The sequence below is a fragment of the Pedobacter frigoris genome, assembly GCF_005116445.1.
Taxonomy (GTDB): Bacteria; Bacteroidota; Bacteroidia; order Sphingobacteriales; family Sphingobacteriaceae; genus Pedobacter; species Pedobacter frigoris.
This window is the reverse complement of sequence record NZ_SWBQ01000006.1, coordinates 115344-173014: the sequence shown is the minus strand read 5'-3', so window position 1 is coordinate 173014 and position 57671 is coordinate 115344. Positions and strand designations below refer to the sequence as shown.

Annotated in this window: 45 protein-coding genes and 1 tRNA gene (2 of these 46 cut by a window edge); 7 read left to right on the top strand and 39 right to left on the bottom strand. The window is 41.3% G+C overall.

What is annotated here, in order from left to right:
• The 10 genes from FA047_RS18605 to FA047_RS18565 form a co-directional block, all read right to left on the bottom strand.
• Positions 1–1405, bottom strand: partial view of a sodium:solute symporter gene (locus FA047_RS18605; protein ID WP_136837596.1) — the 5' portion only. It extends 290 nt beyond the left edge of the window; the window shows 1405 of its 1695 coding nt (coding positions 1–1405); its start codon is at positions 1403–1405; its stop codon lies beyond the left edge, outside the window.
• Positions 1402–1548 carry a hypothetical protein gene (locus tag FA047_RS20580; protein ID WP_169304457.1) on the bottom strand — a complete coding sequence of 49 codons (147 nt, stop codon included), beginning with the start codon at positions 1546–1548 and terminating at the stop codon, positions 1402–1404. The genes FA047_RS18605 and FA047_RS20580 overlap by 4 nt, the downstream gene beginning before the upstream one ends.
• 14 nt (positions 1549–1562) lie before the next feature.
• Positions 1563–3998 (bottom strand): PIG-L family deacetylase, encoded by a 2436-nt coding sequence (locus FA047_RS18600; RefSeq protein WP_136837595.1) that lies wholly within the window; start codon positions 3996–3998, stop codon positions 1563–1565.
• 97 nt (positions 3999–4095) lie between these two features.
• Positions 4096–4695 carry an LEA type 2 family protein gene (locus tag FA047_RS18595; protein ID WP_136837594.1) on the bottom strand — a complete coding sequence of 200 codons (600 nt, stop codon included), beginning with the start codon at positions 4693–4695 and terminating at the stop codon, positions 4096–4098.
• Positions 4696–4742: 47 nt separating this feature from the next.
• On the bottom strand, positions 4743–5171 hold the full coding sequence (locus FA047_RS18590) for a DoxX family protein (RefSeq protein WP_136837593.1): 429 nt from the start codon (positions 5169–5171) through the stop codon (positions 4743–4745).
• A gap of 518 nt (positions 5172–5689) precedes the next feature.
• On the bottom strand, positions 5690–8203 hold the full coding sequence (gene ligD / locus FA047_RS18585; RefSeq protein WP_136837592.1) for a DNA ligase D: 2514 nt from the start codon (positions 8201–8203) through the stop codon (positions 5690–5692).
• A gap of 54 nt (positions 8204–8257) precedes the next feature.
• Positions 8258–10330 (bottom strand): CehA/McbA family metallohydrolase domain-containing protein, encoded by a 2073-nt coding sequence (locus FA047_RS18580; protein ID WP_136837591.1) that lies wholly within the window; start codon positions 10328–10330, stop codon positions 8258–8260.
• Positions 10331–10371: 41 nt separating this feature from the next.
• Positions 10372–11256, bottom strand: a complete 885-nt coding sequence (locus FA047_RS18575) for an SMP-30/gluconolactonase/LRE family protein (protein WP_136837590.1) — start codon at positions 11254–11256, stop codon at positions 10372–10374.
• 135 nt (positions 11257–11391) lie between these two features.
• Entirely contained in the window at positions 11392–11838 is a 447-nt protein-coding gene (locus FA047_RS18570; RefSeq protein WP_136837589.1) for a KTSC domain-containing protein, read from the bottom strand.
• Between the two features lie 111 nt (positions 11839–11949).
• Positions 11950–12546 (bottom strand): GIN domain-containing protein, encoded by a 597-nt coding sequence (locus FA047_RS18565; protein WP_136837588.1) that lies wholly within the window; start codon positions 12544–12546, stop codon positions 11950–11952.
• A 236-nt stretch (positions 12547–12782) separates the two neighbouring features.
• Between FA047_RS18565 and FA047_RS18560 the strand changes: the two genes are divergently transcribed.
• Entirely contained in the window at positions 12783–13301 is a 519-nt protein-coding gene (locus FA047_RS18560) for a DinB family protein (RefSeq protein ID WP_136837587.1), read from the top strand.
• A gap of 218 nt (positions 13302–13519) precedes the next feature.
• Here FA047_RS18560 and FA047_RS18555 read toward each other — a convergent pair whose 3' ends face one another.
• Positions 13520–14950: an alpha-L-fucosidase gene (locus FA047_RS18555; protein ID WP_205943351.1), complete on the bottom strand. Its 1431-nt coding sequence runs from the start codon at positions 14948–14950 to the stop codon at positions 13520–13522.
• A 158-nt stretch (positions 14951–15108) separates the two neighbouring features.
• Between FA047_RS18555 and FA047_RS18550 the strand changes: the two genes are divergently transcribed.
• Positions 15109–15831 carry an SRPBCC family protein gene (locus tag FA047_RS18550; protein ID WP_225872787.1) on the top strand — a complete coding sequence of 241 codons (723 nt, stop codon included), beginning with the start codon at positions 15109–15111 and terminating at the stop codon, positions 15829–15831.
• Here the strand turns inward: FA047_RS18550 and FA047_RS18545 are convergent.
• Positions 15828–16301 carry a DUF5362 family protein gene (locus FA047_RS18545; RefSeq protein WP_136837586.1) on the bottom strand — a complete coding sequence of 158 codons (474 nt, stop codon included), beginning with the start codon at positions 16299–16301 and terminating at the stop codon, positions 15828–15830. The two genes, FA047_RS18550 and FA047_RS18545, sit on opposite strands and share 4 nt — an antisense overlap.
• Positions 16302–16402: 101 nt before the next feature.
• Between FA047_RS18545 and ychF the strand changes: the two genes are divergently transcribed.
• Positions 16403–17497, top strand: a complete 1095-nt coding sequence (gene ychF, locus FA047_RS18540; RefSeq protein ID WP_136837585.1) for a redox-regulated ATPase YchF — start codon at positions 16403–16405, stop codon at positions 17495–17497.
• Between the two features lie 59 nt (positions 17498–17556).
• Here ychF and FA047_RS18535 read toward each other — a convergent pair whose 3' ends face one another.
• From FA047_RS18535 to FA047_RS18525, 3 genes are read right to left on the bottom strand one after another with little or no spacing between them, the layout of a single operon-like run.
• The gene (locus FA047_RS18535; RefSeq protein WP_205943350.1) at positions 17557–18486 is read right to left on the bottom strand and encodes a metallophosphoesterase family protein; all 930 of its coding nucleotides are present in this window, start codon (positions 18484–18486) and stop codon (positions 17557–17559) included.
• A gap of 18 nt (positions 18487–18504) precedes the next feature.
• Complete coding sequence (locus FA047_RS18530; protein ID WP_136837584.1) at positions 18505–20295, bottom strand: RagB/SusD family nutrient uptake outer membrane protein; 1791 nt, start codon at positions 20293–20295, stop codon at positions 18505–18507.
• Between the two features lie 31 nt (positions 20296–20326).
• The gene (locus FA047_RS18525; protein ID WP_136837583.1) at positions 20327–23530 is read right to left on the bottom strand and encodes a SusC/RagA family TonB-linked outer membrane protein; all 3204 of its coding nucleotides are present in this window, start codon (positions 23528–23530) and stop codon (positions 20327–20329) included.
• Between the two features lie 191 nt (positions 23531–23721).
• Here FA047_RS18525 and FA047_RS18520 point away from each other — a divergent pair, with 191 nt between their 5' ends.
• On the top strand, positions 23722–24363 hold the full coding sequence (locus FA047_RS18520; protein WP_136837582.1) for a TetR family transcriptional regulator: 642 nt from the start codon (positions 23722–23724) through the stop codon (positions 24361–24363).
• On the opposite strand, the gene FA047_RS18515 is transcribed toward FA047_RS18520, so the two are convergent.
• Both FA047_RS18515 and mgtE read right to left on the bottom strand, forming a co-directional pair.
• A complete protein-coding gene (locus FA047_RS18515) occupies positions 24316–24579 on the bottom strand; it encodes a CBU_0592 family membrane protein (RefSeq protein WP_136837581.1) in 264 nt (87 codons plus the stop codon). The genes FA047_RS18520 and FA047_RS18515 overlap by 48 nt on opposite strands.
• A 53-nt stretch (positions 24580–24632) precedes the next feature.
• Entirely contained in the window at positions 24633–26003 is a 1371-nt protein-coding gene (gene mgtE / locus FA047_RS18510) for a magnesium transporter (RefSeq protein ID WP_136837580.1), read from the bottom strand.
• A 184-nt stretch (positions 26004–26187) separates the two neighbouring features.
• On the opposite strand from mgtE, the gene FA047_RS18505 reads away from it, so the two are divergent.
• Positions 26188–26259: transfer RNA gene (locus FA047_RS18505), tRNA-Arg, on the top strand.
• A 145-nt stretch (positions 26260–26404) separates the two neighbouring features.
• Here FA047_RS18505 and FA047_RS18500 read toward each other — a convergent pair.
• The 19 genes from FA047_RS18500 to FA047_RS18410 all read right to left on the bottom strand — a co-directional run bounded on the left by FA047_RS18500 (position 26405) and on the right by FA047_RS18410 (position 53112).
• Positions 26405–26854: a hypothetical protein gene (locus FA047_RS18500; RefSeq protein ID WP_136837579.1), complete on the bottom strand. Its 450-nt coding sequence runs from the start codon at positions 26852–26854 to the stop codon at positions 26405–26407.
• Positions 26855–26874: 20 nt separating this feature from the next.
• On the bottom strand, positions 26875–27315 hold the full coding sequence (locus FA047_RS18495; protein ID WP_136837578.1) for a hypothetical protein: 441 nt from the start codon (positions 27313–27315) through the stop codon (positions 26875–26877).
• A gap of 240 nt (positions 27316–27555) precedes the next feature.
• The gene (locus tag FA047_RS18490) at positions 27556–28902 is read right to left on the bottom strand and encodes an FGGY-family carbohydrate kinase (protein ID WP_394347601.1); all 1347 of its coding nucleotides are present in this window, start codon (positions 28900–28902) and stop codon (positions 27556–27558) included.
• A 2-nt stretch (positions 28903–28904) separates the two neighbouring features.
• The gene (locus FA047_RS18485; RefSeq protein ID WP_136837577.1) at positions 28905–30179 is read right to left on the bottom strand and encodes a TIM barrel protein; all 1275 of its coding nucleotides are present in this window, start codon (positions 30177–30179) and stop codon (positions 28905–28907) included.
• A 13-nt stretch (positions 30180–30192) separates the two neighbouring features.
• Positions 30193–32313 (bottom strand): bifunctional aldolase/short-chain dehydrogenase, encoded by a 2121-nt coding sequence (locus tag FA047_RS18480; RefSeq protein WP_136837576.1) that lies wholly within the window; start codon positions 32311–32313, stop codon positions 30193–30195.
• 23 nt (positions 32314–32336) lie between these two features.
• A complete protein-coding gene (rhaT, locus tag FA047_RS18475; RefSeq protein WP_136837575.1) occupies positions 32337–33416 on the bottom strand; it encodes an L-rhamnose/proton symporter RhaT in 1080 nt (359 codons plus the stop codon).
• A gap of 115 nt (positions 33417–33531) precedes the next feature.
• Complete coding sequence (locus tag FA047_RS18470; protein WP_136837574.1) at positions 33532–34563, bottom strand: GntR family transcriptional regulator; 1032 nt, start codon at positions 34561–34563, stop codon at positions 33532–33534.
• Positions 34564–34578: 15 nt separating this feature from the next.
• The gene (locus tag FA047_RS18465; RefSeq protein WP_205943349.1) at positions 34579–37263 is read right to left on the bottom strand and encodes an alpha-L-rhamnosidase; all 2685 of its coding nucleotides are present in this window, start codon (positions 37261–37263) and stop codon (positions 34579–34581) included.
• Between the two features lie 24 nt (positions 37264–37287).
• On the bottom strand, positions 37288–39903 hold the full coding sequence (locus FA047_RS18460; protein WP_136837573.1) for a glycoside hydrolase family 78 protein: 2616 nt from the start codon (positions 39901–39903) through the stop codon (positions 37288–37290).
• Positions 39904–40087: 184 nt separating this feature from the next.
• On the bottom strand, positions 40088–40504 hold the full coding sequence (locus tag FA047_RS18455; RefSeq protein ID WP_136837572.1) for a hypothetical protein: 417 nt from the start codon (positions 40502–40504) through the stop codon (positions 40088–40090).
• A gap of 87 nt (positions 40505–40591) precedes the next feature.
• The gene (locus FA047_RS18450) at positions 40592–41266 is read right to left on the bottom strand and encodes a competence protein CoiA family protein (RefSeq protein ID WP_136837571.1); all 675 of its coding nucleotides are present in this window, start codon (positions 41264–41266) and stop codon (positions 40592–40594) included.
• Between the two features lie 153 nt (positions 41267–41419).
• Complete coding sequence (locus FA047_RS18445; protein ID WP_136837570.1) at positions 41420–42382, bottom strand: DUF4302 domain-containing protein; 963 nt, start codon at positions 42380–42382, stop codon at positions 41420–41422.
• Positions 42383–42408: 26 nt separating this feature from the next.
• The gene (locus FA047_RS18440) at positions 42409–43281 is read right to left on the bottom strand and encodes a substrate import-associated zinc metallohydrolase lipoprotein (RefSeq protein ID WP_136837569.1); all 873 of its coding nucleotides are present in this window, start codon (positions 43279–43281) and stop codon (positions 42409–42411) included.
• 36 nt (positions 43282–43317) lie between these two features.
• The gene (locus FA047_RS18435; RefSeq protein ID WP_136837568.1) at positions 43318–44772 is read right to left on the bottom strand and encodes a RagB/SusD family nutrient uptake outer membrane protein; all 1455 of its coding nucleotides are present in this window, start codon (positions 44770–44772) and stop codon (positions 43318–43320) included.
• Positions 44773–44784: 12 nt separating this feature from the next.
• Positions 44785–48429 (bottom strand): SusC/RagA family TonB-linked outer membrane protein, encoded by a 3645-nt coding sequence (locus FA047_RS18430; RefSeq protein WP_136837567.1) that lies wholly within the window; start codon positions 48427–48429, stop codon positions 44785–44787.
• Between the two features lie 174 nt (positions 48430–48603).
• Entirely contained in the window at positions 48604–49794 is a 1191-nt protein-coding gene (locus FA047_RS18425) for a FecR family protein (protein WP_136837566.1), read from the bottom strand.
• 66 nt (positions 49795–49860) lie between these two features.
• Positions 49861–50454 (bottom strand): RNA polymerase sigma factor, encoded by a 594-nt coding sequence (locus FA047_RS18420; protein ID WP_136837565.1) that lies wholly within the window; start codon positions 50452–50454, stop codon positions 49861–49863.
• Between the two features lie 245 nt (positions 50455–50699).
• Positions 50700–51395, bottom strand: a complete 696-nt coding sequence (locus FA047_RS18415; RefSeq protein ID WP_136837564.1) for a FadR/GntR family transcriptional regulator — start codon at positions 51393–51395, stop codon at positions 50700–50702.
• Between the two features lie 103 nt (positions 51396–51498).
• The gene (locus tag FA047_RS18410) at positions 51499–53112 is read right to left on the bottom strand and encodes a Na+/H+ antiporter (protein WP_136837563.1); all 1614 of its coding nucleotides are present in this window, start codon (positions 53110–53112) and stop codon (positions 51499–51501) included.
• A gap of 148 nt (positions 53113–53260) precedes the next feature.
• Here FA047_RS18410 and FA047_RS18405 point away from each other — a divergent pair, with 148 nt between their 5' ends.
• Positions 53261–56242: a glycoside hydrolase domain-containing protein gene (locus FA047_RS18405; RefSeq protein ID WP_225872786.1), complete on the top strand. Its 2982-nt coding sequence runs from the start codon at positions 53261–53263 to the stop codon at positions 56240–56242.
• 1 nt (position 56243) lies between these two features.
• Positions 56244–56720 (top strand): TspO/MBR family protein, encoded by a 477-nt coding sequence (locus tag FA047_RS18400; RefSeq protein WP_225872785.1) that lies wholly within the window; start codon positions 56244–56246, stop codon positions 56718–56720.
• 8 nt (positions 56721–56728) lie between these two features.
• Here FA047_RS18400 and FA047_RS18395 read toward each other — a convergent pair whose 3' ends face one another.
• The 3 genes in view from FA047_RS18395 to FA047_RS18385 are tightly spaced (at most 23 nt apart) and all read right to left on the bottom strand, a layout consistent with a single transcriptional unit that may run on beyond the window.
• Positions 56729–57199 (bottom strand): SRPBCC family protein, encoded by a 471-nt coding sequence (locus FA047_RS18395; protein ID WP_136837562.1) that lies wholly within the window; start codon positions 57197–57199, stop codon positions 56729–56731.
• A gap of 23 nt (positions 57200–57222) precedes the next feature.
• The gene (locus FA047_RS18390; RefSeq protein WP_136837561.1) at positions 57223–57558 is read right to left on the bottom strand and encodes an ArsR/SmtB family transcription factor; all 336 of its coding nucleotides are present in this window, start codon (positions 57556–57558) and stop codon (positions 57223–57225) included.
• On the bottom strand, positions 57539–57671 hold the end of the coding sequence (locus FA047_RS18385) for an SRPBCC family protein (protein WP_136837560.1). The gene runs 320 nt beyond the window's last position; the window shows 133 of its 453 coding nt (coding positions 321–453); its start codon lies off the right edge, out of view; it ends in the stop codon at positions 57539–57541. The genes FA047_RS18390 and FA047_RS18385 overlap by 20 nt, the downstream gene beginning before the upstream one ends.

Here is a 57671-nt window from a genome sequence, read left to right as displayed (position 1 = left end):
TACAAATAACGCCCCAAAACACCGTTGCCAGCCTTGATGCCTGCAGGTATTCATGATCGGATCCATCTTTTCTTATCAGTCGCTTATAAATGTCAATAACTGTTGTAGAGGCTAAAGAATTCAATGCACTCGCGGTAGATCCCATAGAGGCCAGAAAAATAATAGCGATCAGCAAACCAATCAGCCCCTTCGGCAAATACTGCGTAACAAAACTCAGAAAAATGTAATTGTTATCTTTAGTATTGGCATGTTCATCATTCTTAACCATCAGGTCTGTAACCTTTGTTCTAATGGCCTTTTCATTTGCATCTGCTGCCTGTAGCGCCACACGTTGAGCATCAATTGCCTCCTTATCATCCTGATCAATGGCAATGTTCATTTTATTTACTTCGACCTGCTTCAATTCAAATGCCTGCTCATAATCAGCTTTGATCTGATTGAGTTCCGGCGCGTATTTACTGTTTTCCAGTTTATTCAACTCAAAACTATTGAAGAAAATTGGCGGACGGTTATACTGATAGAATGTGAATACCAAAACCCCTATCAGCAAAATCAAAAACTGCATAGGTATTTTAACGAGCCCATTCATTAGCAAGCCCAGGCGACTTTGACTCACGGAGGAACCCGACAGGTAGCGGCCAACCTGGCTCTGGTCAGTTCCGAAATAAGACAACTGCAAGAAAAAGCCTCCAATCAACCCCGTCCAGACGGTATACTGATTGTTAAGATCAAACTTAAAATCGATCGCATTTGTCCTGCCCATTTTACCAGCTATACTAATTGCCTTGCTAAAACCTATATCACCTGGAAGAAGGTGCACCACCATGATACCAGCTGCAAATAACCCGCAAAAAATAATACTCATCTGGAGCATCTGCGTGTAAGAAACTGCCTTTGTACCCCCGTAAACTGTATAGAATATCACCAAGCTACCAATAAATAGTGTCGTGTATGTGGTGTTGATGTCTAATATAGTCGATAGAATAATAGAGGGTGCATAAATCGTGATCCCCGTAGAAAGCCCCCTTTGTATCAAAAATAAAAATGCGGTTAGCGCCCTGGTTTTCAAATCAAAACGCTGCTCAAGGTATTCGTACGCGGTATAGACTTTCAATCTGTGAAATATGGGCACAAACGTAATACACAGCACGATCATAGCCAGGGGCAATCCGAGATAAAACTGCACAAAACTCATCCCCGATGAATATGCCAGACCTGGGGCAGACAAGAAAGTAATGGCACTGGCCTGGGTCGCCATTACAGAGAGGCAAACATGGTACCATGGCAATGACTGATTACCCAATAAATACCCCTGAATATTCTGGGCTCCCCTGCTCTTGTAGATGCCGTAAACTACGATCACCACAAGCGTAACGACCAATACTGACCAATCTATGATACTCATTCGAAATACCTGGTAAAAGCGTAAAAAACTAAGATCAGGAACACAAGCCAGCCAATGAGTAGCCGGTAAAATTGTTTCCAGGTCTTCACAAAAGGAGGAAGGTCCTGCTCTTCTGTATCCTGTAATGGCTTGCCTTGTTCCATATTTCGAATATTAACTATTTCTTACCTGAAATCAGATTCACAAACAACCTGTATGCTCCAGGTACACCGGCAGGCAATTGTCTGAAAAATGAAATCCCCGTATATACAAATCTACCCTTTCCATAATCAGCAACGATCAAGGATCCGTCCTTAGCAGATTCTCCCTGGTCGTTCATGCTCAACAAAGAAGTATACTTTTGGTCTGCGCCTGTTACAAAATACAATCCTCTTTCCTGTATCCAGCCATCAAAATCTTTCTCTGTAATCTTATTTGGGTAATTTAATGCCTTGTCCGCAGGTGCTATTATCTTAACTTTCGCATCTTCTTCCGTTACCCTGTCCCTAGATAACCTAAATGGATATGGGCCGATGTTATCCAACCTAAGCGGACTGCTTACATTGTACTGCACCATTAACACACCGCCATTTTCCACATATTTCATCAACCTGGGCTGCATGCTTTTGATACGCTCATTCACATTGTAAAGCCTGACACCTGTAACAATTGCATCAAATCCAGAAAGATCACCATTAATCACCTGACCTTCTGTTAAATCCACTACATCATATCCAATTTGCTTTAAAGATTCGGAAACTAAATCCCCTGCCCCTGCCAGATATCCTATTCTTTTACCTGCAAACTTCAAATCAATTTTTTCCACCTTGGCCTCTGCAAGAGGAAACAGTGTCTGAACCGGAATATGCTCGTAATCTATGACCCGCAATGATTTGTTATAAGTTAGTCCATCTACCGAAACGTTCAAGGAAAGATCTCCCCCCGTGACGGCACCTGCAGGGGTGACAGTAAATGAAACAATTTGTTCATCACCCTTTTTATTCAAGTTAAATTCCAGCTTTTCAGGCGAAGCTTTCCATCCCGATGGAAGGACAGCCGTAATTGTACCTGCAGCATTATCCTTAAAACTCTTCAATCGCACAGCAATCTGCTTCGACTCATTTCCATTAAATACAAATGCTTTTTCGCTCATTGTCGCCGTAACGGGCGGAGCAATCACAACAGGCTGATACAACTCACCCCTTACCTGATCAGTATATTTATAAATCAACGGAAGTTTTTTCACAATGACATCATCGCCAATCTTCACCCGAAAAACGCCGCTTAAATCGATCGGATTTTCAGCAAGGCCGATTTTTGAAAGAGAATCCACTACAAAAGTCCCCAGAGCATGTGATTTCTCCAGCCAATAAGGCTGTGTCAATTGCTTCCCCCCCCGAATTGAGCCTTCTTTTGAAACAAACTGATTTGGAGCCAGGCTAAAAGATGCGCCGGTATTTGTCTCTTCAACTGCAACGGTATAAGGAAATCCTGGCTTTATCCTTGCTATCCCCTGCACCTTTACTTTGATTGGTGTATTTAACGCATATGTCGAACTTGTAGCCTGCATTTCCAGCCAGATACCAGCACTAGCCAGAATTAAATCGTCTAGTAAGCCGTGCTTAAACGCCTTGTCTTTCACCAAACTTCGCAATTTTAAAAGTTTAGCTACAGATTTTGATGGTTCAGCAGCATCGTACTCAGTATTAATTTCAGCTATCAGTTGCTGAATAACAGTACTTCCAGGGATCCTGTTTAACGTAAAATCAATTCCGTCAAATATATCCTTAACAGCCTTTTCACCCGCAACAGGAATAAAGTACTCAATATTTCCTCCTCTTTGCCTGGCCGAACCAAAGCCCTGACTGCGGTGATTGGATCTGCTTTCAGCCGCTATTTCACCATAACTTTTCCCCAATAATGGGTTATATGTTCCTACGTCTATTTTTAGCTGATCTTCCGAAGTGGTATTGTTTCCTCCGAAGTTAGAAGTATTCCATAAAATACGTTTAGCTTTCCAGGGCTTCACAAATGCAAGTTGCTCCGGAAATTGCTTAGGGTCTGCAGCAGCGACAAAAGCTTCTTTTGCAAGTATTGCAGAACCTGAATGATGACCATGTCCGGCTCTCGAATCTTCAGGGAAACGGGTAATAATTACATCTGGTTGAAATTTACGGATTACCCAGACTACATCCGCAAGTATTTTAGCCTTATCCCATATTTTAAAACTCTCTTCAGGATTTTTGGAAAAACCAAAATCATTTGCCCTCGTAAAAAACTGTTCGGCACCATCCGTACGTCTTGCAGCCAATAATTCCTGTGTACGTATCAGTCCGAGAAGCTCTGCCTGCTCATTACCGATCAGGTTTTGACCTCCGTCTCCCCTTGTTAGGGAAAGATAACCGGTTCTTACCTTCTTCTCTTTGGCCAGATAAGCCAGCAGACGTGTATTTTCATCGTCCGGATGAGCAGCAACGTACAATACACTGCCTGTAACATTTAAAGCCTGTAGTCCCTGTTTGATTTCAGCAGCATTTAATTGCTGCATCATCTGGGCCTGAGAAAAAAATGGGAGAACTGCTGATATCACCAGCAGATATAAACGAGATTTCATATACGGATCTTATTTTTCGAAAATAACCAAAAATCATCAATCTGTACTTTTTATACAAATTAAACTCCGTAACAATCCTGCAAAAGTACTACATGTTTTATAGGAGAATCTTACTGGAAACTTCTTTGTCTATCGTGATAAAACCCGGATACTTAACCAAGGTATTGCCTACTTTAATACTAGGTCTGATCTTTAAAGTTAGCATTCCTTTTTTCTCTGCTCCGCTTTTACCGCTTTTGATAAAATCGCTGATTTCACCCATTACCTTACTATTAGAAACGAAGGGATAAATGTTTACTTCCATATCCACAGGCACAACGGTAGATTGTCCGGCAGCGACATTCACTTCCTGATTTACAAAGCCATTAGCCAATTCCTGCCTGTTGATTAAAATTTTATATTCAAACTGATTGATCGCAGCATCATCTCCTGTAGGATTTTTAACTTCAAGGTTTAGCCTGGCCTTAAGGGGAACATCTCTTCTCAATAAACCTAGCGCCAGTCCTGGAAGACTGGCAATATTGATGTCCTGATCATTGATCATTTTCTTTACATCAGCTCCTGCAATGGTAATCTGATCCGCCGAAGTAATCCTGTACTTACATTTTTCAAGCGCTTTAATTTGCTGGGCCTGTCTGTTTATTCCGCAACCTGATATCGCGATAGCCGTCAGGCAAATCAATAAAATCTTTTTCATAATACTTATAACGGGATTAACGCATTAAATGATATAAACGGCAACAATTAGCGCCTGCGGCTCAAATTGCTGCTGATGATATGATCTATACTGTATTTTCCAGCTCCTGCAACAAATATAAACAGATAAACAACCAGATAATGTAAACCCATTTCTTTCTTATCAAAACCATCAGGGGCATGTACGATAAATACTGCCACAAGCATTGTGATAATCAAAGGAATAACCGCTATTCTAGTAGCAAGTCCCAATAACAATAAGATGGAACAGAAAAATTCCGCAAATACAGTTAGATAAAGTGAAGCCACGGGACCAACTCCAATTGGGTCGCCAAATTGCACCTCTCCACCTGCAGTGATCCCGCCTAATTTCTGATAGCCATGAACCATCATAAATGCTGCAAATGCCACCCGTAAAACAAGTAACATAAAGTGTACGCCCTCATTGCTAAAATTGGTATTAAATAGCTTTTTCATTTTCGAATTCTGTTTTTGATTTATGATTAAATAGTGAATATTTTACGGTAAATATAGGCAACTTACCACTAGGATAAAAATTGATTTTACTCATGCTGAGGTAAAGATGAGGCTATGGTGTACAGATATTTTACTTTGCTATTTTTTTGGCTTTTTATTACTATAATTTTGCCTTTATTTTGCTAAAAGCAAAAGGATAGCAAAACAATAGCAAAAGGAAAGCAAAAGAATAGCAAAACAAAATATAAGCACAAGGCAAGCACATCTCTGGCAAATACAGGTAGAAACGACACTACAATAGCGTTTTTATTTAAGCTGTCAGGGCTGTAATAAATCCCGAATCGCATCCTGAAGAATCATCTTTTTATTATCATCAGGCCTTCCTTCTTTTTGTATGATCTGGATGGATACCAAGTCATGAAGAATAGAAATTAGCTAACAGTGTTAACAAAGTAATGGTATGAAAATAAATCGAAACAATATTTTGCTTCCTGACTTAATGCCAACAAATCGACTGCTCAGCCTTTAAGTCTTCTCAATCCGGTTAACAGGTCATTTCTAACGCTTAACACTCCCTTCCATAGGTCACCCTTTTCTTTCACTCTTTCTTCCATGTTAAAAATCGTATAGTCTTTCAGGTTTAGTTTCTCGTTTACCTCAGTCCATTCCAGAGGTGCAGAAACAGTAGCTCCAGGCTTTGGCCTCGCAGAATAGGGCGCAGCAATGGTTTGCCCGCGTCTGTTCTGAAGAAAATCAAGATAGATCTTGTTTTTGCGCTTCGATGGGCTTCGCTCAAGGCTTGTGGTATCCGGATGCAGATCAAACAGCATTTGTCCAAGGTATTTAATGAAGTCCTTGGAAACATCGTAGTCATATTTTTCGCCTATAGGAATAAAAATATGTAGTCCCTTAGATCCGGATGTTTTTATAAAAGACTTCAGTTTCATCTTATCCAGCAATTCTTTAGCAGACAGTGCAACCTTTACTGCTTCTTTAAAATCTATGTCATGCGGATCTAAATCAAGTACCGCAAACAAAGGGTGGTCCGGTGTTTTGTATTTACTTAACCATGGATTGATTTCTATGCAACCCAGATTTACCATCCACAATAACGTAGCTTCATCATTGCAAATCAGATAATCGATATGCTTATCGTTGCTTTCTGAATATAAAGGAGCTGATTTGATCCATTTAGGAATCTTGTCGGTGTCCAGGTCCTTCTGGAAGAAACCAGGTTCATCTATTCCATTGGGATGTCTGTTTAACGACAAGGCTTTATCTTTTAAATGAGGCAGGATATACGCTGACATTTTCTCATAATAAGCCAATAATTGACCTTTTGTAATCCCCTCCTTTGGCCAATACAGCTTACCCAAATTGGTCAATTTCACTTTTTTACGGCCAAACAGTAGTTCCTTATCGCCTGTCTCTTCTCTTGTTGATTCTTTGACAACTTTATCCTTTTCCTTATCCATACGAAGTCCTTTAAAAACCGGGTGTCTCAAATGCTGATCTTCGGTCCACTCACTATAAGTAACTTCTGCTACCAGCTCTGTCTTCACCCAGGTGAAACTATATTCTTTATGTACTTTTTCTTTTAACGGCTTCTTTTTAATGACCAATGCCTTCATCTTATTATAAAGATCCTTCAAGGTTTCTTCATTAAACCCGGTCCCGCAGTTACCTATATATGTGAGTTCCGTACCTTCATACATACCCAACGCAATTGAGCCAAAATATTTCCGGCTTCCTTCCGGCTTGGAAAACCCTATGATGATTACTTCCTGACTATTCTGGAGTTTAAATTTGAGCCACTGATCTGAACGCTTATCGCTCGAATAGGTGCTATGTGCGTGCTTGCCGATGATGCCTTCCCATGCATGTTTTTCTGCTGCTTTAAATAATTCGCTTCCTCTTTCAGAAACATGATCATTGTAAATGATGGAGGATTCATTTAAACCATCAATCAGCTTATTCAACAGCTCTTTACGTTTTAAAAGCTCCATACCCCTCATGTCGTGTCCGTTCAAAGAAAGCAGATCAAATACGTAAAACTTAAGTTCCATGTCTTCTGTTGCAGCATCATAATTCTGGAGCTTTTGAAAATAGCCTTTGCCTTTTTTATCTTCGACCACCAGCTCACCATCTATTACAGCATCTAAGCCCAAATCTTTGAGCGCATCAGAAACAGCTTTATACTTTTCTTTGAAGTCAATCCCATTTCGTGACATGATCTTTACCCCTCCTTTTGCTTCTGTGAAAGCAAGGGCTCTGTAACCATCCAGTTTCTTTTCATATATCCAATCCGGATCATCAAAAATATGATCTGCAAGTTTTGCAAGCATTGGTTTATAGGAACTATCCCCGGTACTCCTTAAAGGTTCTTCTGTGACCTCTGTTTCAAGCTCAACAAGATCCTTCTGTTTGCCTGCATTTTTTTTAAAAGCAATGCCTTTCTTCTTTATAGTCGATGGTACCAGGTCTTCACTATCAAATTCACCCTTCACCGCATATTCATCATTATGCTTGATCAGTAACCAGGCATTATCTTCAGCACTCTTTATTTTCACCAAAGCGAATTCGCCTTTCAGGATCTTACCATTAAGTTTAAATTTTAGATTACCGGCATACAGGCCTTTTAACAAGTCTTTCTCACTGCCCTTTTCCAGAGCCTGATAGGTACCCTTATCAAATATATGTACAGTTCCGCCGCCATAATTTCCGGCAGGAATTTCCCCTTCAAAAGTGCGGTACTCGTAAGGATGATCTTCTACCATCATTGCCAAACGCTTGTCCTTAGGATTTAATGACGGCCCCTTAGGGACAGCCCAGCTTTTTAATACGCCCTGCATTTCCAAACGAAAGTCATAGTGAAGGTGTGAAGCATGGTGACGTTGTACTACAAAAGTTAGCTTTTTACCTGCAGTGGCTTTAGCTTTTTTCCCAGCTTTTGCTTCAAGCTTGGCTTTCTTTAAACCAGGTTCTTTAGTCTTGCTGAAATCTCGCTTTTTGACATATTTCTCCAAACTCATAACCTTCTTTTAAAGTCATAACAGTTATCGGGGAATATGGTTTCGCAGTGTTTTTTACTTGCCTATATAGAAAGTCTGACTAAAAGCTCCATTTACTGCAGTATCCCAGGCTTCTACGCGCAGCCACTTACAGCCTTTTAGTTTCTTTTTAAATTCAAAAACCTGATCTCCAAAAGCCCTGGTATTTGTCAGGTCTACTCTGTCCCTATACACTTTATTGCCATCTCCGGAGATCACTTCAATAAAGTTCATTGGAAATGTCCACTTCAAATGCATTTTTATATTTACATTGCCTGCAGCATCCAGCTTTATGGTTTCACCAGACGTTTTTCCGTTGACAGTCAGCATCGGTATCAAAACTTCACCAGTCGAGGTAAAAAATTTGCCCTTCTGCATAGCTTCTACTATCGGATTCCAGCCTTCCTCATATTTCGGCAGCTTGTCCAGCATCATGTAATTCACATTCAGGTGGGCATACATTTCGTTTTCAGGAGTAATGGTAAATAAATCTGCTTCTGCAATGATTGTTTTCTTCTCACCCCAGTTGTTCATATCGTCCAGCAGATCAAGCACCCTTTTTCCCAACCTAGGCTCTGAAAGATCGGCCGGCATGGCCTTCCATGCAGCACCCATAAACCGGTCTGATTTAAAAAAAGCCTCATCCTTATATACATCAGGCGCATTTACCGAACCTTTGGTACGGGCATGAGCAGTCCAGGCCAAACCACCTTCCATTTCCAGCAGTTTTAGCATATCGTCTTTATCCCCGATGTGGTATATCCTTCCATACACCGGGTGTTCCTCATACAGTGGCTGTCCCTGCTTACGTTGCATAATCCAGTAAACTTGCTTAGGGAAAAACTGCAGCCAATGCCCGCCAAAAAATTCATTTGGTTCTTCGCCAGGCAGTAATAAAAACTCATCATCGGAGTATTGCTTACACATGTCAAAAAGTGTCTTTAGCTCCAGCAATCTTAGTTCATCTGGTCCTTTGGGGTGAGCGGTGTAGTGAAATTCAGCCAAATGCACGATGTCAATCCCCGTACTCTTAAATACCTTCATGAAATCCGGAACCTCAGGCAATTCCCTGTTGGCCATTAAAACCTTCATTACTATTTCATTGTGGAAGTGGCTCGACATGGTTTTGAATCCCGGCAACTTTGCATAAGCGTCATTGTTTGTAAATTTCTTTACCTCGGTAAAAGCAGCTTCACCCAGCTGATCACTCAGCAGGCAAAAGAAATTCATCCTTTGCTTCGTTTGTGGCGGAGCATTGAACCAGGGCACAAACCTGTTATCCCCCTTCAAGTCCTGTCTGATACCAATTCCATACCCATCAAGCATTTTTCTATATTTAGTACCATGCCATGTGAATTTCAGATTAAAGGCCTCATCCAGCGGGTAGAAATATTGGTGCGGAGCAGGGAAAATGGCCAGTGTACCAGACCCATTGCTGGCTGCAATTGTACGGTACTTCACCGCTAGGTTCACCGCAGTGTCTGTCTTATTTACCGGAGCATCAATTATTTTCCCTTCTGTCGTTATAGACGAGATCGTTTTCCAGGCATTCTTAGTATCCATCAAACCGGCATCGTAAACAATTGCCGTAGCATCTTCCTTCGTGCTCATCACCGCAGCCACATTGAACAGCGGACTACCGTTATAGAAAGTAACTTCCAGATTACCGGCAAAACGATCTGCGCTCAGGGATGAAACCGTTACTACGGTTCTGCTCCCGATACTGCTTACCGAGAAACTATTCTTTTTCAGTTCAATGGGGTAATTCTTGTAAGGCTTCAAAGGAACCTTATCAAAAAAGATCATCCATCCATTTTGCGACATTAAATCTCTTTTTCCAATACTCAATAAAAATGCTGGATCTAATTCTGTGGCAACTACATTTGAGTTTAGTTGAATGCGCTTAAATAAGGGTTCATCTTTTCGCATGTTGAACTCGATTTTACCCTTACTATTCGCGCCGGTAGGCCAGGTGATCTCCAGAATATCCTTGTCAACTTTTAGAGAAGCTTCATTCTTTTTGTTGAATTTTTCAGTATTTACTTTAGTCTGCGCAGCTACTAAACCAGCGTGTAGTAAAAAAATAAAAAGTATCAGTTTGGGATTCATACATATTTGGTTTGATCCCCTAACATACAATTTTTTTCTTATCATTCAACCCCACGCACCCTCATTGGGACGATATAAATCGTTTTACCTGAAGTTATGAAAAGTTGCTTCCGGTCCTTACCAACAAAACAAACATTGCCTGTCCAGCCCTTCAACGGAACATGAGCAAGCTGTAAACCCTCTTTGTTGAACACCGTTACCCCGTTGCCGGTAATATAAATGTTACCTTCTTCATCCAGCGTCATCCCATCCGATCCTTTTTCAAACATCAGCTTTTTGTTACCCAGCTTACCCTCAGCCATAATCTCATACCGGTATGTTTTCCGGGCACCCAAATCCGATACATATAAATACTTTCCATCAGGAGTACCTACAATGCCATTAGGTTGTTTCAGGTCATCAAGTGCCAGCGTCAACTGCTTCTTTTTGCCTGCTGGCAGATAGTACACGTTCTGCTTTTCCAGTTCAGGCTGCTTTCTGGTCCAGTAATCCCGTTGATAATAGGGATCAGTAAAATAAATACCGCCCTTTTTATCTACCCACAGGTCATTTGGCCCGTTCAGCTGCTTACCATCGAGATCTTTTATTAATACTTTGATTTTACCATTTTTGTCAATAGACCACAACTGGTTTTGCTCATCAGCACAAACCAGCAGATTACCCGAACGGTCAAAATGCAAACCATTGGCTCTGCCTGATTTATCCATAAAGATTGAAAGTTTACCATCAAGCCCGTATTTCCAGATTTTATCATTAGGCTGATCCGTGAAAAATACCTCCCCCTTCTTATTCACAGCCGGCCCCTCGGTAAAAGAAAACTGATCTGAAATTAACCTGAGGCTATCTGGATTAAATAATTGAGCCTTACTGATTGTACTGCCTATACTCAAGGTAAACAGTGTGATAAAAAAGCTTCTGAACATCATATCATTAAAGATATGATTTATTTTGATTTCCTCTACCCATCTTCATTAGGCGAATTCATCCGGAAGAGAATTCAAAATAAAAAAAGCCCCCTCCGAACAATTGTCAGAGGGGGCTTTCATTATTTTAATTAGCTATTATGCTGTTGCCAGCTTAGCTATATTTCTATATGGAAACTCGCTGAAGATATGACGACGTGCGAACCTTCCGGGCGAATCAGCATTTACCAGTTTTACATAAACTGCTTTTGGTACACCGAAGTATTCGTAAGCACTTCCGTCAAGGAAATGTACAGTTAATACCAATCCCGCCCAGTTGTAATCTGCAATACCACAAGTTCCTGTAGTTTGGTCATACTCTTCTTTGGAAATTGCAAGTGTTTCAGGCGCGATACTCACCAAAAAGTGGTAGGCCTCTATGATCTCTTTACTTTTAGTCTCTGCTTCCAGCTTTGCTTCTTCGCTATCCTGAAACTTATCAGGGTGCCAGTCTTTCATTAAATTCCTGTAAATGGTCTTCAATTCTTTTAATTCGGCATCCTTCTGTACACCCAATAACTTTCTGTAATCTACTATCTTCTTCATAAAATTTGCGCAAAGGTACAGCAAATCTTTATGTAATCATATTATTTTCAATTAATTATAAAAGCGACAGGTTTTCACCTGCCGCTTTATCCCTAACCCATCCAATCTATCTTATTTTGCTATACCAGCCAGTTGATCTGCCGGTAAAGACGGAGAACCCTGACGATTTGTTTTTAGACTTACGAAATCTCCGAACTTAATATTCTTCATGTTGCTGGCCAGTAGTGTATGTTCATTTGCAGAACCGCTCATTTTCAACTTCGCATCATCATTCACCACGGTATATAAGCTACCTGTAATTGCACTTACTTTTGCTTTTGCGCTCTGACTCAGAAAAACCTGAAGGTATTTTACATCAAAGTTATTGCTGGTCACCACTACCGAGCTTCCTGCAGCTTCTATCCTTTGCAGGTCTTTTACCGAAACCTTAATGGTTACTTGTCCATCAGCCATGGAATTGACATACAAAGTCTGCCCTTTACTGGTCACAAATGTTTTGTCTGCATTAAAATTCTCATCTACAAACACGCCTTCATTTTCACTCTGCGTCAGGATGATCTTTACATTTCCGCCAACCCAGATCTTGTTAAAGTTATTTTTTATCGTTTCAATCTTTATGGTGTTAGCAGCTAAAGATGTCATTGCTGAAGAAGTTAAAAGTACTGCTGCGAATACTGTGTAGAATAATGTTTTTGTTAAAGTTTTCATGATATAATATTTTAAAGTTTTCTTATTGTTTGTTATTAAGACGACCTCGGGCGACAAACGTTTCAGCTATTTTCGTCGTATTATACCAGCTTTGAACACTTCACGACCAACGCCTGAAATTATTCGACCAACTCCCTGTAATTTTTTTTCATCTAAAAAAACAGACTGCCATAGGGTTGTCAGTGGCGGTAGTTTTCTTTGCATAAGAAATCATAGTTAACCTTAAAAAACATATCATGGAAACTCAAAACAACCACACAGAAACACTTTCAGCTCCTTTATTCATTTCTCCGGCCGATTTATTAAACCAATGGCTGGGACATCGTCGACTAACAAAACGTGTCATAGAAGCTTTTCCTGAAGACAAATTCTTTGATTACAGCATTGGAGGAATGCGAACTTTTGCTGATATGATGAAGGAAATCCTGGATATCTCGGGACCAGGTATAAAAGGGATCGCTACCGACGAATGGCCAGCGGGCAGTAATTGGGACCACAACGCAAAAGCTGTAGCATCCAGCAAGACAGAATTCCTTGCACTGTGGGATCAGGCAACTGAACAGATCATCGCTTATTGGCCACAGATCAGCGAAGAACGCTTTCAGGAAAATGTACTTGCATTTGGTATGTACGATGGTCAGGCTTTTTCTACGATTCTATATTTTATAGACAACGAAATTCACCACCGTGCTCAGGGAACTGTTTATTTGAGAAGTCTGGGCATAGAGCCACCGGCATTCTGGAACAGGGACTAGACCTTATAGTATCGGGATTGGACGTTATGGTATGTAGATCTTTAATATACCAATCGTCATCCCGAGGAACCGAGGGATCTCTTGATTATCACAATCAAGAGATCTCTCCTATCCTCGAGATGACGAGATATTCCTTAGGATGACGGCAAGAATAATTGACTTTTCGGACAGCCTTAGGTATGTTTCGAATATCAATCAATTTACATCTGAGCAATCAACTATAACTCCGGCGCGTTGTACAACTGAATAGCTGAAATCACCGGACAAGCATTAGCCTCCAGTATCTTCACACGGATTTTACTTGTTTTAACCGTCGGAAATGACAATATACGTTTATAACCAATAGTGGTCTGTTTATCAATCTGCTCATAATCTTTTCCGTTCCAGTACTCCACCGAAAAAGATTTGACCCGCTGTCCTAATGCAATGTATTCCTGCAAAAGAATGCGGTTCAACGCTGTTTGCTTACCAAGATCAATAACCAATGATGCACTTTTAACACCGTCTTTAGCCGCCCAATAAGTATTGGCATTACCATCTGTCAGATTTTGAGCTGAAAACTGTTTGGAAGTGCCTCTTAAATCAGAGGCAGTAACTTTCTTTCCCTTCGCCAGATCGGTTTTAAAAGAAGCGTCGATTACTCGTTTAAACTCCATCAGGCGGGTCGAATCATTTGGATGAATCAATCCGTCGCGGTTTACCGGCACGTTTAAAAGCAGGTTACTATTACGTCCTATTGAAGTGTTATAAATAGACACCAACTGCTCAACGGATTTAACTTTATCGTCAGTAGCTGCACTATAAAACCAACCCGGTCTGATTGACACATCTACTTCCGCAGGAATCCAGTGTTCACCATTTTCATTACCTGTATTCAACACGTCAGTGGAAGGAGCCTCGGCACCTACACCAAAACCAGTTGTATTTAAAGTAGACCAGTTGGTTTCTCCTGCAACACCTCTTTCATTGCCCATCCACCTTGCACCCGGGCCTATATCACTGAATATAACAGCCTGAGGCTGGTTTTTATACACTGCTGTATAGAATTTCTTCCAGTCATAAGGCTGCTTCTTATCGCCGCCATTTGCCCCATCAAACCATTGTTCGAAAACCGGACCATAGCTGCTCAAAACTTCATTCAGGGTACTGGCAAATACGTCATTGTATTTTGGTGTACCATAATCAGGATGGTTACGGTCCCATGGAGAAAGGTATACGCCAAACTTCAACCCATACTCCTTACAAGCGGCCGAAAGTTCCTTTAAAACATCTCCTTTACCATCTTTCCAGGCACTTTCTCTCACTGTATGCGTGCTGAATTTACTTGGCCATAAACAAAATCCATCATGGTGTTTTGCTGTGATAATAATCGCTTTCATCCCGGCAGCTTTGGCGGTACGCACCCACTGCCTGGCATCTAGTTTCTTAGGGTTAAAAATTTTAGGATCTTCATCGCCATGTCCCCACTCCTTATCGGTAAATGTATTTGGACCAAAATGGATGAACATATAATATTCCATATCCTGCCAGGCCAGCTGGTGTTTTGTTGGCAATGCCCCGTAAGGTGCAGGCGCTTGCTGCGCAAAGGCAGCAGTAGTACCCATCAAAGAGAGCATGATTGTAGTCGTAATTTTTTGTATTGGCTTCATAACGTTTGATTGATCATACTGATAACTAAAAATGCAACATAACGGGTATTAATAATTGTATGAATTTGCCATTAAATTAAATGATTTTGGCATGATTTCAAACAAAAGCCGGAATAGCTAAAACTTATCAATCCACAAAGTGTTTTTAAACATAAAATATGGCAGCAGTTATGGATAACTATAAACAAACCGACACGATGGAATTACATGAAACTAATCTGAAATTAAGATCTGGTAAATTTTCAATAGAAAAGCATCATTATGAAAATATAGGACTAACAGAACGAATGGTATCTATGTTTCTGAGTGGTATTTTGATCAGCAGAGGTATTAAAAGACCTTTCAAAGGACAGTTTCTGTACGGCACTTACCTGGCCTATAGAGCTTTTACAGGTCGATGTTTGTTATATGAAAGATTGGGGATCGATGCCAGCAAACCAAGGGCTATAAACGTACGCGGTGAATTTGAAATAGACAAACCAGCGGCAGAGGTTTATGCTTACTGGCGAAACCTAAATAACCTGCCGGGAAGCATCAAACATCTTTTGGATGTTAAAATTAAAGACAACCAGCTTTCACACTGGAAAGCAAATGTAATGGGAAACCTGTTTTCTATTGATTGGGATGCTGAGATTGTAAAAGATGAGCCGGGACGCCTGATAGGATGGAAATCTATTCAGGGTTCATTGATTCATCATGTGGGCAGGGTACAATTTGAAGAAAGCCCGGACGGAAGAGGTACTAATTTAAAAATTGTACTGTCTTACCACCCGCCTATCGGGGGTATTGGTATCGGACTAGCTCAATTGTTAAATCCTTTTTTTGAAAGCCTGCTGAAAAAAGAAATCAAAAGCTTCAAACATCGTATTGAGGGGACTTAAGCCATCCCCATTTTAGCAAAGATCACCAGGATCAATGCCAGCGCATAAAAGGCGATGATTGCGATAGTTAAAATGCCCCAGAATTTAAAGAAAGACTTCATTTTGCTCATCGCAACCACGAGACTCTCCTGCTCTGCAAAAAGCACAGCATTTTTTGCAGCGGTTGAATATTTAAAAAGCATTAAACTCGGGTAAAAATAAAGCAGTGCGCTAAGTAAACAGAATATAGTTAATACAGTGCTTCCCATTGCCGCAAACTGCGCACCTCCGGGAGTCTGGTTCAAAGCGGTTTCGAAAGCGGAAGCACTAAACGCCAGCATAATTAGCCATCCGGCCACAACAAAACCTACAACAGACAGAAACTTTGCCCACTTTGCAGTTTCGTAAATGTAACTGCGAATATCTTCTGTAACGATTAGTTCTTCAACTTCCTTGTTCTTGTCCGATGCTGTTTCATTAAAATCATCCATATTTCTGTTATATTATATTTAGGGGCTTTTCGCTGTGCTAAACATAAAGAATATTTTTAAAAAATTGATACCTTTGCGCCAAATCAAGAAAAAAATCATACATGGCATTACAATGTGGTATAGTAGGTTTACCAAATGTTGGAAAATCTACCTTATTTAACTGTTTATCAAACGCAAAAGCTCAGGCAGCTAACTTTCCTTTCTGTACGATAGAACCAAATATTGGTGTAATCACTGTTCCGGACGACAGACTGACTAAACTGGAAGAGTTGGTTAAACCAAACCGTGTAGTGCCCAATACGATTGAAATCGTAGACATTGCAGGTCTGGTTAAAGGTGCCTCTAAAGGTGAAGGTCTGGGAAATCAGTTCCTTGGAAATATCAGGGCCACCAATGCAATCATCCATGTTTTGCGTTGCTTCGATGACGGAAATGTTATCCACGTCGATGGTTCTGTTGACCCGATCCGTGACAAAGAAATCATCGATACAGAACTACAGCTTAAAGATTTGGATACCGTTACAAAACGTATTCAGAAAGTTGAGAAAATGGCTAAAACTGATAAGGATGCCAAAAGAACTTTTGATGTCCTAAGTGTGATCAAAACCCATATAGAATCAGGCAAATCCGTACGTTCAGCCGCTGTTGAAGCCGATGATTTTGAATTTATCCAGGATTTAGGCTTACTTACCCAGAAACCGGTAATGTACGTATGTAACGTAGATGAAGGTTCTGTAATCGATGGAAACGCTTATGTTGACCGCGTAAAAGAAGCTGTTAAAGATGAGAACGCTGAAGTATTGGTGATCTCTGCTAAAATAGAATCAGAAATTGCTGAGATGGATAGCTATGAAGACCGTCAGGAATTCCTTGCTGATCTGGGCTTAACTGAATCTGGTGTAAATAAACTGATCGTTGCAGCTTACAGGCTACTTGACCTGTATACTTATTTCACTGCAGGTGTGCAGGAAGTAAGGGCATGGACAATTACCAAAGGCTTCACTGCTCCTCAGGCTGCCGGTGTAATTCATACCGACTTTGAAAAAGGCTTTATCCGCGCAGAGGTAATCAAATATACTGACTTTGTAACCCTTGGATCTGAGGCTGCATGTAAAGATGCGGGTAAACTTGGCGTGGAAGGAAAAACTTATGTTGTGGAAGATGGTGACATCATGCACTTCCGTTTCAACGTTTAAAAAACTATAAACAAAAAGCTCCCGGTCAAACAACCGGGAGCTTTTTGTTTAAGAACATACTAGTAAGTATGGGCGACGTATTCGTTATCTACTGTTCCGTCTTCATACAAAGTGAGCATTGCATACCCCGGAGGCGTTTCTAAATAATAACCCGGCCCGGCAGACTCCGCATCACCCTTACCCCACCAGAAACCGCTCATAGCGCCGTTGCAGCAATACAAAACATCATTATAATGGGTGTTATCTGATAAGTGGTTATGGCCGCTCAGACAAACCCTCACCTTATCTTTATGTTTGTAAAACAGGTCTTTTAGTTTTTTACTGTCAGAATGACCTCCACCAACGAGAACCTGAGTAGTTCCTAAAATTGGATAATGCGACATCAATAACGTTGGTGTAGAAGCCGGTAATTTATCCAGTTCTTTCTCCAGCCATTCGTACTGCTCTTTGTCTAATGAGATATTGCCATTGTTCCCGTCAAGTACAATGAAATGCCAGTTCTTCTTTGTAAAACTGTAGTATCTGTTAGGAATTTTCAGACGCTTAACCACATAGCTTTTCCCATACATTTCGTGGTCTTTTGAGGGAGCTTTCCACCATGAATCGTGGTTCCCAATACAACTATGCACTTCGTATTTATTCAGTGTTTTTAAGCAATCGTCCCAAATACTCCACTGCTTAATTACCTGATCATATACAACATTGTCGTAAGACGCATCACCAATAGAGTCACCACCATTCAAAAAGAAATCAGGCTTATGCTTAGCGACAATATGCTTTAAACATTTTTTAAACCGTTCAGGGGCATTTTCCCCTTCCCCTATGTGTACATCGGTTATATGCGCAACTGTGAGCGCGACCTTCTTCTTTTTAGCACCCTGATTTTCCGGTACTGCTGCCAAAGAAGGCAGAGTACCAGACACCATTGCTCCTGCAGCTAACCCGACTGCCTTAAGTAAAGATCTTCTTTTAATATTTGTCTTTTCCATTGAAATACTGCTTTAAAATTACCAGCCAAAAATCTGCTTAAGTGCAGGATTCAATACCACCTGCTGTTGTGGAATAGGACGATAATAATACTTTGGTTCTTCAAACTTACGGGTAACAGACTCTGTTACTATTGCTCCGCCAGAAGCCCCGTTCTTTAAAAACACAGTAGCATCCGATCCAATAGCACCTGTCCGATAATATACCAGTGTTACGCCCAAAGAGTTTTTTTCCTTTTGTGCTTCCGATGGGATCGTAAGACTCCTGTCTATCAGGATAATGTCCTCAATTCCGTCACCCGTTACATCATACTTGCCCAGACCTGGAAAATACATACCTTCAGGACTTTTGATCAGTAATTTCCCGGCTTTCCAGCGCATTAGATCGTCATATCTTGAATTTTCAAATGCAAACTCAACCCTGCGCTCTCTCCTGATCTCGATGATCACACCTTTATTTGATTCGATATTGTCAAACTGCTGTTGCAGCACAGGATCAGGATTTGCATTTGCAAGAGCCAGATTAAGGTCTGGCAGACCTGCCCGCTTTCTCAGCAGATTAACAGACGCATCCAATTGTGTCTGATTTAAGGTCCCAAGTTCAGCAAGGGCTTCTGCATAGCTCAACAACACCTCAGCATAGCGATACACCGGAAAGTCTACACTATTCAGAATGATATTATCAGTACTATTCACATATCCTTTTAATTGGTGATAACCGGTAAAGTTTTTATTAAGCCTTTGCAAATAAGGCTTTGCATCAGGAACCCTTATCCACCCCGGATAAACCAAAGTTTGTGACAAACGAGGGTCGCGGTTTTCAAATTCCTTTACGAAGTCAAATTTATCATAACCAGGAAGATCTGTAAAGCGGGTACCATCTTTCATCAGATAAGTCTGAACAAGGTCTCTGGCCGGTGCCTGCTCATAATCACCAAACACGACGCCATTTACATTCTGAGATCTGTTCTTAGCCTGATCGAAAATATTGTTTAAGATAACTTCATTATTAGTACTCAAATCCTGACTTGAGAACAACGTTGCATAATCCTGCAGTGGCTTTCCGGTATTATAAATAGAGAATTTCTTTGCCGTAATCACTTCTCCGCTTACCCTGGCAGCAGTCTCCAGAAATGCATTTGCTGTAGCCTTTAAATTAAGTTCATTATGGTATTTCCGGAAGGCACCCTCATAAAGCGCTGCCCGGATGTATAAAACAGCGGCAGACCATTTGCCGGGAGTTCCGACAGGTACACTTTCCTTTACATTTTTGTAGGCGAAATCCAGATCAGCCATAATGCTATCCATAACTAATGCACGCGAATCACGTGGTTTAAACAATTCCTTATCATCCGGATTTAATGTCCCGGAATACCATGGAACATCAGAAAAGCGCTTTACTTTATCCAAATAAAACTCTGCACGGTAATACTTCGCCAGGCCTACATAATGCTTTTTAACATCTGAACTGATGTTTGCCTTATTGTAATTTTCCAGAAAGTAATTGATATTACGAAGCCTTGTCCAGCTCCATCCCGATGTGATATTCTGTGCACTGGTATTGCCCCCCATTACGTTTTTTACCTCAACTGATGCAGTAGTAGCGACGTTATCACTACTTTGATCGTTTAGGTAGCTATTTCTGTCAGGCAGCGACAACAGGCCATTTACGTACAACGCAAGATCTTCTTCCGTTTTAAAGAAAAGGTCTGGCGAAATAGAAGTTTGCGGGAAACGACTCAATTCACCTTTTTTACAGGCCCCGATTGCAATCGCAGCTATCGTGAGCAGTATATATATATTCTTCTTCATGACTATTTTTTAAATTGTAAAACTCAGATGATTAAAAGTCCAGATTTAACCCAATTGCATATTTTCTCTGGAAAGGATATGCCCAGGCACTGGAACCCTGATTTACTGCCTCGGGATCTATGTATTTCTTGATGGTAGAAAACTCGTAAAGATTTTCTCCTGATACGAATACACGCAGGCGGCTGATGTTGACACGCTTTGTCAATTTAGCCGGAAGGGTATATCCTAATGCAATGTTTTTAACTCTTAAATAGGCACCGTTCAACAGGTATTGGGTTTGCGGAATGTCCAAACCTGCACCATAATTGGCATCTGCCAGCCATGACTGTAACACAGGATAATAAGAATTAGGATTTGCATCAGCCAGTCCTGCGGCGATATACGAAGCAGAATGTTTTGCCCTTTGCTCCGGAGAGTCAGCAGCTGCTCTGTAATAGTCCAGGTTCCACGGATACACGTTGGCATAAGGCTGCTGATACGGACCCCAGAATAAGTAGTGATGCGGATAAAAATCTCTTTTCAATACACCCTGAAGGAATACAGAAAGGTCAAAACCATTCCAGTCCATATTCAGGTTAGCACCGATGCTATAGCGGTCAGTACTGTTACCAATAACCTTAAGGTCCTTAGGATTATCTGAACTTAATCCCCGCTCTATCTTTTTATTTCCATCAAGATCTTTGTATTTTGGCCAACCGTTTATGATATCCAGCGCACCCCATGGTATAAGGCTTGATTCATCTAAGGCATCTATTTCTGCCTTACTCTTGAACAATCCATCATTTTCCAGTCCCCAGATTTCTCCGAGCGTTTGTTTTACGCGATATGAGGAGAACAAGTTTTGTTCATTTTTATATTTGGTGATCTTTGAGCGGGAATCAGAGAGAAATATCTTCGTCTGAAAATTAAATGGTTTAGACCCAATGTCAAACCTGTCTTTATAGGTCACCGACAATTCCCATCCCCTGGTTCTAAGGTCTGCAGCATTTTGAGCAGGTACAGTAGTCCCCAGTACTCCCGGCAATTCTTGTCCGCCAGTCAGCATACCTTTTGTATCGCGGATAAAATAATCGAAAGCGATCTGGAATTTATCATTTAGCAAACCAATATCAGTACCCATATTGAGTGTTGACACTTTTTCCCAGGTATAGGTTTCCGGATTGATGAACAATTGTGGCGCGCCGGTGATGATCTGACGCTGAGCTCCATCTATTAAATAACTTGAAGGACCAGCCGGTAATGTTTGAATATAGGCGAAATTTCCTACGTTCTGGTTACCCAGATCACCATAGGAAGCTCTTAACTTGAAGGTTGAAAGCACAGGTGCAAGTGGTTTAAAGAACTCCTCTGAACTTGCTATCCAGGCTAATGACGCCGATGGAAAAAAGCCCCATCTCCTTTCTGTAGGAAAACGAGATGAGCCATCATAACGTCCTGTACCTTCTAAAATATAACGATTTTTATAGGTGTAGTTTAACCTGCTGAATACACTGTTGGTTGCGTACGACTGGTAAGATGTACCTATTTTCGCTTCTCCCGTAGTTAATCCCAGATAAGGTAGTGAAGATGAAATCAACACATCCCTTTGCGCATTTACAGTTGAATAATTATAATTTTCACTATTAAATCCGACCATCGCGCTTAGAGAATGGTCTCCCAAAGTCTTTTTGTACGTAGTATACAAGTTGAAAGCATTATTATATAGATAACCATTGCTTTCACTTACGTAGCCGTTACCGCCCTCTTCCCTGATATCTCCAGGGCCGTATCCTATTTTGTACTTTTTCGAGTCATTGTGATACTTCCACAATTCACGTTTAAAAGAAGCATCACCGTTTACCTGAAGGTCTCCATTAAGAAAAGTAGCTACAGCACCCGTGATATTATGAAAGCCGAACATGTTCTGAAGATTGCCACCACCATCTACCAATCGAGCTGCAAGCCTGCCTGCATCCGTATTTGCCCAGGATCCATCAGGATTCTTAGCAACGTCAGTTGGTCTCAGGTAATAAAGATCGGTTATACTGGTATTGGGCAGCGACCTTTTAGTTTCATAAATATTAAGGTTATTGTCTACCTTAAGCCAGCTCAAAGGAGAAAAGCCCACTCTTGACCGCAGTCCGTATCTGTCCCAGAAATCAGGAGCAAGCTTATTCAACCCATTTTCTTTTGCGTAATCCGCAGAGAGATAATAGGTAAGCGGGGTATTGTTTAACAAAGCACCTCCTGACAAAGACAATGTATGGTTTTGAGATACACTTGCATCATTAAAAAAATAGCCATACCAATCATTACTCCCCATGTAAGCCCATCTTTTTGGGTCTGCAGGATCAAGCCTGGTATCCGCAATGGATGGATTATCTGATCTTTCCTTAGCCCATTTGTAATGCTCATCGGAATAGTTTACATAATCCCATGGCGTATTATCAGTCGAAGTTTCCAAAACCCTGGAGAATATATAAGGATCTGTAACTGGCTTTGGCAATACCGTAGGTTTACCCCATGACGTAAAAGCATTGTAACTAATAGTTTGTCTGCCAGATGCACCTTGTTTGGTGGTGATCAGTATCACTCCAAAAGCTGCCCTTGCTCCATAAATGGCCGCCGAAGCTGCGTCACGCAATACCGTAAACGATGAAATATCTGAAGGATTTAACCTCAACATGTCATCGTTGCTGGTCGCTGGAATTCCATCAATAACCACTAACGGCGCTCCACCATTAATAGAAGTAAAGCCGCGTATATTGATCACGGGTACTGAGCCCGGAGATCCGCCGCCGTATCTGATGTTTAATCCCGGACTGATACCCTGCAATCCCTGCATCACATTGGCAACCGGCCTGGATTCCAGTTCCTTTCCAGAAATCTGATCTATTGCTCCTGCAATATTAATTTTCTTTTTCGTTCCGAAACCAACTACAACAACTTCGTTAAGATCACCAAAGTCAGGGGTTAAGGTTACGTTTAATTGTGTTTTACCATCCAGGTTAATTTCCTGTGGCTTATAACCGATGTAGGAAAAAACAAGAATAGCCTTTGGGCTAACATTTGCCAGGGTGTAAATACCATTTGAATTTGTTGCCGTGTGCAGGGTTGTACCCTTAACACTCACGTTAACTGACGGAATTGGCCCCTTGGTATCAACGTCCGAAACTTCACCCTTTACGGTGATGTTCTGAGCAAAACCCTTTGCCGCAAAAAGCATGAGACAAATCATTAGTAGCTTTTTTTTCATAATTGAATTAAGATTAGGTTTTATTTGGTTTGGTATACAATACTGTTTAGACGGTGCTAAGTTCTAGGTACAATATTAATATTAGGTTAGAACTAAATTAATAAATTAATTGAACATACATTCAATCTATAAAAATAAATTTGTAAAATAACATTACTTTTGAGTAGTTTGGATGATTCAGAAATTTTAACATGGGTAGAAAAAGCCTTAAGGGGGCAAGACAGCTAGAAATTATAAAGATATTTTACAAGGTTGCTAAGAAGGAAGGCTATGAGAATACCTCAATCGCCAAAATAGCCAAAGTAATGGACATCAATCCGAGTCTCATTATACATTACTTTGAAACAAAAGAAGACCTTACCTATGGTTTAATCGATTATATCCTCGAACGGTATTTATTGATCTATACCATTAAAGACAAAGAGGGTGTGACGCTTTCGGATCTGCAAAAAACCATCGAAATGCTTTTCTCTAAAAAATGGAACCTGCTTTTTGATGACGGTTTATTCTACACTTTTTATGCTTTAGCATTCAGAGAAAAAAAGATCAAAGAAAAATACAAGTCGATATTAGATTCTCTCCGCTTTGCGCTTACTTCAATGATAGAACGGTGTAATGAGAAGGAGTTTACGAAAGTGGAGGACCCTAAAACCGCAGCGGATCTGATCTTTGTATTGGTAGATGGTGCTTATTTTTACCTTTCGCTGGAGAGCGATAAAAAAGCATATGCTGAAAGGTTGCATTATTATAAGAATAAGGCATACCAGATTTTAGGAATAGAGCCGCTACTGCTTACTGACCTTACGCTTGTCTCGGAAATGACGGGAAAGTGAATAAACACCGATAAACATCCACAGCAGGTTGGCTGCAGCGTTGGGCAGATCACGGGTCTCCAGTGCTGTAGCTACCAGGCACAATCCGCCAACAATATTCAAAAGCTGAAAGCTAAGTGATTCCGCCTTGATCACTTTCATGCTCAACAATAAATAACCAAGAGTACACAAAATTACTCCCAGCCAGCCTATGGTGTTAATTAAAATACTAAACATATGGTCGACTTTATAAAAGTAAAACTACGACTTTAAATATCAGGAAAGGTAGACTAAAGCAATACGCCTTTTAAAAACAGCAATGCCATAGAGAAATAGATGATTAACCCGGTTACGTCTACAAGTGTGGCAACAAAGGGCGTAGATGACACAGCAGGGTCAGCTCCCAGCTTCTTCAACAGTAAGGGAAGCATCGATCCCATCAATGTGCCCCAAAGTACAACACCCACCAGCGAACAACCTACTACAAGAGCTATCCGTGTCGGCTCTTCCAGCGACCCCGAAATGAGTTGCCAGCAAATGATCACAGAAAAACTCAGCAGACATAAAGTAGTTCCCAGGAAAATACCCGAAAAAATCTCCCTCCGCATTACCCGCCACCAATCTTTAATCGTGATTTCGCCCAATGCCATGGCCTGAATAATCAGCGTCGCAGCTTGAGAACCACTATTCCCGCCGCTCGAAATGATCAATGGGATGAACGTAGCCAGGATCACTACTTTTTCTATCTGGCTTTCAAAATTGGACATGGCGAAAATAGTCAGCAGCTCCCCAAAGAAAAGTACGATCAGCCATACCACACGTTTCTTATACAGTTCAAAAACCGGCACATCAAGATAGGGCTCATCCAGCGCCTGGGTACCCCCTATCTTATGAATATCTTCGGTATATTCTTCGTTGGCAATCCATAGAATGTCATCTACCGTTACTATACCTAACAGCACATTATTATCATCTACTACAGGCAGCGCTACCCTGTTGTTCATCCTGAACACATTGATGGCCTCTTCCTGAGGGTCGGCTACTTTGAGCGAGATCAAACGGTGGTCGGTTAGTTCTCCAATCTTTGCATCAGGATCTGCCAGGAGGATTTCCCTGATCCTGATGTCATCCAGCAAGACTCCTTCTTTATCAATCACATAGATCACATCGATGGTTTCGGAGTTTTTCCCATACCTTCTGATGTGAGAAAGTACTCGTGTTACCGTCCAGTCTTTTTTTACGGCAACATAGTCAGGTGTCATCAACCTGCCCACACTGTCTTCCTGATAACCCAATAATGATAATGCCTCCACCCTGTCTTTGGCCGGCAAAAGAATGATCAGCTTTTTAACGGCATCCCCCTTCAGTTCACTGAACAATGAAGTACGGTCATCGGGAGGAAGCAGGTTGATCAGTTCGGCAAGCTTATTTCCTGAAAGTTTCTTGATGATTCGCTCTTGGGTAGGAAAATCCAGAATCCTGAATACGTTAACTGCCCTTTTTACAGAAAGTGTATCGATGAATTTAACGGCGTGTTGGGGAAGTTCGTCTATCAGATGCTCTACGTCTGAGATATTCAGATCGTCGAGATAAGCTTTTAATTGCGCATCATCTTCAAGCTCTAATAGCTTTTCGATTTCTTCAACAACCATTTCTTCCATATGCCGGGGGATTTCTTTACATGACCTTATTGCCTTATTCCTGCAAAAATGCCTTTTTATTTTTAAAAAACTGGGCATTTAAATAGAATATTATCGTTTTTTTTAACTGTTCTACTTTATAAATTCCATACGGTTTTATTATCCAGATTTGTTTCCTATTTTTGCATGCGCTCGAAAAACAATTGTCTCCGTAGTTCAATGGATAGAATTTTGGTTTCCGGTACCAACGATATGAGTTCGAATCTCGTCGGGGACACATAAAACAGTCAGGTCTTTATCAGATCTGACTGTTTTTTTATAAACTTCTGATTTTCCTAAAGACGGCTTATGGATTGTAAAATGGGAAGGATTGAAAAAGCATTATAACACCTGGAATAATAATCTAATTGTACATGGCTCATTTAATAGATTTTATCCCTGATTACCATAAAATATTTTTTGTCCCTCAGTTCCTTTTTCACATCATATTCCGGAAACTCATCATTCAAACTTTTTAGCATCAGTATATAAAAATCATCCTGATGATGATAAGGAACTACTAGTTTATAACAATATTTCCTCTTTAGTTTCTCAGGCTCACGTACCTCAATAGCGATCTGCTTCTGATTTTCTAATCTTAAGGCAAGCGCAAAAAGCTGAGCGATCGTATGGTTGCTAACCGCAATGATTCTTCCTTTCAAAACCTCATCCCTGCTGAGGCGATACCCCATCTTGTAGCCCGATTTATAATCCCTGAAAGAATAAACGTAAGTCCGGGTAGTTGAGGGCGGAGGAGAATTTTTCCTAACCTGACCGAAACAGAAGTTCAGACACAATGCAAGCATTAAGACCAATTGTATCATTTTGTTCATATCCAAGATGAGATTTGTTGCTAGTGATTAACGAGCCTGCTCAGGTTGAATTCTTCTGTCCGGAACTCCTCTCCAGTATACTTACCATAGGCTTTGTAATGTGCTATTCCATTCTTGGTAATGAACAGCTGGTGTACATCGAGCTTGTTGATTGGCTTAGTCAGTGCTGTTTCTTCTCCAGGTTCCAGTGTAACGAAAATATAATCCTCATGACGCCGAAGGATTTTCTCGAGCAGATTGGTTGGCATAGTACCTACATAATACCCCAATGGGGCATCCCAATAAACATGACAGTAAAAATCCCGGTTTGCTTTAAATTGATTGATTACTTCTAAGCGTTGGCTCATCAACACTTTCCAATCTTCTGAAGCACATATGATCGCGAATGTAACTTCGTCCCATTTACTGGTGGTATTTGCTTTTATTAGAATATATGGTGTTGGCACCTTTGATCTTTTCATACAAATTCAGTTTGACTTGATGGCAAACCAATAAGATACAGGGATTCTTAAATACTAAACACTTCAAATATTTTGAAGTGTTTAGTAATGTATAATATTGGCTTAATACATACTTTTAATTTTATCAAATATACTTATAAGATAAAATACAAACCAAATATTTCCTATAAATTAATATTTTGTATGTTAATATTATATTTTGGTAAAAATGTCAAGATTTTTCATAGAATGCATCCTGACTCACCGGCTGGCGGCATAGTATTTAAGATCAATAATGTCATTAGGCATTGGCTTTGCATTCCATGATTTGTGAATAGCGAGTGCCGAACCTACAGCTGTGGCCTGCGCCATGTGGGCAGCAAAAACCTCGAGCCCGGGGAAGGCCCGTGCCAGGAGATTCATAAATATGGTGTTTTTACTAAATCCCCCGTCTACAAATATGCGTTTTACACCGGTGTCCTTCAATACCATTGTGGTAGAAATGTATTGCTGATGTACCAAGTCAAGTATCAGCCGATGGTACGCAATTAAATCCGAAGGATAATTTTGAAGGTCTCTTTCCGAGAAGTCCATCACCACTTCATTTTTCAGGGCGGCCACAATTGAGGGATCATAAGCGAATGTACGGTAACTGATCATATCTGTTCGAAAATGCAAAGCAATACGTTTTACCTGTTGCTCGTGAATGTACCCGGCGAACAAACGAGATGCCTTCACTGGTTTACCTTCATATTGGAGATAGCACAAACAATCATTTTTTAACTCTTCAGGTGTAAGTGGTGCCGCATTAAAAGGATTCAGACTGATACACCAGGTTCCTGTAGAAAGCAAGATAAAGGGCTCATTAAAACTCACAAGGTAAGGCACCAGGGCCGATGAGCTGTCGTGAAGGCCGGCTCCTACAGCATAGCTATTCCCTGGAAAATTAGCCGGCATTACGGTATCTGAAGGAACGATAGGCGCCAGCTTCTCCGATATCCCTTCTCTATAAACCCAATCATGGTATTTATTTTTTGTAAAATCCCATAAATTGGTATGACATCCAATGCTGGTGATATCAGAATAAGCTTTTCCTGAAATGAGGTAACTCAGGTATTGTGGCAGATGGAGTGCATACCTGATCTGTCTGAACAATTCGGGCCTTTCATATTTGATTCGGTACAACTGCATGCCTGAATTCAGGCTTCCCAAAACAGGGGAAGCAGTAAGATTAGAAAAAGCTTCTTCCCCACCATAGGTGTCGTAAAATTGCTTTTTTAGGGCTTCAGGATATGCCTTTAAGTAATTATATAGAGGTGCCAGGGCTTTCCCTTCTTCATCTATGCAGACAAAACTAGCTCCATAGGTGGCAAAGTTAATGGCCCTGACTTCAAATTCCGGATTTCTGAATACTTCACGCAGGGAATCAAAGACTGAAAGCCTTAGACTTTCCAGGTTTTCGCAAGGGTCTCCGTCCTCATCTAGCGTTTCGGTAAACCTTGCTGACCTTTCAAAAACGATCTTATAGCGTTCATCAAACAGAAACAGCTTTTTATTGGTCTTACCCACATCAAATACCGCTACTACAGGAATCTTTTTGATTTCCATTTTTATAATCCGGTAGCTACTGTTTTGTTCCCGCGATTTTTGATCAGCTCTGCTCTGATCTGATATTTTCTGAATACCTCGACTGGAGCCAAAGCAGCTCCAGCACGCAAACGTGCTTCCGCTACCAATGCCCTAAGGTCAGTTCTGAAAGCTTGTTGCAAAATTTCCTGACACCGCACCACGTCGCTTACAGCCTGCGCCTCCTGTAAGGCCTTACGATCTACCGAAAGTGCCTGCGCATAGGCAATCATGATGGCTTCAACGGATTGAAGCAGGTCTTCCAGGGGATCTTTCACGTTGTGTGATGCATCGATCATCCAAGCCACATCATCCTTATGGATCATTCCACGGGCATCCATCCCCTCCACCAGTTCATTAAAGATAAGGAACAACTGATAAGGTTTCATGCTTCCTGCTGTCAGGTCATCATCTCCATATTTCGAGTCATTGAAATGGAAACCGCCCAGTTTCCCCTCCATTAGCAACAGTGCCACAATCTGTTCAATGTTTGCATTAGGTAGGTGATGACCAAGGTCGACCAGTGTAAAGGCTTTTGGACCCAGTTTAGAGGTATACAGCAGCGACTGTCCCCAGTCTCCAACTGTAGTGGAATAGAAATTGGGTTCAAAAGCCTTATACTCCACAAAAACTTTCCAGTCGGCAGGCAATGCTGCATAAATTTCAGTCAGGCTTTCCAGTGTATTTTGAAAGGCATTTCTGAAGTTGAGCTGACCAGGGAAACAAGAACCGTCAGCCAGCCAAACCGTAAGGGCGTTGGAACCAAGTTCCACACCCTGTCTGATGACTTCAATATTGTGATTAATCGACTGTTGCCTCACTGCTTTATCTACATGCTGCAGCGAGCCAAATTTATAGCTTAGTGCCTGTCCCTGCTGATCCTGAAAGGTATTGGAGTTCATGGCGTCAAATTTTAAGCCGTTTTGAGCAGCCAATGCTTTGATACCAGCTGTATTTTCAACGGTATCCCAGGGAATATGCAATGATATTGCTCCGCTGGAGCCATTCAGCTTGTGGAGCAAACCTATGTCTTCTATTTTTTCTTCAATATTCCTGGGTTCACCACCTGATGAGAAGCGTCCGAATCTGGTGCCTCCGGTCCCCAAAGCCCAGCTTGGAATGGCAATCTGAAAATCTACCAGTTTTTGTATGATGTACTCTGCATCAGCTACTTCTGATTTCACAAAGGAAAGCCTTTGCTCATGTCTGGCGAGTAGTTCACTGTTATGCGATTCTATGTGGTAATTTTCAAGTTTCATATCTGTTTATTTTCTAACGGACAAAGGCATTGGCAACACCCCCGTCCACGTTCAATACATTACCTGTTGATTTATTCAGCAACCCCCCTGTAAAAGCAAAACAAGCATTTGCAATATCTTCCGGCAGGATCATTTCATTTAGCAAGGTACGCTTTGCATAGAAAGCGGGCAACTCTTCTACAGTAATTCCATAAGCTTTGGCCCTTCCTTCTGCCCATGCACCTTCCCAAATCTTGCTATCAGAGATCACGGCATCTGGATTTACGGTGTTCACACGGATGTGATCCGCCCCCAGTTCAGCTGCATTTAACCTACTCAAATGAAGCTGTGCCGCCTTGGCTGATCCGTAACCCGCATTATTCGGTCCGGACACCAGGGCGTTTTTACTGACAATATTCAACACATCTCCACCTATATCCTGCTTACGCATCACTTCTACCCCAGTCTGTGTCACTAAAAACTGTCCTTTCACTAAAATGTCATACAGTAAGTCCCAATCTTTCTCTGTATGTTCTTCGATCGGTTTCGAAATAGAAATTCCGGCACAGTTTACTACGATGTCTACTCCTCCAAAGGCAAGACTAGCGGCATCAAAAGCACTACGGATTTTTTCAGCGCTGGTCACATCCAGCAGTACCGAGGTATGGGCATCTCTTCCAAATTCTGTTCTAAAATCCACATCTGCTTTCTCTAGTCTGCCGGCATCATTGTCGTTGATTACTGCACAGGCGCCTTCCTGGATAAACTTTCTCGCTATAGCTTTACCAATTCCGCCCGCACTACCGGTTACCAATGCAATCTTTCCTGTGAGTGGCTTTGGCTTAGGCATTCTTTGCAGCTTTGCCTCTTCCAACAGCCAGTATTCTATATTAAACGCCTCCTGCCTAGGTAAAGAAGTATACTCAGATATGGCTTCTGCCCCTTTCATCACATTGATGGCATTGGTATAAAACTCGGAGGCTACCCGGGCAGTATGCTTGTCCTTGGAGAAAGAAAACATGCCTATGCCCGGATACAAAATGATTACCGGATTGGCGTCTCTTATTGCAGGACTGTCCGCATGTTTGCAGGTATTATAGTATTCGATATACATTTTCCTGTAGGCCTCAAATTCCGATCTTAGTCTTTCTCTAAGGGACTTTGCATCACTCAGATCTTCATCAGGTTTAAGATTCAGCACCAGCGGATTGATCTTGGTCCTTAAAAAATGATCTGGACAACTGGTTCCCAAAGGGGCCAGCCTGTCCAGATCATTGGAATTGATGAATTCCATTACCCTGGCATCATCAGTAAAATGGCCTATCATGTGGTTTTCACTAGAACAGAACCCCCTCAATACCGGGGCAATGGCTGCTGCCTGTTGCTGTCTCAAATCCTGTGACATATCTGTCAGGCGCAGGCCGCCAAATACAGGCCCTTTTTTTGCGTAATTCTGCTCCAGGTATTCAGCACATTGTTCTATAACCTCAAGGGTATTTATATAACTCTCGTATGCGGTGTCACCCCAGGTAAACAAGCCATGAGAGCCCAGCATTATTCCTTTGATGCCCGGGTTTTCATCCAGGCACTTGCGCAACATCAGTCCGAGCTCAAATCCAGGCTTTTGCCATGGTACCCAGCCAATACTTCCACCAAACAACTCCTGCGTAATCCGTTCGCCATCTTTTGCCGCAGCAATAGCAATAGCTGCGTCAGGATGCAGGTGATCTATGTGTTTAAAAGGCAGCAAACCATGCAATGGTGTATCTATGGATGGTGCTTTAGATTGCAGATCATAAATACAATGGTTAAGGAGTGCCACCATTTCATCTTCATGTGCCAATCCGCGGTATACATTTTTGAGGTCCCTTAGTCTGTCTACATACAAGGCCGCTAGCCCGTCTTTTGTTAGCGTACCGATATCTCCTCCTGAACCTTTCACCCACATTACCTCAGTCTCATCGCCAGTCAGAGGATGTCTCGTCATTGCCTTGCAGGAAGTATTTCCGCCTCCATAATTGGTGAGACGCAAATCTGCACCCAGTAAATTCGAACGGTAGATCAGCAATGCAACCTCATCGCCAGCAAATGCCGCAGCCCGTTCATCATCCCACAGATAGCTTACGTGTTTAAAATCGGTTGTCCTAGCAGTCATAAAATATTATTAATTGATGTGTTTTATTTAATCGAATTTCCATATCCCACTATAAGTACCGATAGGATAATAATTCCGATACCTGCAAGTATAGTAACAAGTGTTTTTCGCTTTACCCCGCTCCACTCCTTAAGCACCAATCCCCAGGCATTGGCGATCAGTATGATAAATGCCATGTGCAGTATCCAGGAGCTGGCCCCATTCCCCAGTTTACTCTCTCCCATTCCGTAGAAAAAAAACTGTAAAAACCAGGTAATTCCTGCCATTGCTGAGAAGATATAATTGGCCAGCAGAGGTGTCTTTTTATTGGTATAATCTCCGAAAGTCTTGTTCCGGAAATTGAGGAGCATGCACCAGATCAGGTTGGTAGTCAGGCCTCCCCATAAGATCACCACATAGGTCACATTATTCTGGAATAGGAACTCACCTGCTCCGGCATGCGTAGTTTTCCATACTTCATTGGCCTGATGGGCCATATCTTTACCCGCATCTATTCCAAAGGCAAAGCAAGCACTCAGAATACCAGATATGATAGATACCGTAAGTCCAAGGCCCAGTTTATACTCTTTATTGGAAGGATCGCCTTTACCTTCAGCAATCAGATCCTTTTCCTTCATTCCGCCGGCTTTACCACATATGATGATTCCAATTACGCAAACCACCAACCCGATCAGTACCATTTGTCCCCATGAACTGCCAACCATATCTGAAAAACTATCCTTGCCCGGTATAGGGTTAAAATTGTAATAAACTGAAGGGATCAGGGCCCCGAATACCGAGCACAGCCCCAAGATGATGGAACTACCCAGTGAAACACCGAGATAGCGTACTCCCAGACCATAAGTCAATCCGCCTATACCCCACAAAACGCCAAAGAAATAGGTAAGCAGAATGATCTTTCCATCGGTAGCGGCAATGATATCCCCGAAACCAGGAATGGTCAGGTATGCCGCAAGCGGTGGTACTATCAGCCAGGAAAAAACTCCACCCACAATCCAGTAACTCTCCCAGGACCAACCCTTCACTTTTTTATAGGGAATGTAGAAACTACCGGAAGCGAAGCCGCCAATGAAATGAAAAATGACACCCAGAATTACCTGCATTTGATTGAGCTTTATATTTGGTTAGAATAATGATTCCTAATTTATGAAAGTTGGAGCGATCAACTGTCATGTACTATCATGATGCACCAATGTTATTTCGCCTTAAACAGCGGGATCAGATAGAAGCTCTTTTGGTATAATAAAAAGGAACTTCGACATGCCTTTTGGAATTGTCGAGGATCAGCTGTGCAGCAACCGTTCCCATAAATTTAAAATCTGTTGATATGGTGGTGATACCATTCAGAATGATCTTTTTTAAAGGGGTTTCGTTGTAAGAGATCACACCTACATCTTTACCAATCTTTAGCTTCATGCCCACAATCCGCTCTACAAGGGTCACCAGGTCATCTTCCATCAGATTGATGAATACTTCTCCCTCCAGGATCGGCTCTGCAGCAATGTCGTTTACTACCTTATGCGAAAATGCGTATTGCTGACAAAAGCGATGAAAGCCTTCGAGTATTTCCTTAGGGAAGTAACTGCGTTTTGGAAAAATGATCTTTAAGGTATGGTACTTACCAAGGTGGGTACGCGCCTGTTCCAGGGCATCATAAATATTCTTCTCAAAGTTTTCATAAGCAGCGGCATATTCTCCTTCAATACCCGGTATCTTTTTATCAAGGAGAATTAACTTGTCCTTGGGAATGGTATTGATAATGTCTTTCGCATATTCCTCACCTTCTATAAAATGAGGGATAATCACATAATGAGAATAATCTTCTTTCCTGTTTATTAAAAACCGCTTAAACAGGGTAAAATCGTTGTTATAAATGTAAAAATCTACTGAAACATCATCTCCCAGCGCAGCAATAAAAGCATCATAGACAATCTTCTTATGAGCACTCAGCTTATTAAACAGCAGAAATACCTTCAGCTTTCGCTTGATGTCATTTTTTGAGATGTAATAGCCCTTACCGGGCACGGAGTTGATGACACCGATTTTTTTAAGGTACTTATATCCCTTCTCCGCTGTATCCCGTGAAATCTCCAGTTTGAAACTCAGTTCATTGATTGATGGCAGCAGACTTTCCTTTTTCAGCTGGCCTTGCTCTACAGCCTTAATAATTGCATTGGAAAGCTGCAAATATTTGGGCGTAGCCGAGTATTCATCTACATGAATAAAGTCAAAAAAATCTGGCAGCTTCATGATTAAAAGTACAGATTATTTAATTTCAAACTCGTATTTACCGGCTTTCAATTCCATTTTTCCTGAAATCACCTTTCCCTGTTGGTAGACTTTCCTTCCATTTTCTAATGGGGGCATTAAGGTCGCCGTGGAGTTTGCAGGGATAGCTACTGTGTAGATCACCAGATTTCCTTCCCGTTTCCAGTAAGATAAGATCTTTCCATAAGGGCCGTCATGACTCGCTTCAAAATGCTTTAGACCGGATACAAAGTTTGGCTGTAGCAAAACATTTTTAAATCCAGGTTTTGATTCATCAACTTTAATTCCGCCTATGCCTTTGAAGAACCAGCCACCTATTTCGCCAAACATGATATGGTTTAAAGAAATATCACTTTTAGCATCAATTCTCCAGTTTTCATAAAGCGTGGTAGCGCCGTTTACGATCCACCATCCCCATGATGGGTAGGTTTCCTGAACCGCAACCTGATAAGCCAGGTCTGCATAACCATTTTCGCTGAGTGCGTTCAGAATGGCTTTCGTCCCTAACAAACCAACATCTATGTGATTGTGACTATCAGCTACTTTTTTTGCCAGGTTGGCCGCTACTTTAGATTTAAGCGAGTCGGGTACCAGTCCCCAGTACAACGGCATGCTCAGTTCTGTTTGCAGCCCTGTACCATATATTCCCGTACCTGAATTTAAATATTTTTTATTGAAAGCCCCTCTTATCTTCTCAGCGAGTGCCAGGTACTTCTTCGCATCCTCCGGTTTATTTAGCACTACGGCGATCTTTGCCAGTATCGTAGCGTCCACAAAATAGTAGACCGATGAGGTGAATTCAACCGGAGGTTTCGTGCTTACCGGCACCCAGTCGCCAAGTCCCCATTCTGTTAATCCCGAAGGAGCAATATCCTGGATGTGATCCACATAGCGCTTGATGTTCTTGTAATTACTGGTCAATATACCTGCGTCACCATAATATTGATAAATACTCCATGGAATGATGGCAATCGTGCTCGTCCAGTCTGGCCCGTTACCCCATTCATAGCCCCAGCCACCGGTAGGTATAATAGACGGCAACACCCCGTTTGGTTGCTGCTCGTCCCTATGATCGGCAAGCCATTTTTCATAAATGGTGATACCATCGAAGTTGTACAATCCAGTTTCTACAGCAATATGCGCGTCCCCCGTCCATCCATTCTTTTCCCTTTGTGGGCAATCTGTCGGATATCCGAAGAGATTAGACAGGTATGAATTATTGGCCGCGTGCCAAATCTTATCCAGCGTAGGATTAGAAGATTTGATATTCCCGGCTACGGGCACATCACTGTGCATGAAATATCCGGTTAAGGATGATTGATCTAGTTTTATAGGTTTATCCGCAGTTACTTCCACATACTGAAATCCTTTATAATTGAAATGAGGCATGAAAGATTCCTCTCCAGCGCCATTCAGAATAAAAATATCGGTCTGAAAAGGGTCCTTATCACCAACGGGGCGATAATGCTGGTCGATGTTAGACATATCAGCACGTCCATTTGAATACAGGCGTTCTGTATGTTTCAACCTGATTACAGTACCCGCCTCACCCCTAACTTTAATCTGGCTTACACCAGATATATTTCTTCCAAGGTCGAAAACATAGGCTGTATCATTAATCTTGTTTACTGTCTTTGCCGGAATTGTCTCTACGTTTCTTATCGGATGCAATACCTGCGCAACGATCTGATCAGATGGTGCAGTTCTTGGAACAGATGTTCTCCACTTAGTATCGTCAAAGTTAACCACATTCCAGCCGCTCTGCTCCAGCCTTGCGTCATAATGCTCTGCCGTATAAATACTGTTAAAAATGATTGGGCTCAGCGCTGTTTTCCATTCTCTTCCTGAAGTTACGGTTTCTACAGAACCATCCGTATAGGTAATCCTCAGATCAAGGCAAAATACAGGACGGTTCCTCCATGGCGCTTTGTGAAAATCCCAGACTGCTGTCGATTGATGGTTATACCAGCCATTGCCCAGCAATACACCCATGGCATTCTTGCCATTCTGCAGCTGACCGGTTACATCATAGCTCACATATAGCGTACGCCTGTCAAAACGGGTATACATCGGATCCAATCTGTGATTGCCTACTTTCCTGCCGTTGAGATACAGTTCGTATAATCCGCCGCAAGCAATATATGCCCTGGCAGATTTGATTTTTTTCTCTGCGCTAAAGACCTTTCTGAAATAAGGTGCGGGCTTGGTATTGATATCCTGACTGTCACTGATCCAGCTGCCTTTCCAATTGCTCATTTCCATCATCCCGGTCTCAAAGCTGGAAACTTCTGCATTTATAGCCGGCTTACCGTCCTTGTCCCACACTTCCACCAGCCAATAGTATTTGGTAAAAGGACTCAGAGGCTTGCCATTATAAGTGACAAGACTATTTGAGGAAAGCAATTTACCTGAGTCCCAGGCATTGCCTTTCTTTTTGGTTACCGCTACCGAATCCGTTCCGATGATTAACTTGTATGCTGTTTGTCTTGCTCCCTGTCTATCATCCATTAGTTTCCAGGACAACCGCGGTTGCCTCGCATCTATTCCTATCGGATTAGATAGATGCTCACATTGGAGGCCGATTGGCTTAGCACCAGCAAAAGAATAAGCCTTTTCAGATAAGGGCAAGGCAACCAGCATCAGCACGCAGGAACGAAATAGTTTCAGTAGATTAAGTTTCATCAGTATCTCTTTTTGTAAGGTAAGTTAGCGTTTTGTTTCCAGGTGATAGCTACCAGAGCCGAACTCCTGCGCCTGCTTTCCTGGCAAAATCACCGAAGCAGTGGTATTTGGAGGGATCACCACATCCAGTTTAAGCAAATCGCCCTCTATTTTCCATGCAGATTTTACCAATCCATAGCTGGTCATCAATTCCGCACTGGCACTTTCAATTTTACCGCCAGGTTGTGGCTTTATGGTAATCTTTTTATATCCGGGTGCTGCTTCTTCAGAATTGATCCCGGCCATAGTCCGGTACATCCAGTCGCCGATAGCACCGTATGCATAATGGTTATAAGAATTCATTCCTGCGTTCTGGAAACTGCCATCGGGTTTAATCCCATCCCATCTTTCCCATATTGTTGTGGCACCCATTTTTACCGGATATAACCAGGAAGGATAACTCTCCTGCATTAGCAAATCGTAGGCAACATCGGTATAACCAAACCTGCTCAATACATGACATAAGTACGGTGTTCCCAAAAACCCCGTTGTCAGGTGATTTCCATAATCTTTTACATTTTTCGCCAGTCGCTCAGCTGCCTGCGCCCTTAATGCTTCCGGCAGCATATCAAATTGTAAAGCCAGAACATAAGCTGTTTGGGTTCCTGAAACCATCCTGCCATTTGGCGTCAGGTATTCACCCACAAAAGCGGCCTTCACATCTGCCAGCAATTTGGTGTATTTCGCTATATCATCCTGTTTACCTAATACTGTTGCTGCATTGAGCAGTAGCTGTGTAGAATGTGCATAAAAAGTCTGTGCAATCAAGTGTTTATCTGTCACGGCCGCCCTACCGTCTACATCATCATCTGGTGTATAAAACAACCAGTCGCCAAAATGCCAGGTAGTGTTCCACAAGTTGTTCTTTGATTTTTCCTGCATGTAATTTACCCAGCCTTTCATGCTTTCATATTGTTCTTCAAGGATACGTTTATCTCCATAGGCAACATACATATCCCACGGAATGATAGTAGATACATCTGCCCAACCGGCAGATCCTCCATCCCCTGCACCAAGCACATTCGGAATGACATGCGGAACGCTTCCATTGGGTTGCTGGTCCGCCTTGAGGTCTTTCAGCCATTTGGTAAAAAAGCCTGCTACATCCATATTGTAAGCTGCAGTGCGGTAAAAAGCCTGTGCATCACCTGTCCAGCCCAGACGTTCATCGCGTTGGGGACAATCAGTAGGTACATCAACAAAATTGCCTTTTTGTCCCCACTGGATATTGCGCTGCAATTGGTTTAGCAGTTTATTGGAAGTGACGAAAGATCCTGTTTGCTGCATAGCAGAATATATCGCAATGGCTGTTAGACCGGCAGTATCTATCTGACCGGGATAGCCCTCAATCTTTACATACCTAAAGCCCTGAAAGCTAAAATGAGGCTCTAATGTTTGCTCAGTTCCATTCAGGATGTAAGTATTTTGCTGTTTTGCCCTCCTTAAATTCTCTGTATAAAAGTTCCCGGCTTTATCCAGTACCTCTGCGTGACTAAGTAAAATCTTTGTACCGGCAGCACCTTTAATTTTGAGCTTCACCCAACCTACGAGGTTCTGTCCAAAATCAACCACTATTTCACCTTTGGGCGTCTTTATCAGTTTTAACACTTTAAATTCTTCATGTTTTTTCACCGTTGGTCCGACCATGCCCACCAACTCATTCTTTCCATCGTTTAGTACTTTTACAGGCTTCCATGAAGTATCTTCAGTATACCCTGTACTATTCCAGCCATTCTTTTCTAACGTGGAATCATAATATTCACCATTGTAGATATCAGAAGATAAAATAGGCCCGTAACTGGTTTTCCAGCTATCGTCGGTCTGGATGGTTTGTTTTGTACCATCGGTATAAGTCAGCTCAATCTGCAAAAGCAAAGCTCTGGTACTGCCATAAAAATTTCGTTGATTGCCAAAGCCAATGTACCCCCTGTACCAGCCATCACCCAGGGTGACACCAATAGCGTTGTCGCCCTTTTTTAATAACCCGGTAATGTCATAAGTCTGATATTGCAAACGCTTGGCATAGCTGGTCCAGCCCGGCGTAAAATAGCTGTCACCAACCTTTTTACCATTAATTTGAGCTTCATACAAGCCCTTTGCTGTAATGTAAGCAATAGCATGTTTCAGGGTTTTGCCCAGATTGAACTGCTTTCTGAATAAGGGACTTTTTCTCGATGTATCCTGATCAGCAGAGATCCATTTTGCAGTCCATTCAGCACTATTCAAGCCCATCTGCCAGAACTTTGGCTCGCTCCAGGAAGACGTATTCCCATGATTGTCTTTTACCCGCACCTGCCAATAATATCGTGTCTTAGGCTGCAATGCAGCTCCTTCATAAAGCACATGCACCGACTGGTCGCTCGACTTTAAAGACTTCCAGTTGGCACCTATATTTTTTAGGTCAGTACCTACCCTGATTTCATAGGAAGTTTGCATCGTATTTTTAACTTCGGTGCGGAGCTTCCAGCTCAATCTGGGTTGAGGTGTTTCTATGTTGAGTGGGTTGTCCTGATATTCGACCTTCAGGTCGTACAATGCCAGTTTTTGGGCAAAGACAGGAAGATGAGTTGCAGATAACAGTACTAATACTGCAAATTGCATTAACCTTTTAACGGGTATTTGAGTAGCCAGTTTCATCATGGTTTAAATATATTCGGATTCCACTAGTATCCGCAATATATTTCAAACAGGTGTCATGTACTGTCCTGTTGTGCTACCACAATAGGCAGACTGAACCTTTTGCTCCAGTCTGCATTGTAAATAAATCTATAATTAAAAAGGTGGATTAATCAAAGGCAATCTGATCAGGCCCGGAAAGCTTGGCGATGTGGCAGGCACATTTGCCTCCGCTTATTTTAAGCACAGCGGATTTGGTCTGATTGGTTTCTACTGAAGTACCAGTAACTTTCAAATTATCTCCTGCTTCAGACAGGTTACGTAAATTTCCGTCATCAGCCACTAAAAAACCTCCTTTTATCATATTGATCGTCGCGGCGGAGCTGGCGTATACTTTTTCTCCTGTTCTCTGGTTAACGACACTAAAGCCCGTGACTTCAGTAGGTGCGCCGTTTTTGTCGACGAATCTTATACCTACTGAACGATAGTCAAGGGTACACATCTTATTGCAATCAGATTTTTCTCTGTCTTTTCTACAGGACAGCATGGCTGTGCCCATCAATAATAAAAGCGCTATTTTTTTCATATTTTATTGGTTTTCATCAAAACGTTAAAACTATTTAAAACGCTACAAGCCAATCGCAAACATCTATCTAAAACCAGAATTTTTCTCTCAAAAACTAATATACCTGTCAATAAAATCTTTTCTGGGGATCATATGCAGGTAGGCATAATCTCCGGACAATTGAGCCCTTTGCTTAAGCTGGTAAAGAAAATGACCACCAAGATCCACAATGATAGGACATTTAGCCTGGTACCATACCCTGTGAGGATGTTTCCAGCAAAAAGAATAATAATGAGAAGTGAGGGAAATATCCCTCAATTCAGGATGGTGAAAATTCAGCGGTCTGGCCCTCTCGTGTCCATGGAGCAAGTCTGTTTTCCGGATCATAGACAAATGGTCGGCATGACAAAACTCGTATCCTGCAAGCCGGGGATCATCTACATTCGGCAAATGCTTCAGAATCCTGAAACCTTTAAACTTCTTTCCATTCAATACCCACACGAGTTTAGGATAAAATGCTTCCCTGCTTTCCAGTTCTTCTATGCAAATAGGAGAGTTTTGGAATTCAATGGTTGTGCCACATGGTGTATATATATCTGCTCTATGCAAATTCCCTAACCCTTTATCCACAAAACTTACCTCCTGAAAAGTACGCGGAAAAACTTTTTTCCAGTTTCGGTGCCAGGGTGTTTCTCCAAAGGATCGCATTACCTGCTTTTCTCTTCGCTCAGGACCAGCCTGCAATGCATCAGTAGAAGAGAATAAGGAAGAATTGAAATCCATAACAGAATACTGATAATTTTAGTCAGCACACAAAATTATACTAATCTGTTTAGCAGTCCAAAATATTTTATAAAATCTCAGAATTTTGATGAAAAAAACCTCCTGTAGTTCTCAACAAAACTACAGGAGGCTATATTAGAGCGTATTTCCTAGTTAAAGACTGATTTTCCCGGTAATGATTTCTTTACCGTCTTTGTCCAATGCAAATACATCAATAGATGAGGTGTTGATTTTTCTAATCAGGAAATAGTTCGTTTTAAATAGCTTCATCAGGGCCTGAGGTCCTGTACTAAATAATGAAGCAGGTGTAAATGACAATGTAGATTCATAAAAAATAGAATTGTAACCCATCATGGCGAGCGGAGTCTGCGCAGCACCCACGGGCGGTGCATATCCGAATGTTACTGCATCTACTGTTTTATTGTTAGAGATGGTTGGATAGTTGGCTTTCAAAAATGTAACATTTCCTGCCGACTGGTTTAAAAAGTAAACCCTTGCCGGAGTAAATACATCTCCGGAGGCATAAGTCATTTCTGCATTTAGGTAAAAACCAAAGAAACGTGTCTGGGCAAATAGCTTAATAGTCTCCTGCTCCCAGTCTTTTACCCATGGCAGATTCTCATTCTTCACCATTCTAAAAATCGCACCGCCTTCACTTGCGGAGGCAGTTCCTTTTCTATAAGACTGCAATTCAATAACGTCTTTAGATACGCTTAGTACCTTAAAGAAATAATCTGTTACGTTGGTACCGCCTATTTCATAGATATCTGAAATAATAGATCCGGTAGCAAAGCTAAACAACGGCATACCGGTAGCCGCCGAGATGTTGAAGTAGGTAGTCCTGTCCTCATTGCCATAAATAGATTTGACACTTACCTTGTTTAACGCAGTATCAAATTTCAAAATAAGCGGCACAGCTGTTTTGATGTCAGGATTGGTAGTGGTGATGAATAATACCCATCCATCTTTTGAATTGTGCAATTGCGTCTTGAATTCCTTTTCTAAGGCATTTGCACGACTTTTTGCCTGACTTCCATCCAACAACTCATCCTTTTTGCAGGAGGCCAGCATCGCCATGATGGCGATAAAAAAAGTGATTTTATATATTGTTTTCATCTTTCGTTCATTTAAAATTTAACTCATTACAATGGCAAAGTACTTGCTACCTGATTCAAAATATCATGCATTTGATGCAAGTCTATTCCTTTATCCAGGTAAAACTTATATACCATCTGATACTTGTTAGCCAGTTTAGGATTCTTGGCAACTATGGTTTGGATCTGCGCTTTTGAATAACGGATCATAGACTCTACAGATGTAGCAAAATCTTCTTCTGGCGCAAAACCTCCGTAAGGAGTAAAAAACCCATCCAACTGTGCATCATTATCTGTTCTGGTTGTATTATCCGGTTTCCTAAGGTAATTCAACTGGTAATAAGTTCCCTGAGAAACCCTGTCATACAGATAGCCACGACCAAATTTCTGATCAAGTTGGTGCGCATGTTCATGAAAAAGTGTATTCATATGATCTCTGAGTCCCGCTTTGGTATAGGCAATTTTATCAGCTCCACCCATACCCAGACGATAAAACTGACCATTTAAGCCCGCACCTGCTGCTGTACCCGAACTAATGGAGTTGAAGTGTACGTAAGTACCCAGAATTAAAAATTCAATAGGTTTTTGATTGTTGAAGAACATAGGAAAGTTCTTCTTCAGAGGTTCAAGCCATAGTTTTTCAACCACATATTTGGTATACAGTTTGGCCTTATCATATTGAGGCGGCACATAAAAAGTAGTTGGGTCTATTACCCTCGGATTGAATTCATAATACACCCTAACCCCATAGTTTTTAAAGATGGTATCAGTAAGACTATCCAATCCATTCCAAGGCCCTTTTTTTACCGCAGTGTAGTCTATCAGCTCCTCAACGACGATTTCATCGTCTTTTTTACAGCCTGTAATAAAGGTACTGGCAATAAACATTACCGCAAGCACCATTAAATATATATTTTTCATTTTCATGTTTTTAAATGTCAACACTAAAAAATTGGTCTATCTTGGGTTCAACTGAATACCCGGATTTCCTTGTCTTTCTTTCAAAGGAATCTGTAATGCAGTTCTTAAATCATTCGGCATCAGTGTCGCAGCGGGTGCCTCACCTCTGCCAAGCAGGTGTTCTACCTTGATCCCTAAACGTTTCACATCAAACCAGCGTAATCCTTCTCCTATGAACTCTTTTCTACGTTCCAGCAAGACTGTAGTTAAAAGTGTTTCATTGGTAAAGGAAGCAGGATTAAGTGCCGTATATGGACTATACCGTGATTTGAGTAATACTTCAAGATCCTTTAATGCTTCATCAATAGTCCCGTTACTTCTCAATACCGCCTCTGCCCTGTTCAGAAGCACTTCCTCCATAGAGAAGTAAGACGCTCTGAAATTGCTGTTTGGATTGTTTGGTTGTGTTTCATATTTCGCGATCATAACCCTTTTATCGATAACTGTTCCAACCGGATAAGTCAGCTTATTCCTTAAATCTGTAGTAGGCAATAAAGTTGTCAGGAAATCAGACACATAAAATCCGGAACGGGTAAATCCCGTAGGGGCAAGGAAACTCAAGTTGGTAGCCGAATAATAATTCATCAGGATACTTGGGTGCGTAGTCGGATCCATGTATTTTACAGTGAAGGTTTGAATACCATTGGCCGTAATTACTGTCAGATCTGTAGCCAGGTCTCTTACGATACGTCCTTTTTGTGCAATGACTGCATCACTGTGCTTTATAGCTCCTAACCAGTCGCCTTTATATAATTTTAAACGACTCATGAATGCATTGGCACTGATTACCGAAAAATGATATGGATTCTTCGGCGCAAAAGCAGCACCTTTTTCCATTAATGCGATACCTTCTGTTGCATCCTTTTCTATTTGGGTATATACCTCTTTGACAGTGGATCTTGGATATTTCTTAACATTATCCTCGTTTACCTCCAGAACAATAGGCACGCCGAGATCCGTAGCAGCTGTAGCTTCATTGTAATGCTTACCGAATAGATTGACCAACATAAAATGGCAATATGCTCTTAAGACCAATGCCTCCCCCATTACGGCAGCTTTAAACTCCTCAGATCCACGCGTAGATGACCCTACACCATGTATGGCTATGTTCGTACGGTATATCTTTGCATAAAACTCACGATAAGCTACATCAGGATTGGTAAAACCGTTATCCGGATATTCATCTTTGTAAAGGTATATCGGCAGGAAATAACTCGTCATAGATGCCTGCGCAAGGTTAGCATGGTACTCATAATCGTCAGTCAGGATGTCTGTAAACATCTCTTGTCTGGCCGGATAAGCATCCACTAATATTTGCTGATAGTGTTCCGTAAATTGAAGATCTATCCTGTTGTCATAAGGTTTTTCTGTAAATTTTTTGCAGCCTGATGAACACAATGCAAGCACGGTTAACAATGAGGCTATAATATTTTTTGTATTCAATAGTTTCATCTTGATATATTTTTAAAACTGTGCCATTAATCTTAATGTATAACTTCTTGGATTTGGTAAACTCACCCCGGTAATCAAGGTCTGAGGATCTACACCACGCAACTTCCCACTCGCCCAGAAATGGACGTTATTTGCAGAAAACATCAATCTCGCACTTTTCACCCAAGGAGTCTTCTGCAAAAGCTTACTTCCTAAATTATAAGAAAGCATCACCTCACTTAAGCGTAATACATTGGCACTGGTTACCATCGCATCACTGCGGTTATAGGCAAATTCATTCTGAATAAATGCAGAAGTAAAATATGCGTTCTGAATGCTTGATACCAAACCTGGTATATTGGTCAGGTTTTCATCACCGGCAGTACGCCAGCGGGCATCAATATCCTGAGATGCTGCAAGGTTATCGTTGTAGACACGGTTGACCATTGGTGACCTGAACACTTTGTTTCCTAAGCTATAGGTCAGGAATACTCTTAATTCCATCGATTTATAACTAAAAGTATTTGTCAGTGACCCTGTTGTAGTAGGTTGTCTTGACCCCATATAAGTAATCAAGGAATCATTTGTGCTGGAAAGTTGTATATTATCGGTTGTTTTACCAGTCTTACCATCATAGAACAAAGGTTGTCCATTGGCATCCAATCCGGCCAGACGATAGGCATACAGGCCATATAATGGCTTGCCGATAGTCCCATATCCTTCAGGTTTAGTTTTCTCAGTTAGCAATGGAGAGAATACGTCTCCTTCTGTCATGGTATTTTTTACATATCCGTAGATCACATTGGCATTCCACTTAAAATCTTTGGTAGCCACGATGTCTCTTATACCCAAGGTAATATCAACCCCTCTGTTGCGCATCGATGCCCAGTTGATGGTCTTGGTCGGAAACCCATCTTCATAGCCAACTGTGCTTTCTTTGATCAGCTGATTGTTGTTTCTTGAATAGTATTCCGCAGCAATAGTCAGTTTATTAAATAATCCTGCTTCTAAACCAATATTGGCGATATAATCTTTTTCCCAGCTTAAGCTGTACAATTCAGGGGCAAATATCCTGATCCCGATCTCACTGTTGATCACATCCGGACGGTTTAAATTCACAAAATTAGCATTGATGTTTGGCGACGACTGGTAAGCATTACCACGCAAAGCATAACTGGCACGCAGTTTCAGAAAATCTATTTTTCCTGAGGTATTGATGGCGCGGAAGAAATTTTCGCGGTCAACATTCCAGGAAACACCTGCACTGTAGTTAGGCAGGAAGCGGGTTTGAGTTCTTCTTCCAAACATGTTATTACCATCTACCCTGCCTGCAAGCTCCACATTGTACTTGTTGTCAAAGCTATATTGGGTAGACACAAACAAAGCTGTTCTGTTCTCCTGGGTAAAACCTTCTGTATAAAGTCTTTCATCACGTTCTATAGCTCTCTTGAGTGCCAGAACACTCGGTGAAACAATCTTACCACCGTAATACAGGTAACCATATCCACGGGTAAAATTACTGTTTGTTCTATCTGAGCTGATTTCAAAACCTCCAAAAACATTCAGATTGTGTTTGTTGTTCCAGCTTTCTTTCAGACTTAAGGTATTCCTCATATAAAGGAAATTACCATCGTTGTTGCGGGCATCAAGTATACCACCACGTGGCAGAATAGTTTCCGGAATTGAATTCGGATCTGATGGATCTTTATACAACAGTGAATTTGCCTCTCTTAATTTATCATTGGTCGCCACACGATATGCATTTGCCACGTTTGAATATTCTGTGATTACATGATCGTATTTAGCTGTGGTTTTTCTGGCAGACAAAAGCGTCTCAAAAGTAAGCGTATTGCTGATCTTGTAAGTTGGCTTCAAAGAGAACCTGATGTCCTGTGATTTCAGAGTATTGAAATTCTCTTTAAGTTCTTCCAGAATATTAAAAGGAGCATAACTACGCAGATAATACTGTGGATTCCCATTTTCATCATATGGTGACATGGCTCTGCTGGTAGTAGATGCGTATGTTGCCGGGTTCAGCTCAAAAGAGCGGGTTGTCTCGAAATTGGTCTGTGTACTGTTAAATGTTCCTGGCGATAACTGGTTACGCAATGAGGCATTCACATTAAAATCAATATCAAAATTCCTGGTAATGTTTAGGTTTAAACGAAAATCCGTTGTGTACCTTTTCATGTTGTATCCTATAGCCGATCCATTATCGCCGGCATAACTACCTGATAAATAATAGGTAGCCTTATCACCACCACCAGAGAATGATAAACTGTGTTCCTGTAACAGGTTATTTTTAAACAACACATCAAACCAATCTGTATTTACAGAACGGGCCCTGTTTAGCGTTGCATTGTAATGGTCTTTAGTGATCATGTTTGATGCGTATTTCATATAAGCATCAGTAAAAGCACCTGTTGTAGATGGATAGTTCAGCACTGAAAGGTATCCGTAATTGTATAAATCATAGGAAAGATCCATAGATTGCTCAGAGTTCATGACGTTATATTCATTGATATTTGGTTTAACACCAATGGTATATGCCGTACTGAAATTGATCATACTGGAATTCTTTTTTCCTTTCCTGGTGGTGATGGAGATTACACCGTTAGCTGCTCTTGTGCCATACAATGCTGTTGCAGATCCATCTTTCAAAATAGAAATGTCTTCAATATCGGCAGCACTCAATCCGGCAATAGCTGAACCAAGCAACGACGCAGGATCTCCTGAATACAGCTGGCTCACATTGACGTTTGCCGGTGAAGCAATAGGCACCCCGTTGATCACATACAATGGTTCCTGATTGGCACTGATAGATGCATTACCCCTGATCCTGATCTTTGGAGTTGCTCCAAAAGTACCGGACACATTCTCCACACTTACACCCGCCGCAGCACCCTGCAGCATTCTGGAAACATCGGTATAGCCTGAACGGTTGACAATTTCTTTATCAACCTGGCTTATAGACCCTGTAAATGTCTTTTTATCTACTTTCTGATAACCGGTAACGACTACCTCTCCGAGGTTTAAGTCGCCGCCATCTAAAACGATATTCATAAAAGTAGTGGCAGCGGGAATCTCGCGTTTGTTAAAACCAATATAGCTGACCACCAATGTCGCACCTGCTTTATCTATTTTCAAAGAAAACTGACCCTCAGCATTAGTTTTGGTCACATTTGTTGTATTTTTCTCACTTACCGTAGCGCCTGCCAAAGGATTTTTACCGTCGGTAACCTTACCCGTGATCACTACCTGTTGCACAGCCTTTGCCAAGTTGCTGACTTTAGGGATTCGGGGATTGATTAAAATGGTTTCTCCTTCGATCTCAAATAAAAATGGCTGGTTCGTCATCGCTTTATTGAGCGTCTCATTTAAAGATGCTTCCTGCACAGACATGCTTACTGGTCGGGCCTGACTCAGTAAATCGGTATTGTAAACAAGTTTGTAACCACTTTGCTTTCTGATTTCCTGCAATACTTCTTTCAGTGGAGTGTTCTTTACCGAAATGGTAATCTTCTGAGAGAATGACTTAGCCGAGATCTGCAAACTTGCTATAACTATTAAAAGAGCAGTTAATTTCATGGCTAGTGAAAATTTGGTGGTGAAGTCTTTAACAAGTAAAAAATGCTTCCATAGGCGGAGCAATAGCTTGCGCTGAACAATTAAATTCATATGTTTGTTTAGTTGTAAGGTAATAGGTTAACTCTTCGTTGATTGATGATCCGTTGCCTTCATCATAACCGGTTGCGTTGCCGCGCAATCGGTTTAGTTTTTTAAGGGTAGTACATTCGTATTACATAAGCGTTGGTTTAGTTGGTTAGGTTAGTTAATTGATTCAAAATTATGCTAGCTGGAAGTTTTTATCACGTTGTTGACCAATTGAAATTTAATATTTCCTGTTTTTCTCAGCATGTTTAATACACTTTGCAGGGTCTCTTTTCTCGAGATCATCATGTTGTAACGGGTTTGAGGAACTTGCGTATAATCTACGTCTACATCATACCATCTCGACAATTGTTTCAGGATATCCTTTAAATACATGTCCTCGTATACGAAATTCCCATTTTTCCAGGCCCTTGCATTTTCAGCATTGGTTTTCACCACTTGCAGGTTGTTGTTTCGTGAAAGGATGGATTGTTCCCCCGGACTAAGGACTTTATTACTTTTACCCGAACGTTCCTGCACATTAACTTTGCCCGAAATCAGGGTTGTCCGCACCAATTCATCATCCTCATAAGCGCTGATGTTAAACTCCGTACCTAAAACCTGTACGATCTGAGTTGGTGTTTCTACAAAGAAGGGAATGTGATTTCCATTCCTGACTACTTTTTCTACTTCAAAGTACCCTTCTCCCCTGAGTTGAATTCTTCTTTCCTCCCCATTAAAAGCTAGCGGATAACGCAATGAAGAAGAAGCATTGAGCCACGCTCTTGTTCCATCAGGTAATATGATTTCGTATTGCGCGCCTTTAGGAGTGGTCAACTGGTTGTATTTAGTTTCACCATCATTTGCGACAGCACCTGCTTCATAAACAAGCGTACCGTCTTTTGTACGCTTTATTTTTATACCGGCATCATTGAGTACTGTGTGATCATTTGCACCACCTAGTGCCACGGAAGTTCCATCTGCTAAAGTCAGAACAGCCTTATTTGTTCCCGGCTGTGCATCATTTACACTGCTCAGTTGATTTACGATGTTTTTAGGCTTGTTATATTGAATGTAAAAATACACAGAAAAGAAAACCATTCCTGCAAGACAGGCTGCAGCAGCATACTTTACAAATAGCGGAAGAACGCTTGACCGTTTTTCTGTAAAAAGCTGATTTTTCAGGTAAGCATCAGTCTGGTTAAAAACTGCTATTACTTCTGGTCGTTGTTCAAAATTTTCAGGCACCCCTCCTTTTAATTCTTCCAGAATCAGCAGTTTCAATTCCTCATTATCTTGCTGGCCTCCAAAGTGTGCAATTAAAGCACTTACTTCCTCCGGAGTACATTCGTTGTTAAGATAGCGATTAAATAATTGGGTGCTTTGTTTCATTTGTTCTTCTCTCTTTTAAGCATATACGCTCGTCAGAGAAAAAGCAACTACTCTGATATGATATTTTTATTTAGCCATGGTAAATAAAAACAAAATCACCATTAAATCTATGCTCGAAAGATTCTTCTTTAAGATCCGTGTCGCTTTTACGATATGGTTATTGACTGTCGCGGTAGAGATGTTTAACAATTCTGCTACTTCATTATAGCTTTTACCTTCAACTTTACACAATTTAAAGACTTCACGACATTTTGGAGGCAATAATTCGATCTCTTTTTCTAAAAGACTTAAATTCCATTTTAAATGCAGGCCCTCTTCTATTGGATTATACTCATCTCCTACCGATAACGCAATGAGTTTTTCCGCCAGCTTTTTATCCCTTGAAGCTTTCCTGAAAAAATCATATACTTTATTTTGTGCGATACGAAGAATATAGTTATCAAATGATTGTTCAGGATCTATAGAGTTCCTGTTGTTCCATAGACTCACGAATACTTCCTGCAAAACATCGGAAGCAAGTTCGGGAGATTTTAGCATTTTGAGGATATTTGAATAGATCCGGGCTCTGTATTGCTTATAAAAAAAATCAAAGGCAGCATTGTCTCCAGCCTTTAGTTTTATAAGCATTTCAAAATCTATAGCCGGAATATTTTTATCCATATAAGAGTTATTTCTTAAGCTTCTCTATCAAATTATACTATTATCAGGAACATCAATTCCACAAGATCAGTACAGACAAATGAAAAAGAGCTAACTATATGACGAGGTGATAGATGTAAATCTAATTCACACTGTCAAATATAAGTTATTTTTTAAGATGGAGAAAATTCAAAACTGATGTCAAAACAAGGCCAGGGAAGACCATCCCTGGTTTGCCGAAAAAAGGATTTAAGTGTAATTAGTTCTTACAGGATTCGTTGAAAATGATTTTCCAGATGATTACGCATGGCGTTTCTGAAAAGCTCAGGAGAACCATTCTCTAAAATATCTACCAAACCTTTATGGGATACAAATTTGTTGAGGGTTACATTCTTTTTCAGGAGTCCGCTGTTGTTTACAAAATCAAAAACAGGCAGCAACATTCTTTGAAATTTCTTTAATGTCTGATTGCCCGTAATCTCGTAAAGTTTCCCGTGGAAAGCAATTTCATGATCAATGTCAAAAATATAATCTTTTGCAGTCTCCGGCTCATTTTCTACAATTTCCTTCAGTTCTTTGATATCTTCAGGAGTAATGTGGCTAAACAGGAAATCGGCCATACCTATTTCCAGTACCAATCTAATTTCAAAAATCTCTTTTAAGGTCTCCTGATCCAGGATATGCGGATTCATGCTCTTGCCTAGAATTGCAAATAAATCAGGACTGGTAATCACAGTACCTTTTTTCTTTTTGGTTTCTATCAGGCCCATCATCCTCAGACGCAATAATGCTTCCCTAACCACCGTTCGGCTTACACCAAGTGAAGTGCTAAGTTCTAATTCTGTTGGTATGCTATCCCCCACCTTCAATTTCCGTACCTGCAGCAGCTCCACAAGATTTGCCTCAACACGGTCTACTAAAGAACTTGTGTCAACCTGCCTGATAGATTCTAGTAACTCCATTTGTATAAATTTAATCGTCAATGTGCTGACGTACTTTTCAAATATAATGTAATGCAAATATCGAACAAAATCCCGAGTCTATTATGTGTTACATAAAAAAACATCAATGGGAAGCTCCTGTAATTTTTGCCTCTTCAAAATCAAGCTGATATTCCTGTCTGCGAATTTCCTCATCATTGAATGTCCGCTCGCGGCGAATGGCAAAAAGTTCTTTCCTCTGTACTTCGTAAAGATCCAGCAATACATGGTTATAAAGTTCAATTTCCTCTTTCTCTGTATCCACACACTCCAGTGATTCCAGCCTTTCATTGATAAGTATAGCGTCACTTTCAAGCTGCCTTTTTAGAAAACCTATCAACTCGTTATCTTTTGCCTCCAATGAATATCTTTCATTTAACCGTTTAAGTGCAGTCCGCATTAAACGAACTTTTATCGCAGCTTCCTGCTCTCCTGAAGGTGGGAAATCCTCGATATCTTTTATTTTGATCCATTTAATGATCAATGGTAAGGTCAGCCCCTGAAATACGAGTGTAACTAAAATCACAATAAATGTGATGAACAAGATCAGGTTGCGATGCGGGAATGCTTCACCATTTTTAAGTAAAAGAGGAACCGACAATGCCGATGCAAGGGAAACAACCCCACGCATACCGGCCCAGCCCACAATCAAAGGACCTTTCCAAAGCGGATTTTGCGGATCCATACGTTTAGTATTCCCCAGCCACTTGGGCACATAGGCGATCGGAAGGACATAAACCAGCCTCACCAATATGGTAATCAAACTGATGATCAGCCCATATTTTATGGCTTCTGCAATAGAATAGTCACCCAGATTTTCAATCACAACGGGGAGTTCCAGTCCAATGAGAATAAACACGAGACCATTCAAAACAAAACCTACAGTTGCCCATACGCCTACCGCCTGAATCCTGGAATTGCTATGCGAAAATATCTCGTGCGACCGGTAGGACAAAAATAACCCTCCGGCTACTACCGCCATCACTCCCGAATAATGAAAATGTTCTGCAGCGATGTACATAAAATACGGTGACATTAGCGTCAGTGAGGTATCTATGCTTGGCGTAGTAGGCAAAAACCGATGCACCACATACATGACATGTGCTATGGCCAAACCTATAACCACACCCATGATCGCTGCTATGAAAAACTGTCCGACAGCCTCCCCGAGTGAAAACTTTCCGGAGATGATAGCAACTACCGCAAATCGGAAAACAATTAAACTGGAGGCATCATTGATCAGGCTTTCTCCCTCCAGTACCGTGGTAAGCCGTCCCGGTATTTTCACATTCTTCAATACCGAAGTCGCCGCTACCGCATCAGGCGGTGATATAATCCCTCCGAGTAAAAACCCGAGTGCCAGCGTAAATCCCGGTATCATAGATGATGAAACATAAGCAACAATAACTGAGGTAAAAAATACCAGCCCAAAAGCCAGCATCGCTATCGGCCTCCTCCACTTCCAGAAATCATTCCATGAGGTATACCATGCAGCTTCATACAATAAGGGGGGCAGGAAGATCACGAAGATCAATTCAGGTTCAATTTCGATAACCGGCACTCCGGGGATGAAGCTGATGGCCAAACCTGCAAGTACTAAAAAGATCGGATAGGATATTTTGAGCTTTTGCGCGAGCATGATCAGCATAAAAGTTGCAAAAAGCAGCACGAGTATAAAAAGTATATTCTCCTGAAACATAGTAGATAGATGCGTTGTAACGTTTTTAATATAGCTTGTAATTAAAGCGATTGTAATTTAGAAAAGATTATTGATTTATTACATTTGTTCTGCATCATTTAACGGTGACGCAACAACCCATATCAACCCCTTTTCTAAACCCACACAAATGAAACGATTTATTGCATTAACTTTTACTTTATTCCTGATGAAGGGCGCTTTCTCTCAACAAATAAAATACACCAATGGAAATGACTCCTGGAATCCTGATTCCTTAGGAAACCACCGCGCCGTACTTCAGGTAAGTAATGCCGGAAAAGTAGCGAAAGCAACGATCGACTGGAGAAGAAGGGATACTAAACCTGAACTCAAAGCCATATGGGTGGTAGATGCCAGGACTAACAAAATCATTAAAAATACCAACGCTACAGATGTTAACCGTGAACAGGGAACTGTCTATTTCGAGCCCACATCTGGTCCGGGCACATACTACGTTTACTACATGCCTTACCAGGTAGAAGGCAGATCTAATTATCCAAATGCTCAGTATGTAAAGAACCAACCTAATACACAATGGTCGGGCGCAACCCAAAATGCTGTTCCTGCACTGGTAAAAGAAATACAATCCATAAATGCAATGAATAGCTTTTACCCAATGGAAGTTATTGCAACAGCAAAAGAAACACAAACCCTGATCTCACAGCACCCTCAAAAGGATTATCTAGTGTTTACGGAAGACAGGATCAATCCCATTAAGATGACCGATGATCTTCCTCAAAGGTGGATCGCAAAAGGATTGACCAACTCTTTTAGCGGAACCGCCTCCAAAGGAGAAAACTACGCATTTCAGCTGGGGATATATGCCGCTAAGAAAGACCTGAATGATGTTAGGGTAAGTTTCAGCAGTCTAAAAAACAAAGCAGGAAACTCGATTCCTTCCAGCGTTTTATCTTGCCTGAACACAGACGGAACAAACTGGGACGGCTCGAAACTGCACAAAGTGGTTGATGTGCCCAAATTGAAAGTACAAGCGCTATGGATACTTGCAAATCTGCCTGCTACTGCAGCAGCCGGAACTTATTCAGGTACAGCCACCGTTACTACGAAAGGGACTGCCAGCAACACAATTAAAATTAACCTTACAGTAAGCAACACTCTAGCTAAAGAAGGCGGAATCAATGAGCCATGGAAACAAACCAGGCTTACCTGGCTCAATTCAACACTGGCTCAAAAAAATGAAGTCATAGCTCCTTATATCCCGCTGGTCGTAACAGATAAAACCATTGCATTGTTAGGAAGAAAAGTAACGGTAAATAAAGATGGGCTACCTGCTCAGATCCAGACTTTCTTTACCCCGGAGATGACCGGGATTTCCAGTACACCAAAGAACATCCTCACAGAACCTATTCATTTCCATGTTATAAAATCAAATAATAAAGATCTAGTATGGAAAAATGAAGGTGTTGTCTTTACAGAAACAAAACCTGGAATTGTAAAATGGGCTACCAAAAATATTTCCGATAGCCTGGATATGGACATTAATGCTTCTTTAGAATCGGATGGTTTTATGTCTTATACGGTAAGATTCCTGGCCAAAAATGACATCAAATTAAATGACATCAGACTGCATATGCCTATTCAGCCTGCAGCAGCCAAATACTTAATGGGGCTAGGACAAAAAGGGGGGACAAGACCTGATAGTTTGAACTGGAAATGGGAGGTTGCCACCAAAAATCAGGACGGGGCATGGATCGGAGATGTAAATGCGGGTATTCAATATTCACTAAGGGATCAGCACTATATACGTCCGCTAAATACAAACTTCTATCTTCAAAAACCTCTATTATTACCTACTTCGTGGGGCAATGAAGGTAAAGGCGGAATCCAGATCTTTAAAAAAGGTGCGGCGGTATTGGCAGACAACTACAGCGGCGAACACTTCATGAAAAAAGGAGACACTCTTTATTACAACTTCACCTTATTGATCACTCCTTTCCATCCAATCAATACTGATTTCCAGTGGAGCAACCGCTTTTATCACAAATACAATAAGCTGGATACGATAAAAGCGACAGGCGCAACATTAATCAATATACACCACGCCACCCCTATCAATCCAGTGATCAACTACCCTTTCATCGCTCATAAGGAAATGAAAAGCTATATTGATGAAGCACACAGCAAGGGATTGAAAGTAAAAATATACAATACGGTCCGCGAACTTTCCAACAGTGCCTACGAGACATTTCCTTTGCGCAGCTTAGGCCATGAGATCTACTCTACAGGCAAAGGTGGTGGTTATTCATGGTTACAAGAGCATGTGGGTACTGACTACATCGCGGCATGGTATGTACCGGAAATTAAAGATGCAGCAATCGTAAACAGCGGAATGAGCCGCTGGCACAATTACTATGTTGAAGGAATGAACTGGCTGGTTAAACATGTAGGTATAGACGGTATCTATCTTGATGATGTGGCTTTTGACCGCACGACAATGAAACGCATCAAAACTGTACTTACCCAAAACGGTCATCCTGGAATTATAGACCTGCATTCAGCGAATCAATACAACAAAAGCGACGGCTTCAACAACAGTGCGAATCTTTACATGGAACATTTCCCATACCTTAATCGTTTATGGTTTGGCGAGTACTTTGACTATGAGAAAAGCGGACCGGATTTCTTCATGACAGAAGTGTCTGGCATTCCATTCGGATTGATGGGAGAAATGCTTCAGGATGGCGGAAATGCATGGAGAGGGATGATCTATGGAATGACAAATCGTATGCCCTGGAGCGATGGTGCAGATCCTCGTCCGATATGGAAAGAATGGGACAAATTTGGTATGCAGGGTAGTAAAATGATCGGATATTGGGTAGAAAACAACCCGGTTAAAACCGGCAATCCGGAAGTACTGGCCACCATTTATAAAAAAGAAAAAAGCACACTGGTTGCACTGGCAAGCTGGGCAAAGGAAGATGTAAAAATAAAACTCAACATTGACTGGAAAGCACTGGGCATAGATCCAGCAAAAGCTACGATTACTGCTCCAGATATTAAAAACTTTCAGCCGGCACAAGTGTTTAATGCCAACGATGATATTACAGTTGCACCACGCAAAGGCTGGATGATTGTGATCAAAGAAAATTAAGATGATGAAATTTAAACCACTTGCATTTATCATCAACATAGCCATTCCACTGGGAATTGGCTATGTTGGATCTATATTTACCGCAGAATCGGTAAAGACCTGGTACAAAACACTGAATAAACCTTCTTTTAATCCTCCAGATAGCTTATTTGCACCTGTATGGACAACGCTCTTTGTCCTGATTGGCATCTCGGCCTACCTGGTATGGCAAAAGAGGGCTCAGATTGAGAATTTTCCGCGTACAGTAGCTATTTATCTAATTCAGTTGCTGCTAAACCTGATGTGGTCTTTTATATTTTTCTACGTAAAGAAGATCGATCTTGCACTATTCGAAATCATTATATTTCTCATCGTGATCATCATCAATGCAAGGGTCTTTTATAAGATAGACAAGACTGCAGGACTTCTTTTTATACCCTATATCTTGTGGGTGAGTTTTGCAACCTTGCTTACCTATAACATCTTTATATTGAATTAGCAGACCGATTAAACCTCAGTCTTAACCTCCGCATCCGACAGGCGATGCGGCTGTCCTTTACCGGTGGTGATCAGGTTAAACAAACTATGCTGCAGGAAATAGTTCCAGCCTTTAAAACAATCCTGATAACATTCGCTCTCAGGAACCAAACCCATATGAGTGAACCACAGTTGTGTCTGACCTTCTTTTTGAGAAATTTCAAAGCAAATCTGCGTTCCTGTCCACTCCTCTTTGTCCTCGAGGAAACTCAAATGGCTTTCTGTAACCAGCCAGACTATTTTTTGGTTAGGAATAACTGCAGTTAGCTTTTGTTTGGAATAATGCATGTCTGCAAAGCGGACTTCGAATTCATCATCCAGTCTTTCGGATTGGCCTTTGAAATCCTCCGACCACCAGGCACGGATATCATTGATAGCCCCAAACACTTGTTCCGGGCTTTGGTCTACCAAGAAGGTAGTGGTAAAATCTGTTGTCGTCATGGTTATAATTTTTGGTTGATTAATTAGCATTTATGCTCAGATTGCTGGTTTTTATTCAATAAGGTGTCCAATTTTTTCAGTTTAGACGTCCAGAACTCATCAAAGTAGTTTAACCAGTTTTGCAATTCCTCGAATCCGTCCTTTTTTAGCGTGCAGTAACGTTCCCTACCCATGTCCTGGATGGAAATAAACCCTGAGGCTTCCAATATTTTCACATGTTTGGAAACAGCGGGCCGGCTCATATCGAAATGATCGGCCAGGCCGTTGATGGTCAGACTATCTTCAGAAAGCAACATGATCATCTTTCGCCTGCTGGGATCCCCGATTACCTGGAAGGCATCAAGCGTTGGTATGGCCATGGTCTGTAGCTTTTAAAAGTTTATCAATATTCTGGAATTTCTCTAACCAGCCATGTAACAACGCATGATACATATCAAGATTCTCTTCCTGATTAAAACCACGATGTTCCAAA

Coding starts and splice junctions, on each gene's coding strand:
- FA047_RS20580 (WP_169304457.1), bottom strand. CDS start 1,548: ATGGAACAAGGCAAGCCATTACAGGATACAGAAGAGCAGGACCTTCCT.
- FA047_RS18600 (WP_136837595.1), bottom strand. CDS start 3,998: ATGAAATCTCGTTTATATCTGCTGGTGATATCAGCAGTTCTCCCATTT.
- FA047_RS18595 (WP_136837594.1), bottom strand. CDS start 4,695: ATGAAAAAGATTTTATTGATTTGCCTGACGGCTATCGCGATATCAGGT.
- FA047_RS18590 (WP_136837593.1), bottom strand. CDS start 5,171: ATGAAAAAGCTATTTAATACCAATTTTAGCAATGAGGGCGTACACTTT.
- ligD (WP_136837592.1), bottom strand. CDS start 8,203: ATGAGTTTGGAGAAATATGTCAAAAAGCGAGATTTCAGCAAGACTAAA.
- FA047_RS18580 (WP_136837591.1), bottom strand. CDS start 10,330: ATGAATCCCAAACTGATACTTTTTATTTTTTTACTACACGCTGGTTTA.
- FA047_RS18575 (WP_136837590.1), bottom strand. CDS start 11,256: ATGATGTTCAGAAGCTTTTTTATCACACTGTTTACCTTGAGTATAGGC.
- FA047_RS18570 (WP_136837589.1), bottom strand. CDS start 11,838: ATGAAGAAGATAGTAGATTACAGAAAGTTATTGGGTGTACAGAAGGAT.
- FA047_RS18565 (WP_136837588.1), bottom strand. CDS start 12,546: ATGAAAACTTTAACAAAAACATTATTCTACACAGTATTCGCAGCAGTA.
- FA047_RS18560 (WP_136837587.1), top strand. CDS start 12,783: ATGGAAACTCAAAACAACCACACAGAAACACTTTCAGCTCCTTTATTC.
- FA047_RS18555 (WP_205943351.1), bottom strand. CDS start 14,950: ATGAAGCCAATACAAAAAATTACGACTACAATCATGCTCTCTTTGATG.
- FA047_RS18550 (WP_225872787.1), top strand. CDS start 15,109: ATGGCAGCAGTTATGGATAACTATAAACAAACCGACACGATGGAATTA.
- FA047_RS18545 (WP_136837586.1), bottom strand. CDS start 16,301: ATGGATGATTTTAATGAAACAGCATCGGACAAGAACAAGGAAGTTGAA.
- ychF (WP_136837585.1), top strand. CDS start 16,403: ATGGCATTACAATGTGGTATAGTAGGTTTACCAAATGTTGGAAAATCT.
- FA047_RS18535 (WP_205943350.1), bottom strand. CDS start 18,486: ATGGAAAAGACAAATATTAAAAGAAGATCTTTACTTAAGGCAGTCGGG.
- FA047_RS18530 (WP_136837584.1), bottom strand. CDS start 20,295: ATGAAGAAGAATATATATATACTGCTCACGATAGCTGCGATTGCAATC.
- FA047_RS18525 (WP_136837583.1), bottom strand. CDS start 23,530: ATGAAAAAAAAGCTACTAATGATTTGTCTCATGCTTTTTGCGGCAAAG.
- FA047_RS18520 (WP_136837582.1), top strand. CDS start 23,722: ATGGGTAGAAAAAGCCTTAAGGGGGCAAGACAGCTAGAAATTATAAAG.
- FA047_RS18515 (WP_136837581.1), bottom strand. CDS start 24,579: ATGTTTAGTATTTTAATTAACACCATAGGCTGGCTGGGAGTAATTTTG.
- mgtE (WP_136837580.1), bottom strand. CDS start 26,003: ATGGAAGAAATGGTTGTTGAAGAAATCGAAAAGCTATTAGAGCTTGAA.
- FA047_RS18500 (WP_136837579.1), bottom strand. CDS start 26,854: ATGAACAAAATGATACAATTGGTCTTAATGCTTGCATTGTGTCTGAAC.
- FA047_RS18495 (WP_136837578.1), bottom strand. CDS start 27,315: ATGAAAAGATCAAAGGTGCCAACACCATATATTCTAATAAAAGCAAAT.
- FA047_RS18490 (WP_394347601.1), bottom strand. CDS start 28,902: ATGGAAATCAAAAAGATTCCTGTAGTAGCGGTATTTGATGTGGGTAAG.
- FA047_RS18485 (WP_136837577.1), bottom strand. CDS start 30,179: ATGAAACTTGAAAATTACCACATAGAATCGCATAACAGTGAACTACTC.
- FA047_RS18480 (WP_136837576.1), bottom strand. CDS start 32,313: ATGACTGCTAGGACAACCGATTTTAAACACGTAAGCTATCTGTGGGAT.
- rhaT (WP_136837575.1), bottom strand. CDS start 33,416: ATGCAGGTAATTCTGGGTGTCATTTTTCATTTCATTGGCGGCTTCGCT.
- FA047_RS18470 (WP_136837574.1), bottom strand. CDS start 34,563: ATGAAGCTGCCAGATTTTTTTGACTTTATTCATGTAGATGAATACTCG.
- FA047_RS18465 (WP_205943349.1), bottom strand. CDS start 37,263: ATGAAACTTAATCTACTGAAACTATTTCGTTCCTGCGTGCTGATGCTG.
- FA047_RS18460 (WP_136837573.1), bottom strand. CDS start 39,903: ATGCAATTTGCAGTATTAGTACTGTTATCTGCAACTCATCTTCCTGTC.
- FA047_RS18455 (WP_136837572.1), bottom strand. CDS start 40,504: ATGAAAAAAATAGCGCTTTTATTATTGATGGGCACAGCCATGCTGTCC.
- FA047_RS18450 (WP_136837571.1), bottom strand. CDS start 41,266: ATGGATTTCAATTCTTCCTTATTCTCTTCTACTGATGCATTGCAGGCT.
- FA047_RS18445 (WP_136837570.1), bottom strand. CDS start 42,382: ATGAAAACAATATATAAAATCACTTTTTTTATCGCCATCATGGCGATG.
- FA047_RS18440 (WP_136837569.1), bottom strand. CDS start 43,281: ATGAAAAATATATATTTAATGGTGCTTGCGGTAATGTTTATTGCCAGT.
- FA047_RS18435 (WP_136837568.1), bottom strand. CDS start 44,772: ATGAAACTATTGAATACAAAAAATATTATAGCCTCATTGTTAACCGTG.
- FA047_RS18430 (WP_136837567.1), bottom strand. CDS start 48,429: ATGAATTTAATTGTTCAGCGCAAGCTATTGCTCCGCCTATGGAAGCAT.
- FA047_RS18425 (WP_136837566.1), bottom strand. CDS start 49,794: ATGAAACAAAGCACCCAATTATTTAATCGCTATCTTAACAACGAATGT.
- FA047_RS18420 (WP_136837565.1), bottom strand. CDS start 50,454: ATGGATAAAAATATTCCGGCTATAGATTTTGAAATGCTTATAAAACTA.
- FA047_RS18415 (WP_136837564.1), bottom strand. CDS start 51,395: ATGGAGTTACTAGAATCTATCAGGCAGGTTGACACAAGTTCTTTAGTA.
- FA047_RS18410 (WP_136837563.1), bottom strand. CDS start 53,112: ATGTTTCAGGAGAATATACTTTTTATACTCGTGCTGCTTTTTGCAACT.
- FA047_RS18405 (WP_225872786.1), top strand. CDS start 53,261: ATGAAACGATTTATTGCATTAACTTTTACTTTATTCCTGATGAAGGGC.
- FA047_RS18400 (WP_225872785.1), top strand. CDS start 56,244: ATGATGAAATTTAAACCACTTGCATTTATCATCAACATAGCCATTCCA.
- FA047_RS18395 (WP_136837562.1), bottom strand. CDS start 57,199: ATGACGACAACAGATTTTACCACTACCTTCTTGGTAGACCAAAGCCCG.
- FA047_RS18390 (WP_136837561.1), bottom strand. CDS start 57,558: ATGGCCATACCAACGCTTGATGCCTTCCAGGTAATCGGGGATCCCAGC.